Annotated in this window: 52 protein-coding genes (2 of these 52 cut by a window edge); 34 read left to right on the top strand and 18 right to left on the bottom strand. The window is 60.3% G+C overall.

Annotated features, from left to right (window positions below; genetic code table 11):
• Together KFS80_RS23270 and KFS80_RS23275 are read right to left on the bottom strand one after the other, a co-directional pair.
• Positions 1-2,884 carry the 5' portion of an NAD-glutamate dehydrogenase gene (locus KFS80_RS23270; RefSeq protein ID WP_212546080.1) on the bottom strand. It extends 2,012 nt beyond the left edge of the window, so 2,884 of the gene's 4,896 nt are visible here — the first part of the coding sequence; it begins with the start codon at positions 2,882-2,884; its stop codon lies off the left edge, out of view.
• 480 nt (positions 2,885-3,364) lie between these two features.
• Positions 3,365-4,759 carry a hypothetical protein gene (locus KFS80_RS23275; protein WP_212546081.1) on the bottom strand — a complete coding sequence of 465 codons (1,395 nt, stop codon included), beginning with the start codon at positions 4,757-4,759 and terminating at the stop codon, positions 3,365-3,367.
• Positions 4,760-5,043: 284 nt separating this feature from the next.
• Here KFS80_RS23275 and KFS80_RS23280 point away from each other — a divergent pair, with 284 nt between their 5' ends.
• From KFS80_RS23280 to KFS80_RS23325, 10 genes are all read left to right on the top strand, one after another.
• Positions 5,044-5,397: a hypothetical protein gene (locus tag KFS80_RS23280; RefSeq protein ID WP_053121132.1), complete on the top strand. Its 354-nt coding sequence runs from the start codon at positions 5,044-5,046 to the stop codon at positions 5,395-5,397.
• 317 nt (positions 5,398-5,714) lie between these two features.
• Positions 5,715-6,674 carry an AAA family ATPase gene (locus KFS80_RS23285; protein ID WP_003218556.1) on the top strand — a complete coding sequence of 320 codons (960 nt, stop codon included), beginning with the start codon at positions 5,715-5,717 and terminating at the stop codon, positions 6,672-6,674.
• Between the two features lie 5 nt (positions 6,675-6,679).
• Positions 6,680-7,624 (top strand): DUF58 domain-containing protein, encoded by a 945-nt coding sequence (locus tag KFS80_RS23290; RefSeq protein ID WP_053121134.1) that lies wholly within the window; start codon positions 6,680-6,682, stop codon positions 7,622-7,624.
• The gene (locus KFS80_RS23295; RefSeq protein WP_159815086.1) at positions 7,621-8,118 is read left to right on the top strand and encodes a DUF4381 domain-containing protein; all 498 of its coding nucleotides are present in this window, start codon (positions 7,621-7,623) and stop codon (positions 8,116-8,118) included. Before KFS80_RS23290 ends, KFS80_RS23295 begins: the two co-directional genes overlap by 4 nt.
• A complete protein-coding gene (locus KFS80_RS23300) occupies positions 8,111-9,190 on the top strand; it encodes a vWA domain-containing protein (protein WP_053121138.1) in 1,080 nt (359 codons plus the stop codon). The genes KFS80_RS23295 and KFS80_RS23300 overlap by 8 nt, the downstream gene beginning before the upstream one ends.
• Positions 9,187-10,926, top strand: coding sequence for a tetratricopeptide repeat protein (locus tag KFS80_RS23305; protein ID WP_212546082.1), 1,740 nt, complete (start codon positions 9,187-9,189; stop codon positions 10,924-10,926). Before KFS80_RS23300 ends, KFS80_RS23305 begins: the two co-directional genes overlap by 4 nt.
• Complete coding sequence (locus tag KFS80_RS23310) at positions 10,923-12,557, top strand: BatD family protein (RefSeq protein ID WP_212546083.1); 1,635 nt, start codon at positions 10,923-10,925, stop codon at positions 12,555-12,557. The genes KFS80_RS23305 and KFS80_RS23310 overlap by 4 nt, the downstream gene beginning before the upstream one ends.
• Positions 12,558-12,860: 303 nt before the next feature.
• Positions 12,861-14,105 carry an exonuclease SbcCD subunit D C-terminal domain-containing protein gene (locus tag KFS80_RS23315; RefSeq protein ID WP_212546084.1) on the top strand — a complete coding sequence of 415 codons (1,245 nt, stop codon included), beginning with the start codon at positions 12,861-12,863 and terminating at the stop codon, positions 14,103-14,105.
• The gene (locus tag KFS80_RS23320) at positions 14,102-17,743 is read left to right on the top strand and encodes an SbcC/MukB-like Walker B domain-containing protein (protein ID WP_212546085.1); all 3,642 of its coding nucleotides are present in this window, start codon (positions 14,102-14,104) and stop codon (positions 17,741-17,743) included. The genes KFS80_RS23315 and KFS80_RS23320 overlap by 4 nt, the downstream gene beginning before the upstream one ends.
• Positions 17,740-18,324 carry a glutathione S-transferase gene (locus tag KFS80_RS23325; RefSeq protein ID WP_212546086.1) on the top strand — a complete coding sequence of 195 codons (585 nt, stop codon included), beginning with the start codon at positions 17,740-17,742 and terminating at the stop codon, positions 18,322-18,324. Before KFS80_RS23320 ends, KFS80_RS23325 begins: the two co-directional genes overlap by 4 nt.
• A 157-nt stretch (positions 18,325-18,481) precedes the next feature.
• Here KFS80_RS23325 and KFS80_RS23330 read toward each other — a convergent pair whose 3' ends face one another.
• From KFS80_RS23330 to KFS80_RS23365, 8 genes are all read right to left on the bottom strand, one after another.
• The gene (locus KFS80_RS23330) at positions 18,482-18,739 is read right to left on the bottom strand and encodes a hypothetical protein (protein ID WP_212546087.1); all 258 of its coding nucleotides are present in this window, start codon (positions 18,737-18,739) and stop codon (positions 18,482-18,484) included.
• A complete protein-coding gene (locus KFS80_RS23335; RefSeq protein ID WP_212546088.1) occupies positions 18,736-18,948 on the bottom strand; it encodes a hypothetical protein in 213 nt (70 codons plus the stop codon). The genes KFS80_RS23330 and KFS80_RS23335 overlap by 4 nt, the downstream gene beginning before the upstream one ends.
• A gap of 417 nt (positions 18,949-19,365) precedes the next feature.
• Positions 19,366-19,545 (bottom strand): hypothetical protein, encoded by a 180-nt coding sequence (locus tag KFS80_RS23340; protein ID WP_007917967.1) that lies wholly within the window; start codon positions 19,543-19,545, stop codon positions 19,366-19,368.
• 156 nt (positions 19,546-19,701) lie between these two features.
• Positions 19,702-20,877 carry a lactonase family protein gene (locus KFS80_RS23345; protein ID WP_212546089.1) on the bottom strand — a complete coding sequence of 392 codons (1,176 nt, stop codon included), beginning with the start codon at positions 20,875-20,877 and terminating at the stop codon, positions 19,702-19,704.
• The gene (locus KFS80_RS23350; protein ID WP_008088034.1) at positions 20,864-21,175 is read right to left on the bottom strand and encodes a DUF5629 family protein; all 312 of its coding nucleotides are present in this window, start codon (positions 21,173-21,175) and stop codon (positions 20,864-20,866) included. Before KFS80_RS23350 ends, KFS80_RS23345 begins: the two co-directional genes overlap by 14 nt.
• Before the next feature lie 166 nt (positions 21,176-21,341).
• Positions 21,342-22,922: an aldehyde dehydrogenase (NADP(+)) gene (locus tag KFS80_RS23355; RefSeq protein ID WP_212546090.1), complete on the bottom strand. Its 1,581-nt coding sequence runs from the start codon at positions 22,920-22,922 to the stop codon at positions 21,342-21,344.
• A 9-nt stretch (positions 22,923-22,931) separates the two neighbouring features.
• On the bottom strand, positions 22,932-23,924 hold the full coding sequence (gene araD1 / locus KFS80_RS23360; protein WP_212546091.1) for an AraD1 family protein: 993 nt from the start codon (positions 23,922-23,924) through the stop codon (positions 22,932-22,934).
• Positions 23,925-24,084: 160 nt separating this feature from the next.
• Positions 24,085-25,407: an MFS transporter gene (locus tag KFS80_RS23365; protein ID WP_159815096.1), complete on the bottom strand. Its 1,323-nt coding sequence runs from the start codon at positions 25,405-25,407 to the stop codon at positions 24,085-24,087.
• A gap of 193 nt (positions 25,408-25,600) precedes the next feature.
• Here KFS80_RS23365 and KFS80_RS23370 point away from each other — a divergent pair, with 193 nt between their 5' ends.
• Together KFS80_RS23370 and KFS80_RS23375 are read left to right on the top strand one after the other, a co-directional pair.
• Complete coding sequence (locus KFS80_RS23370; protein ID WP_212546092.1) at positions 25,601-27,337, top strand: IlvD/Edd family dehydratase; 1,737 nt, start codon at positions 25,601-25,603, stop codon at positions 27,335-27,337.
• Between the two features lie 223 nt (positions 27,338-27,560).
• Entirely contained in the window at positions 27,561-28,280 is a 720-nt protein-coding gene (locus tag KFS80_RS23375) for a FadR/GntR family transcriptional regulator (protein ID WP_053121168.1), read from the top strand.
• A gap of 261 nt (positions 28,281-28,541) precedes the next feature.
• Here KFS80_RS23375 and KFS80_RS23380 read toward each other — a convergent pair whose 3' ends face one another.
• Together KFS80_RS23380 and KFS80_RS23385 are read right to left on the bottom strand one after the other, a co-directional pair.
• Positions 28,542-30,926 carry an efflux RND transporter permease subunit gene (locus tag KFS80_RS23380; RefSeq protein ID WP_053121170.1) on the bottom strand — a complete coding sequence of 795 codons (2,385 nt, stop codon included), beginning with the start codon at positions 30,924-30,926 and terminating at the stop codon, positions 28,542-28,544.
• The gene (locus KFS80_RS23385; RefSeq protein WP_212546093.1) at positions 30,923-31,966 is read right to left on the bottom strand and encodes a WD40/YVTN/BNR-like repeat-containing protein; all 1,044 of its coding nucleotides are present in this window, start codon (positions 31,964-31,966) and stop codon (positions 30,923-30,925) included. The genes KFS80_RS23380 and KFS80_RS23385 overlap by 4 nt, the downstream gene beginning before the upstream one ends.
• Positions 31,967-32,416: 450 nt before the next feature.
• Here KFS80_RS23385 and KFS80_RS23390 point away from each other — a divergent pair, with 450 nt between their 5' ends.
• From KFS80_RS23390 to KFS80_RS23420, 7 genes are all read left to right on the top strand, one after another.
• Entirely contained in the window at positions 32,417-33,007 is a 591-nt protein-coding gene (locus KFS80_RS23390; RefSeq protein WP_122594276.1) for an amino acid synthesis family protein, read from the top strand.
• A 31-nt stretch (positions 33,008-33,038) separates the two neighbouring features.
• Positions 33,039-33,872, top strand: a complete 834-nt coding sequence (locus KFS80_RS23395) for an alpha/beta fold hydrolase (RefSeq protein WP_212546094.1) — start codon at positions 33,039-33,041, stop codon at positions 33,870-33,872.
• Positions 33,869-35,350 (top strand): aldehyde dehydrogenase, encoded by a 1,482-nt coding sequence (locus KFS80_RS23400; RefSeq protein ID WP_053121176.1) that lies wholly within the window; start codon positions 33,869-33,871, stop codon positions 35,348-35,350. The genes KFS80_RS23395 and KFS80_RS23400 overlap by 4 nt, the downstream gene beginning before the upstream one ends.
• A gap of 12 nt (positions 35,351-35,362) precedes the next feature.
• Positions 35,363-35,848: a flavin reductase family protein gene (locus KFS80_RS23405; RefSeq protein ID WP_053121178.1), complete on the top strand. Its 486-nt coding sequence runs from the start codon at positions 35,363-35,365 to the stop codon at positions 35,846-35,848.
• 128 nt (positions 35,849-35,976) lie between these two features.
• On the top strand, positions 35,977-36,381 hold the full coding sequence (locus KFS80_RS23410; protein ID WP_008088075.1) for a carboxymuconolactone decarboxylase family protein: 405 nt from the start codon (positions 35,977-35,979) through the stop codon (positions 36,379-36,381).
• 42 nt (positions 36,382-36,423) lie between these two features.
• Positions 36,424-37,188, top strand: coding sequence for a GntR family transcriptional regulator (locus tag KFS80_RS23415; protein WP_053121182.1), 765 nt, complete (start codon positions 36,424-36,426; stop codon positions 37,186-37,188).
• 1 nt (position 37,189) lies between these two features.
• Entirely contained in the window at positions 37,190-37,753 is a 564-nt protein-coding gene (locus KFS80_RS23420; RefSeq protein WP_212546095.1) for an NUDIX hydrolase, read from the top strand.
• Between the two features lie 170 nt (positions 37,754-37,923).
• Here the strand turns inward: KFS80_RS23420 and KFS80_RS23425 are convergent, their stop codons facing one another.
• On the bottom strand, positions 37,924-38,220 hold the full coding sequence (locus KFS80_RS23425) for a DUF1330 domain-containing protein (protein ID WP_053121186.1): 297 nt from the start codon (positions 38,218-38,220) through the stop codon (positions 37,924-37,926).
• A 68-nt stretch (positions 38,221-38,288) separates the two neighbouring features.
• On the opposite strand from KFS80_RS23425, the gene ribBA reads away from it, so the two are divergent.
• From ribBA to KFS80_RS23450, 5 genes are all read left to right on the top strand, one after another.
• A complete protein-coding gene (ribBA, locus tag KFS80_RS23430; RefSeq protein ID WP_212546096.1) occupies positions 38,289-39,398 on the top strand; it encodes a bifunctional 3,4-dihydroxy-2-butanone-4-phosphate synthase/GTP cyclohydrolase II in 1,110 nt (369 codons plus the stop codon).
• 366 nt (positions 39,399-39,764) lie between these two features.
• Positions 39,765-40,790 carry an ABC transporter substrate-binding protein gene (locus KFS80_RS23435; protein ID WP_212546097.1) on the top strand — a complete coding sequence of 342 codons (1,026 nt, stop codon included), beginning with the start codon at positions 39,765-39,767 and terminating at the stop codon, positions 40,788-40,790.
• Entirely contained in the window at positions 40,787-41,734 is a 948-nt protein-coding gene (locus tag KFS80_RS23440; protein WP_212546113.1) for an ABC transporter permease, read from the top strand. Before KFS80_RS23435 ends, KFS80_RS23440 begins: the two co-directional genes overlap by 4 nt.
• 6 nt (positions 41,735-41,740) lie before the next feature.
• Positions 41,741-42,550, top strand: coding sequence for an ABC transporter permease (locus KFS80_RS23445; protein ID WP_212546098.1), 810 nt, complete (start codon positions 41,741-41,743; stop codon positions 42,548-42,550).
• A 16-nt stretch (positions 42,551-42,566) separates the two neighbouring features.
• A complete protein-coding gene (locus KFS80_RS23450) occupies positions 42,567-43,721 on the top strand; it encodes an ABC transporter ATP-binding protein (protein WP_212546099.1) in 1,155 nt (384 codons plus the stop codon).
• 261 nt (positions 43,722-43,982) lie between these two features.
• On the opposite strand, the gene KFS80_RS23455 is transcribed toward KFS80_RS23450, so the two are convergent.
• A complete protein-coding gene (locus KFS80_RS23455) occupies positions 43,983-44,708 on the bottom strand; it encodes a transporter substrate-binding domain-containing protein (RefSeq protein ID WP_212546100.1) in 726 nt (241 codons plus the stop codon).
• 81 nt (positions 44,709-44,789) lie between these two features.
• Complete coding sequence (locus KFS80_RS23460) at positions 44,790-45,365, bottom strand: TetR/AcrR family transcriptional regulator (RefSeq protein WP_053121198.1); 576 nt, start codon at positions 45,363-45,365, stop codon at positions 44,790-44,792.
• A gap of 149 nt (positions 45,366-45,514) precedes the next feature.
• Between KFS80_RS23460 and KFS80_RS23465 the strand changes: the two genes are divergently transcribed.
• Both KFS80_RS23465 and KFS80_RS23470 read left to right on the top strand, forming a co-directional pair.
• Positions 45,515-46,312, top strand: a complete 798-nt coding sequence (locus KFS80_RS23465; protein ID WP_053121199.1) for a crotonase/enoyl-CoA hydratase family protein — start codon at positions 45,515-45,517, stop codon at positions 46,310-46,312.
• 31 nt (positions 46,313-46,343) lie between these two features.
• Positions 46,344-47,237 (top strand): alpha/beta hydrolase family protein, encoded by an 894-nt coding sequence (locus KFS80_RS23470; protein WP_212546101.1) that lies wholly within the window; start codon positions 46,344-46,346, stop codon positions 47,235-47,237.
• A 109-nt stretch (positions 47,238-47,346) separates the two neighbouring features.
• Here KFS80_RS23470 and map read toward each other — a convergent pair whose 3' ends face one another.
• The 3 genes from map to KFS80_RS23485 all read right to left on the bottom strand — a co-directional run bounded on the left by map (position 47,347) and on the right by KFS80_RS23485 (position 49,287).
• Positions 47,347-48,138, bottom strand: coding sequence for a type I methionyl aminopeptidase (map, locus tag KFS80_RS23475; protein WP_212546102.1), 792 nt, complete (start codon positions 48,136-48,138; stop codon positions 47,347-47,349).
• Positions 48,135-48,362, bottom strand: a complete 228-nt coding sequence (locus KFS80_RS23480) for a ParD-like family protein (protein ID WP_007918027.1) — start codon at positions 48,360-48,362, stop codon at positions 48,135-48,137. Before KFS80_RS23480 ends, map begins: the two co-directional genes overlap by 4 nt.
• Before the next feature lie 67 nt (positions 48,363-48,429).
• Positions 48,430-49,287, bottom strand: coding sequence for a LysR substrate-binding domain-containing protein (locus KFS80_RS23485; RefSeq protein WP_212546103.1), 858 nt, complete (start codon positions 49,285-49,287; stop codon positions 48,430-48,432).
• Between the two features lie 109 nt (positions 49,288-49,396).
• On the opposite strand from KFS80_RS23485, the gene phnD reads away from it, so the two are divergent.
• The 8 genes from phnD to KFS80_RS23525 all read left to right on the top strand — a co-directional run.
• Entirely contained in the window at positions 49,397-50,263 is an 867-nt protein-coding gene (phnD, locus tag KFS80_RS23490; RefSeq protein WP_212546104.1) for a phosphonate ABC transporter substrate-binding protein, read from the top strand.
• Positions 50,260-51,051: a phosphonate ABC transporter ATP-binding protein gene (gene phnC, locus KFS80_RS23495; protein WP_212546105.1), complete on the top strand. Its 792-nt coding sequence runs from the start codon at positions 50,260-50,262 to the stop codon at positions 51,049-51,051. The genes phnD and phnC overlap by 4 nt, the downstream gene beginning before the upstream one ends.
• Before the next feature lie 2 nt (positions 51,052-51,053).
• Positions 51,054-51,872, top strand: a complete 819-nt coding sequence (phnE, locus tag KFS80_RS23500; protein ID WP_212546106.1) for a phosphonate ABC transporter, permease protein PhnE — start codon at positions 51,054-51,056, stop codon at positions 51,870-51,872.
• A gap of 110 nt (positions 51,873-51,982) precedes the next feature.
• Positions 51,983-53,074, top strand: coding sequence for an iron-containing alcohol dehydrogenase PsrA (gene psrA, locus KFS80_RS23505; RefSeq protein WP_159814583.1), 1,092 nt, complete (start codon positions 51,983-51,985; stop codon positions 53,072-53,074).
• A 129-nt stretch (positions 53,075-53,203) separates the two neighbouring features.
• Positions 53,204-54,499 (top strand): MFS transporter, encoded by a 1,296-nt coding sequence (locus tag KFS80_RS23510; protein WP_212546107.1) that lies wholly within the window; start codon positions 53,204-53,206, stop codon positions 54,497-54,499.
• 10 nt (positions 54,500-54,509) lie between these two features.
• Complete coding sequence (locus KFS80_RS23515) at positions 54,510-55,379, top strand: LysR substrate-binding domain-containing protein (RefSeq protein ID WP_212546108.1); 870 nt, start codon at positions 54,510-54,512, stop codon at positions 55,377-55,379.
• 76 nt (positions 55,380-55,455) lie between these two features.
• Positions 55,456-56,283 carry a phosphonoacetaldehyde hydrolase gene (gene phnX, locus KFS80_RS23520; RefSeq protein WP_212546109.1) on the top strand — a complete coding sequence of 276 codons (828 nt, stop codon included), beginning with the start codon at positions 55,456-55,458 and terminating at the stop codon, positions 56,281-56,283.
• A gap of 335 nt (positions 56,284-56,618) precedes the next feature.
• Positions 56,619-57,099, top strand: partial view of a Ppx/GppA family phosphatase gene (locus KFS80_RS23525; protein ID WP_212546110.1) — the 5' portion only. Its footprint extends 455 nt past the window's final position; only the first 481 of its 936 coding nucleotides appear in the window; its start codon is at positions 56,619-56,621; the stop codon falls past the right edge of the window.

Genomic DNA, 57,099 nt, shown 5'->3' on the forward strand with positions numbered 1-57,099 from the left:
CTTTGGCGGTAATGCCCATTTTCTTGTGGTCGTAACCGGCCGAACCACCGGACGCAAACGCGTCACCCAGCCAGAAGCCGTAGTCGATGGCGATGCCGTTGGCGATGTCGGAGAAGGTCGCAGTGCCCTTGTCCGCCGCCACTACCAGGTACGGGTCGTCATCGTCGTGGCGTACCACGTTCAATGGCGGCACCAGCGCGCCGTCTTTCAGATTGTCGGTGATGTCCAACAGACCGGAAATGAAGATGCGGTAGCAGGCGATGCCCTCAGCCGCGATCTCGTCACGGCTGCCGCCCAGAGGCAGGCGACGCGGCAGGAAGCCGCCCTTCGCACCCACTGGCACGATGACCGAGTTTTTCACTTGTTGAGCTTTAACCAGGCCGAGGACTTCGGTACGGAAGTCTTCTTCACGGTCGGACCAGCGCAGACCACCACGAGCGACGTTACCGAAGCGCAGGTGCACGCCTTCAACGCGTGGCGAATAGACGAAGATTTCGAACTTCGGCACTGGCTTCGGCAGTTCAGGGATCGCGTGCGGGTTGAACTTGAAGCTGAAGTACGACTTGTTCTGGCCGTTGGCATCAGTCTGATAGAAGTTGGTACGCAGGGTCGCTTTGATCAGGTCGAGGTAACGACGCAGGATGCGGTCTTCGTTGAGCACCTGAACGTCGTCCAGTGCGGTCAGAATCGCTTGTTCCAGACGCTGTTGCTTGTCTTCCAGATCGTCGTCGCTGAGTTTGCGCGCCAGATAGAAGCGGGTCTTGAACAACCGGGTCAGCTCGCGAGCGATGTCGGTGTGGTTGTTCAGGGTGCTGGCGATGTAACCCAGATCGAAGCCCAGACGAATCTGCTTCAGGTAACGGGCGTAAGCGCGCAGCAGTGCGACGTCGCGCCAAGGCAGGCCGGCGGTCAGCACCAGACGGTTGAACGCATCGTTCTCGGCATCGCCACGGACGATGTGGACAAAGGCGTCCTGCAGGGTGTCGTTGAGTTGCTGGATGTCGAGATCCAGACCTTCAGCGGCAGTGAAGGCGAAGTCGTGAATCCAGAACTCGCGGCCATTGGTGTGACGCAGACGGTACGGGAATTCACCCAGCACGCGCAGGCCGAGGTTTTCCAGAATCGGCAGCACGTCGGACAGCGCCAGCGGCGTGTCGGCGTGATACAGCTTGCAATGCAGCTCGCGTTGGCCGGAGACCTGGCCCAGCGGCTGATAGAAGCTCATCACCAGCGGATTTTTTTCGTTGAGGCTCAGCAGGTGCTGCATGTCGACCACGGCCGAATGCGCAGCGAAACGCTCGCGGTAGCCAGCCGGGAAGCCTTTCGGGAAGTCCGCCAGCACGTTGGTGCCGTGGGCTTCGCCGAAGCTTTCGACGGTCAGTGCGGCGTAGTCGTCCTGCCAGCTGCGGCAGGCTTGCACCACTTCTTTTTCCAGCAGCAGCGGATCGATGTCGAGACGGTTTTTCGGGTCGACACGCAGGATCAGCTGAACGCGAGCCAGCACGGACTCGGAGAAGAACGTCCAGAATTCGCAGTCGGAAGCCTTCAGGCGCTCCATCAGCACTTGCTGGATCTTCTGGCGAACTTCGGTGGAATAAATGTCGCGCGGCACGTAGGCCAGGCAGTAGCAGAAACGACCGTACGGGTCTTTGCGCAGGAACACGCGGATCTTGTTGCGTTCCTGGATCTGCACGATCGACATCACGGTGCTGAACAGCTCGTCGACCGGGGTCTGGAAGAGGTCATCACGCGGCAGCACTTCGAGTACCTGCGCCAGTTCCTTGCCCAAGTGAGCCTTGGACTGAAAGCCGGAGCGGTGTTCGATTTCGGCGACCTTGCGGCGGATGAACGGGATGACCCGCACGCTCTCGCCATACACCGACGAGGTGTACAGGCCCATGAAACGGTGTTCTTTGATGACTTTGCCGTCGGCGTCGATTTCACGGATCGACACGTAATCCGGGTAGGCCGGACGGTGCACACGGCTCGGGTGCGCAGCCTTGGCGAACGACAGCAGGGTCGGTTCGCGCAGGTAGTTCACCGCGTAGTCTTCGATGCGCAGGTCGTCGTAGGTCAGGCCGGTGCGCAGCAGTTTGGTCAGGCCAAGGAAGGAGTTCTGGTCGTACTCGATGTGGCCGCCATCGGCTTGATCGGTGACCACGAACTCTTCGTAGCCAAGGAAGGTGAAGTGGTTGCCCACCAGCCATTCCAGGAAGCTTTTGATTTCGTTCTTTTCTTCGGCATCGACGGCGAACGCGCTGTTGTCGAGTTTGGTGAGGATTTCCTGCACCTTGGCTTTCATCGGCTCAAAATCGGCGACCGCAACGCGGACTTCACCGAGAACCTGTTCCAGCTCTTTGCTCAGCACATTCAGTTCGGCCGCGTTGGCGCAGCGGTCGATTTCCAGGTACATCAACGACTCTTGCAGAATGCCGTCGCCCTGGGTGCCTTTCGGCAGGATTTCCAGCAACTCGCCCTTGCTGCCACGACGCACGCTGAGCACGGTGGTTTGCAGGGTGTGGATGCTGTAGCCGCGACGGTTCAGTTCGGTACGAACCGAGTCGACGAGGAATGGCAGGTCGTGGTGCAGGACTTCGACCGCTGTGTGGGTCGACTGCCAGCCATGACGCTCGTAATCGGGGTTGTAAACGCGCACTTGCGGTTGCGCGTGATCGAAGCGCTCAAGCAGGCGCCACGCAGAGAGAGTACAGCCAGCGAGGTCGGAGAGGCGACGTTGAGTCAGCTCGTCCAGAGAAATGATGCCGAAGAATTGTTCAGCGAACAGCGCCACTTGTGGCAGTGCCTGTTCACTGATGTGCTGCGCCAGTGCCGCTTGCAGTTGGTGCTGGAAGTCGGCTTTGCTGGCTGCGGTGAAGAACGCCATCTGTGGTACTCCGCTTAAGCTTGTTATTGATGGAAAGCGTCGCGTGCAACACCCCTTTCGGGGCTTGTGTCGCCCTGTTCCTGATTCTCGGGCAGAGGAAACAGGGGGACAGGTGGGTGAAGCTGGACGAGACACTCAGGTCACATTCACCTTCCATTGAATGGGCATCTGCAAAAGCGACTGCCAGGCTTGCCGACAATGCCTTTACGGGTGCTCATCCGTTGCGCAGCTTAATGGCTGCGACAATGTGTCTGCTTGCGGTGCTGCGACATATTCGTTCATAGGCAGGTAAATGAAGGCTTTCGCACCGGTAAACACTAGCAGCCGTGGCGGAAAACGACGGGGGGAATGCCCGGTTTTACGGGACATTCGTGCCAATCGCTGCCCCGTGGCGGCTACATATCCAGAAACGAAAACCCTCAGGGCCGTTCTATCGACCCTGAGCGTGGCATCCGGTTCAGCACTGGCTTTTGACACGGATCAGTCCGGCAACTCTTCGTAGGCCCGGAATTTGCTCACGGTGGCGCAGTCGTAGCACTGCATCTGCAGGGTCAATTTGTCCATGCTGGCGTCGATATTGCTGGAGTCGCACTCGCGGCAGAACAACTGCGGATAGTCGACCTGCGGTGCGGCGACCGGCGAACCGGTGAGAAACCGAGGCACAAACTCGTCTCGCCAGAACAGCCCCGGCGACTTGGCAAAACCGGCACCACTGTCTTTGAGCACGACGTCGTAAAGCAGGCGGGTCATGGCCGGCTGCGGCACGCGCGTATCGCGGTAGCTGTCCTTGCGCCAGTTCTCCGCCAACGCGAGCTGCGCGGTGCTCTGCATGTTGCGCGGAATGGTGTTGGAGGCGTGAGTGCGACCCTTGGAGTTGCCGGCGGCATAGAAATGCGCAGCGCTTTTCACCGCGACTCTGGCGAAGTAGTAGATCTGGCTGACCGAGAAGTTCTGCAGCAATGTGCCGATCACTGAGTCGGCGCGAGCTTCGGCGGTGAACGCCATACCGACCATATTGGCCTGCAGGTGAACGTATTGAATGGATTCCTCCCGCGCGAGCCTGAAGATCAATGCGTACAACTCTCGTTTCCACCCTGGCAGTACAGGCCCGGACAACTCTTCGTACAGGGCCAGATAGAGCATATCGCGCGTGCAGCGTACGCCTTCGTCCAGCGCGACATTGGCCCGCCAGTAAACGGCCGAATACGTGCTGATGCTGAACTCGTCGGCCCGATTGAACGCTCGAATGTCCGATGCCGTATCGACCTGCAACGCGCCCGCCTCGTGCAGACCTTTCACCAGTTCTTCACTGAATGCGTCGGTGGACGTGAGCTTTTCCCCTCTGAGTTCAGCATCAAGCGCGGCAATGCGTTCGCGTTCGCCTTGACCGCCGTCATCCAGCAACGCCAGCAGAGCAACTTTTTGCTGGAATCCAAGACTGGCAAAGGGCACCGGTGGGCTTGGCGTGCCGTAGCGCGCGGCCAGATCACTGCGGTCACGTTCGGCCTGATCGGCGAGTTGCTGCTTGCGCAGCCGGACACAGGCATCACAACCACACACGCTGCGCCGCGAGCCCGCACCGGCGGTGAAGTATTGATGCTCGCAATTCACACATTTGTAAGCACTGCGCAGGGAAACCGGAGTGCCACGGGAGGGTCGGTGCATCCACATCGGCAATTCACAATACGGGCATGTCAGGTCAGCACTGACGATCGGCGGCAGCACTTTCAATACACTGCGTACGGTATCCGGCAGTTTGTACTCGGCGATCAGGTCGGCGGTTTTTTCGCCGCTGAGGTAGCGCTGGTAAAGCTGTTCCACCTGTTCCTCGGACAGATGACTGATTTCTTGCGCCCATTGGAAATATCGCTTCATCAAAAGACATCCTTTTTTGCATGTTGGCCATCGCACTCCGTTGCGTTCGAACAGCAAAATCTGACGGCAAACATCCGCCAAAACAAGCGAAAAGGCCTCCAATTCACGCTATTTTTATTCTTCTCAAAAACCCTACGAGGCCAGCGGATTTTTCTTACTCGACTCTGGGAATAGTCTTTAAGAACAGCCCTGCATTCGACGATGTTTCAGCAGAAATTCCCTCAGGCTGGCAAAATCGCACTTTTTGCGCACTGTCTACCGCGTTAGCCCACCAGGAATTCCCCATGCAAATGACCACCGCCCTATTGATCGTCAACCCATGCGACGACGAAGAAGACAACATGGCCATGCTCTGCTGCCACAGCGACAAGGGCGACATGTTCCTGATGAGCCGCTATCCGGACGAGGATGAGCTGGAAATCACCCTGGACGGCGAGCCTTCGACGCTGGACGGCGTGAAGGTCACGTTGAGCTCGACGCTGCTGAAGATTGAAATCGGCGCGGCGGATGCTGATGCGCTGAATGGGGATGATGTGCTGGAGATCAGCTTTAACCCGGATATGGTTGATCTGGATGAGGTGGTGGAGACGTTGACGAATATTCTGGATGGGACGGGCACGTTTATTAACGAGGTTTGATGGCGTCCGGCAGGGCCTCTTCGCGGGCAAGCCTTGCTCCTACGTTTCGGTGCACGACAATCGATTGTAGGAGCAAGGCTTGCCCGCGAAGAGGACACCACCAACAACACCCTTCTGACAGACCGTCAGAGATCGCAGCCTGCGGCAGCTCCTACATTGGAATGCAATCACGTGTAGGAGCTGCCGCAGGCTGCGATCTTTTGCCCTTTTCTACAAAATGCCGTTAGTCGCCACCCCCCGCGATGGATTAAAGTAACGCCCCCAGCCCCGGCGTTATCCGAACGCCCGTGGCCACCCCTTTCCAGGAACAGTCACCGATGGAACATCGTGAAGCGCTGCTGGCGCTGCGAACCTTTCTTTCAACGCAGATTCTCGGCCAGGAAAAACTCATCGAGCGTTTGCTCATCGCCCTGCTCGCCGACGGCCATATGCTGGTCGAGGGCGCCCCGGGTCTGGCCAAGACCAAAGCGATCAAAGAACTCGCCGAGGGCATCGAAGCCCAGTTCCATCGCATCCAGTTCACCCCTGACCTGCTGCCCGCCGACATCACCGGCACCGAGATCTATCGCCCGGAAACCGGCAGTTTCGTGTTCCAGCAAGGGCCGATCTTCCACAACTTGGTGCTGGCGGACGAAATCAACCGCGCGCCGGCCAAGGTGCAATCGGCGCTGCTCGAAGCCATGGCCGAGCGTCAGGTCAGCGTCGGCCGCAGCACCTACGAGCTGTCGCCGCTGTTTCTGGTGATGGCCACGCAGAACCCGATCGAGCAGGAAGGCACCTACCCGCTGCCGGAAGCGCAGCTCGATCGTTTCCTCATGCACGTAAAAATCGGTTTCCCGGATGCCGCCGTCGAACGCCGCATCCTCCAACAGGCCCGTGGCGAAGCGCTGAATGGCGAGACCAAGCCCGAGCGCCGGGTCAGCCAGCAGGCGATCTTCGCTGCACGCAAGGAAATTCTCGGTCTGTACATGGCCGATGCCGTGGAGGAATACCTGGTGCAACTGGTCATGGCCACCCGTACGCCGGCCAAGTTCGATCCGGAAATGGCCGAGTGGATTGCTTACGGCGCCAGCCCACGCGGCTCGATTGCTCTTGACCGCTGCGCCCGCGCCCACGCCTGGCTGGCCGGTCGCGACTTCGTCAGCCCGGAAGACATTCAAGCGGTGCTGTTCGACGTGTTGCGTCACCGCATCATCTTGTCGTTTGAAGCCGAAGCCGCCGGCATCGATCAGGATCGGGTGGTGCAGCGGATTCTCGACGTCGTAGCCGTCGCTTGACCCCCATGAACGCCCCCCAGCCTTCCCAACCGGGCATCCGTGTCAGCCTCGCCGAGCTGATCGAGATGCGTCACCGGGTGCGCGAAGTGCAGCTGTTTTCCACGCCGAGTCAGCGCAGCCCGCTGATCGGCCTGCATCACTCGAAATTCCGTGGTCGCGGTGTCGACTTCGATCAAGTGCGCGTGTATCAGGCCGGCGACGACGTGCGCACCATCGACTGGCGCGTGACCGCTCGCACACAAGAGCCGCACACCAAGCTGTTCCATGAAGAACGCGAACGGCCGATTTTCATCATGGTCGAGCAAAGCACGCGGTTGTTTTTCGGCTCGGGGCTGATGTTCAAATCGGTGTTGGCCGCACAAGTCGCGGCGCTGATCGGCTGGGCCGCGCTCGGCCACAACGACCGGGTAGGTGGGCTGGTGTTCGGCGACAACGAGCACTACGAAATCAAACCACGGCGCAGCAAGCAGAGCCTGCTGCAATTGCTCAACCGTTTGGTCAAGGTCAATCAATCGCTGCACAGCGAACGTGAGCCGGATCGCGATGCCTTCGGCGTGGCCCTGCGCCGCGCCCGCGAAGTGCTGCGCCCCGGCAGTCTGGCCATTGTGATTTGCGATGAGCGCGCGCTGTCCGACAGCGCCGAGCAACAACTGAGCCTGTTAGCACGTCATTGCGACCTGCTGATGCTGCCGATTTCCGATCCACTCGATCACGCCCTCCCCGCCGCCGGCCTTTTACGATTCGCCGAACGTGGCGCACAACTTGAGCTCGACACGCTGAATTTTGATTTGCGCCAAACCTATCGCGCGCAGGCCGAAGCGCGCATCGCTCGCTGGGAATTGCTCGCACAGAAGTTGCGGGTGCTGCTGATGCCGTTGAGCACGCAGAGTGAAATGGTCGAACAGATGCGCGAATTCCTCAACCCGCAGCGTCCGGGGAAAGGTCGATGAACGAACTCGACCAATTGCAACCGCTGATCTCGCCGCCGCCGATTGCTTTTTGGCCTCCGGCGCCGGGCTGGTGGTTATTACTGCTGTTATTGCCGCTGCTCGGTTACGCCGTATGGCGCCTGCGCCGTTTCATTCCCATGAAGAAACGCCCGATCGTGCGCGCTGAACAGCCACTCGATCCGGTGCGCGTCGCTGCCCTCGCAGAACTGGCGCAGATGCCCAAACCCTACGACGGCGCCCCGGCCGGCGCGTGGCTGCAACAGGTCAATGGCCTGCTCAAACGCCTGTGTCGCAACCATTATCCCTACAGCCAGAGCCACACCCTTAATGGCCGAAAGTGGCTGGCGTTCCTCGACAACCGTTGCCCCGCCGCTGGCCTGACGCGCTGGATGGTGCTGGTCGAAGGCGCGTACAAACCGGAATGCAAACTCGACGACAAGGCCATCGCCGGCCTGACGCAAGCCGTCGACACGTGGATTCGCAAACATGTTTGAGTTCGCCTGGCCGTGGATTTTTCTGCTGTTACCGCTGCCGTGGCTGATGCGCCTCGTATTGCCGGTGGCCGACAGCGGCGAACCGGCGCTGAAAGTCAGCTTTCTGTCCGACCTCGAAGGCCTCGCCCGCCGTCGTGCCCGCGCCAATTTGCCTGCGTGGCGCCAGCAAGCGCCGTTCATGTTGTTGTGGTTGCTACTGCTGACTGCCGCTGCGCGCCCGCAATGGCTGGGCGAACCGTTGCCAATTGCCGCCAGTGGCCGAGATTTGTTGGTGGCGGTGGACGTGTCCGGTTCGATGGATTTTCCCGACATGCAGTGGCAGGACGAAGAAGTCAGTCGCCTGTCCTTGGTGCAGCATCTGCTCGGTGACTTCCTGGAAAGCCGTGACGGCGACCGGGTCGGCCTGATCCTCTTCGGCAGTCAGGCCTACCTGCAAGCGCCGCTGACCTTTGATCGCCACACCGTGCGCGTCTGGCTCGATGAAGCGCGGATCGGCATTGCCGGCAAGAACACCGCCATCGGCGACGCCATCGGTCTGGGCCTGAAACGCTTGCGCATGCGTCCAGCACAAAGCCGTGTGCTGATTCTGGTCACCGACGGCGCCAACAATGGCGGCGAAATCGATCCGTTGACGGCGGCAAAACTGGCGGCCAGTGAAGGCGTGAAGATTTACCCGATCGGCATCGGCGCCAATCCTGAGGACAGCGGTTCGACCGGCCTGCTCGGCGTCAATCCAAGCCTGGATCTCGATGAGCCGGCGCTCAAGGAAATCGCCGAAGTCACCGGCGGGCAATACTTCCGCGCGCATGATGGCCAGGAACTGCAAGCGATCAAGGACACCCTCGACCAGCTCGAACCGGTGACCCAACAACCGACCCAGGCACGTCCTGCGCAAGCCTTGTATCACTGGCCGCTGGCGTTGGCGCTGTGGTTGAGCCTGTTGTTGGTTGCCCGCGAATTGTGGCCGGACAACCCGCTGCAACGCCTGTTCAACAAGGAGCTTAATCTGCAAAGTCCGCTGCCTGACTGGCGCGAGCGTCTCAAACGCCTGCGTCTGCGGAGGCGTCGATGATTGCCCTCTGGCCGCACTGGTTCCGTCCGTGGTGGTTGCTGCTGTTGCCGCTGCTCGGCTGGCTGATCTGGCAACTCTGGCACCGGCAAAAACGCGCCGGACGCTGGCAGATGATTCTGCCGCCGGCGTTCCACGCCACCCTGCTCAGTGGCGGCAGCGGTCGCGACAGCAAACTGCCGTGGGTGGCCCTTGGCGTGGCGTGGCTGCTGACGATTCTCGCGTTGCTCGGGCCGAGCTGGGAGCGCGTCGAACAGACCAGCCAAAAACCCGCCGATCCGTTGGTGATCGTGCTGGAACTGACCCCGGAAATGCTCGCCACCGACTCACCACCGACGCGACTGGAACAAGCGCGGCGCAAGGTGTTCGACCTGTTGCAGGCGCGCAGCGATGCGCAGACCGCGATCGTCGTTTACGCCGGCAGCGCCCACACGCTGGTGCCGCTGTCGGATGATCTGGCGACCAGCCGCAATCTGCTTGATGCACTCAAGCCGTCGCTGATGCCGGAAAGCGGCCATCGCGCCGATCTCGCCGTCGCCAAAGCGCTGGACTTACTCAAACAAGGTGCACTCGGCCAAGGGCGGATTCTGCTGGTTGGTTCGTCACTGAGCGAAGATGAACGGCAAGGCATTCGCCGGGCGCTCAACGGGCAATCTGCGCAGCTGTTGATGCTCGGTATCGGCACCGCCGAAGGCGCGCCGATTGCGCAGGAGGACGGCAGTTTCCTCAAAGACGAACAAGGCGCGATCCGTGTGCCGCAACTCGACAGCCCGGGCCTGGCGGCATTCATTAATAGCGTCGGCGGTGACTACCACGCGGCGCGTCTGGATGAAGCCGATCTCGGCGCACTCGGCCTGCTCAACGGCCCGCGCAGTTTGCGCAGCGATGGCCAGACCGTGCGCCTCGACACGTGGGCTGATCAGGGTTATTGGTTGCTGCTGCCACTGCTGCTGCTCGCGGCCTGTGCCGGGCGGCGTGGCTGGCTGTTTTGCCTGCCGCTGCTGTTCTGCCTGCCGCAGCCGAGCTACGCTTTTGACTTCGAAGACTTGTGGCTGCGCCCCGATCAGCAAGGCCTGCACTTGCTCAAACAGAAACGCCCCGCCGAAGCCGCAGAACATTTTGACGATCACCAGTGGCAAGGGGTGGCGTTGTACGAGGCCGGCGACTACAGTGGCGCCGCCCAGCGTTTTGCCGAAGGCAGCGATGCCCGCGCCCACTACAATCGTGGCAACGCTTTGGCGAAAAGCGGTGAGCTGGACGCGGCGATCGACGCCTATGAACAGGCGCTGGAGCTGCAACCGGATCTGCGTCCGGCACAGACCAACAAGGCGCTGGTGGAAAATCTGCTGAAGCAGAAAAGCACCCCGCCACCGGTCGATCCGGAAAGCCAGCAGCCCGAACAGAATCTGCCGGGCGGTGAACCGCCGCCGCCGACCGCGCCGCCACCAGCGGTGAAAAGCGAAACCCAGAGTGAGGCGCAATCCGGCGAGTCTGCCAGTGAACCGCCGCCGACCACACCGCCGCAGCCAGGCCCGAATGAGGTGCCGGGCAGCAACGATGAGGAAGAGGAAACCAACACCGTGCCAACGCTGCGCCCGACCGAGGACAACCTTGAAGGCGAGCAACGTCAGGCACTGGAACAATGGCTGGGCAAAATCCCGGACGATCCGGGCGAACTGCTGCGACGCAAATTCTGGTACGAACAGCAACAACATCAGGATCAGGAAAACACTCGATGACCCGCTTCACCGCTCTCTTGCTGCCCCTGCTGCTCTGCACGACCGCCAACGCGGCCGAGCTGATCGCCAGTGTGGATCGCAGTCGCCTGAATTCCGGCGAGACGGTCGAGCTCACCCTCGAAATCAGCGACGTCACCCAGTTCGGCAAACCCGACCTGACCCCGCTGGAGCCGCTGTTCGAAGTGCGCGGCACGCGGCAGGTCAACCAGCTCAATACCCTCAACGGCGACAACCGCGCGACCACACGCTGGATCATCACGTTGCTGCCGAAAGAGAACGGCAGCGTGGTGATTCCCTCGCTGCAAATGGGCGAGGTGCAGAGCCAGCCGATCACCGTGCAAGTGGTCGAAAGCGACACCCGCGAAGACAAAAACAGCCTTGATCCGGTGTTTATCGAAGCGAGTCTCGATCAGTCCAGCGTGTATGTGCAGGCGCAGGCGATCCTCACCGTGCGCGTCTACCACTCGGTTTCGCTGTACGACGACAGCAGCCTGTCGCCGCTGCAAATCGTCGATGCGCGGGTTGAGCAGCTCGGCGACACGCGCACCTACGAGAAAGACATCAACGGTGTGCGCCACGGCGTCATCGAAATGCGCTACGCGATCTATCCGCAGCACAGCGGTTTGCTGACGATCACCCCGCAGACCTTCAGCGCCACGCTGGTCGACACGCAACCGGCCCAGGACACCAGCCCACAAGGGCCGAAGCCGGGCAAACTGATGCGCGTCACCTCTTCGGAAATCCCGCTGACGGTCAAGCCCAAACCGCTGACTTATCCTGCCGATGCGCCATGGCTGCCGGCACGCAGCCTGAGCCTGAGCGAGAGCTGGAACCCGGAGCCGGAGCACACGCAGATCGGCGATTCGCTGACCCGCAGCCTGACCCTGAAAGTCGAAGGTCTGGCCGCCTCGCAATTGCCCGCCCTGCCCGCCACCGACGTCAACGGCCTGCGCCGCTACCCCGATCAACCGGTGCTGAGCAATCAAAGCAACGACCGCGGCATGATCGGCAGCCGTGAAGAACGCGAAGCACTGGTGCCGAGCCGCAGCGGCTCGATCGACCTGCCGACGGTGGACGTGGTGTGGTGGAACACCTTCGAAGATCATCTGGAACACAGCAGCCTGCCGGCGCGCACCCTGCAAGTCGCCAATAACCCGAGCCTGCAAGTCGACACGCCGACGGGCAATCTGCAACCTGGGATTGTCGATAACGACACGCTGTGGTGGTGGAAACTCAGCACGCTGATACTGGCCTGCACCACCCTGCTCGGATTTGGTCTGTGGTGGCGAGCGCGCTGGCAGCCGGCGATCCTGCGCGCCGCACAAACCGGCCCTAGCCCGCGCACCTTGCTCGACGACATCAAACGCGCGAGCCAGGCCAATGACCCGCAGGCAACGCGGCAGGCGCTGGATGCCTGGGCGCGTCAGCAGCCGGAGACGCTGGCGGACATGGCGGCGCGGTTTGTGCCGTTGTCGGATGCGCTGGATGGGCTCAATGGCGCCTTGTATAGCGAAACCGGGCAGCATTGGCAGGGCGAGGATTTGTGGCGAGCAATCCGCGCAATTCCGACCGCCGAGCGCGTGCACGACCCGGTGGGCGACAGCGGCTTGCCACCGCTCTACCCCAAATAACCCCCTCTCTAGAATGTAGGAGCCGCCCCCTGTGGCGAGGGGATTTATCCCCGTTCGGTTGCGCAGCAGCCGCAAAATCAGACCATGCGGTGTGTCAGGCATATTGAGTTGCAGGATTTGGGGCCGCTTCGCAGCCCAGCGGGGATAAATCCCCTCGCCACAGGGTTCCCTTTCTAACCTGCATCTCCATTCCAACAGACTGACTTCGACCACAGGGTGTGGTTTTGCCAGTAAACTCTCCCCCTCTTTCGCCGCCTCTTCATTCCCGCGCGGCCATCATCTTTTTTTGTTGCGGAGTCCGCCTTGCGTCTGTTTCACACCTCCGACTGGCACCTTGGGCAAAACCTGCATGGTCAGGAGCGCGATTTCGAGCACGCCTGTTTTCTCGAATGGCTGCTGCGCCAGCTGAAACTGGCGCAGCCGGATGTGCTGCTGATTGCCGGTGACATCTTTGACACGGTCAATCCGCCGGTCAAAGCCCAGGAATGCCTCTACGATTTCATCGTCAACGCCCACGAGCAGCAGCCCTCGCTGACCATCGTGATGATCGCCGGTAACCACGATTCCGGCTCGCGCATCGAACTGCCCGCGCCGTTGATGCGCCGCTTGCGCACCCATGCGCTGGGTCGCGTGCTGTGGCTGGATGACGGCCAGCTCGATTCCGAACGTCTGCTGCTGCCATTGCCGAACGCCAAAGGCGACATCGCCGCGTGGTGCCTGGCGCTGCCTTTTCTGCGCCCGGCCGAAGTCACCGGTGCACACCTGGGCGACAACTATTTGCGCGGCATCGGTCAGGTGCACGAATGGCTGATCGAAGCGGCCAACGCCAAACGCCAACCAGGTCAGGCGCTGATCGCCATCAGCCACGCGCATATGGCCGGTGGCTCGGTCTCTGAAGACTCCGAGCGCAGCCTGATCATCGGTAACGCCGAAGCGCTGCCTGCCAGCCTGTTCGGGCCAAGCATCAGCTACGTCGCCCTCGGCCATTTGCACAAGCCGCAGAAGGTCAACGGTGAGGAGCGCATTCGCTACAGCGGTTCGCCGATCCCGTTGTCGTTCTCGGAGATCGGTTATCAGCATCAGATTCTCGACGTCACGCTTGATGGCGAAACCCTGGTCAGCGTCGAGCCAAAACTGATCCCGCGTTCGGTCAACCTGCAACGCATCGGCCCGGCACCGCTGGCCGAGATTCTGCTACAACTGGCCGACCTGCCGAACATCGACCTGCTCGCTGAAACCCAGCGCCAGCCGTGGCTGGAAGTGCGTGTGACCCTCGACGAGCCGCAGCCGGATCTGCGCCATCAAGTGGAAAACGCTCTGCAAGGCAAAGCCGTGCGCCTGGTGCGCATCGCTGCTGAATACGCCGGCAAGCGTGGCGCTGACGGCGAGGAGGATGGCACCGCGCTCATCGAACTCGATCAACTCACCCCGCAGGAATTGTTCAGCCGCGCCTGGCTCGACAACTATGGCAACGAGGTCGATGAACAAACGCTGAAGGACTTCGCCGAACTGCTGCAAGACGTGCAACTGGAGGGCGAGCAGCCATGAAAATTCTCGCCATTCGTTTGAAAAACCTCGCTTCGCTGGCCGGGCCGTTCGAGATCGATTTCACCGCTGAACCGCTGGCCAGCGCCGGTTTGTTCGCGATTACCGGGCCGACCGGCGCCGGTAAAAGTACCCTGCTCGACGCCTTGTGCCTGGCGCTGTTCGGCGCTGTTCCGCGCCTGAACAACACCGGCCGTGACGCCAAAGTCCCGGATGCTGATGGCGAGATCGCCACCGGTGACCCGCGCACACTGCTGCGTCGCGGCACCGGTGAAGGTTATGCGGAAGTGGATTTCGTCGGTGTTGATGGCCGTCGCTATCGGGCGCGCTGGGAAGCCAACCGCGCCCGCGAGAAGGCTGGCGGCAAGTTGCAGGCCAGCCGTCAGAGCCTGCGTGACATCGATCAGGATCAACTGCTCGCCAGCCAGAAAGGCGAATACAAAACCCAACTGGAAGCCGCACTCGGCCTGAACTTCGAACAGTTCACCCGTGCCGTGCTGCTGGCGCAGAGCGAGTTCAGCGCGTTCCTCAAAGCGGACGACAACGATCGCAGCGAACTGCTGGAAAAACTCACCGACACCGCGCTGTATACCCGCCTCGGCCGTCGCGCATTCGACAAGACCAAAGAGGCCCGCGAAGCGCACAAGCTGTTGCAGGATCAGGCCACTGGCGTTACCCCGCTGGCACCCGAAGCGCGCGCCGAACTGGATGAGCATTTCAACGCTGCACAGCAGCAACTCAAGTTGCAGCAGGCGCAATTGAAGCAACTGGAGCAGCAACACAGTTGGCTCAAGGATTTGCGTCTGTTGCAGGACGCGCAGCAAGCCGCCAGCGAGCAATTGCGCAGCGCCCAGCAACAATCGGAAGCGCTGGCCGGCGAACGCATCAAGCTGACGCGTCTGGAACAACTCGGCCCGCAACGGCACCAGTTCGCCCGCAAAACCGAACTCGATGCGTTGTTGACGCCGTTGGCCGCGCAGATTGCCGAGCACACCCGCCAGCACGCCGAACTGACTGAACGTCAGACGCAACTCGAGCAGAATCTTGAGGCCACCAAAGTCGCACTGACCGAGGCGCAGCAACGCCAATCTGAAAACGCGCCGTTGTTGCGTCAGGCCTTCGAAGAGCAAAGCACCCTCGCCCGTCTGGCCAAAGATGTGGCCGCGAGCGCTGAGGCCAAAGCCACTGCGCAACAGGCCTGCACCGACGGCCAGAGCGCTATTCAAGCCTTGCAGGAAAAGCAGGGCCAGGTCGCCGAACGCTTGCAACGCATCGCCGCTGAGCTGGAACAAAGCGCTCATCTGGCGCCACTGAGCGATGCGTGGAATGCCTATCGCGATCGCCTGCAACAGCTTATGTTGATTGGTAATCGCCTGAACAAAGGTCAGGCCGAACTGGCTAACCTCGAACAAAACGCCACGCGTAGCGCTGAAGAATTTGCCAGCCAGAAGCAACAACTCGAAGTGCTGTTCAAAGAGGCAGGCGCCGAACCGGATGCCGTCGCCGAGCAGATCGGCATTCTCGGTACGCTGTTGCAGGACAACCGCAAACAACTGCGCGCTTTCGAAGACCTGTCGCGCTTGTGGGCCACTCAACAGGATCTGGACAAGCGCGGCGCCGAGTTGCAACAACGCCAGCTCAACGCGCAGCAGGAGCGTGAGCGCCTGACGCAGGACGGCGTCAAAACCAAAGCTGAGCTGACCGTCGCCGAGCAAACCCTCAACGTCACCCGCGAACTGCTTGAACGGCAGCGTCTGGCGCGCAGTGCCAGTGTCGAAGAGTTGCGCGCGCAGTTGCAGGACGATCAACCGTGCCCGGTGTGTGGCAGCAATGAGCATCCTTATCACCAGCCGGAAGCGCTGCTGCAAAGCCTCGGTCGCCACGATGAAAGCGAACAGGCCAACGCTCAGCTAGTCGTCGATCAGCTCAAGGAAAAACTCAGTGAACTGCGCGCCGACGTCGGCGCTGTCATTGCTCAGCAGAAAGAACTGCTGCAACAACAAGAGCAACTGGCGAACCAGCAACAGGCCCTCGCGCCGAGCCTCGACGCGCATCCGCTGTCCGCGCAGTTGTTGAATCAGGACGCCGACAAACGCGACGCTTGGCTCATGCGCCAGAACGAGCAATTGAACCAGAGCATCACGCAGGACGAACAGCGCCAGAGCGCCCTGCTCACCCTGCAACAGGATGCCGCGCGGTTGACTCAACAATTGCGTCAGGCGGAAACCGCGCATCAACAAGCCGCGCAGCACTTGAGCAATCAACAGCGCGAACTGAGCAGCGACCGTCAGCGTCTCGACGAAGAGCTGACGGCGTTCGGCCCTCTCCTACCGGCCGAGACCCTTGAAGCCCTGCGCCTAGAGCCGGCGGCGACGTTTATGCAGCTTGACCGGCAGATCGCCGAGCGTCTGACGCAACTCGATCAGCAAAAGGAAGAACTGAGCGAACAGCAGCAACGGCAGCAGACGCTGGATAAAGAACAGGATCGTCAGCAGACCCGCGCGCAGCAGGCACAAACCGCTGAACAGCAGTTCAATGCGCTGGCCGAGCAACAGCAACTGTGCCAGCAGAAACTGGCGCAATTGCTCGGTGAGCACAGCAGCGCCGAACAGTGGCAGCAGCAACTGGAACAGGCTGTGGAACAGGCGCGCGCCGCCGAAACCAGTACTGCGCAAGAACTGCAAAGTGTGCGCACGCAGCTTGTGCAAATCGCCGCCGAACTCAAAGCGCAGCAACAACGTTTGCAGGCTCTGGAAAGTGAAGACAAGGATCTGGCCAGCAAGATTGCCGACTGGCGCGCTCGTCATCCGGAGCTGGATGACGGTGGCCTCGAAGATCTGTTGCGGGTTGACGACGCGCAACTCGCTGAACTGCGCCAACGCTTGCAGCAAAACGAAAAAGCCATCGAGCAAGCCAAAGTGCTTTTGCAAGAACGTGACGAGCGCTTAGCCGCGCATCAAGCTCAGCACAACGGCAATCTTGATGCCGAGCAACTCGCCACGGCCCTGACGGATTTGCAGAACCAGTTCAACGTCAGCGAGCAGCAATGCGCTGAACTGCGTGCAGAACAGGTCGAAGATCAGCGCCGGCAGAATGCCAATCAGGCCTTGGCGCAGCAGATTGCTGATGCCTACGCCGAGTATCAGCGTTGGGCGCGGCTCAGTGCGCTGATTGGCTCGGCCACCGGCGATACGTTCCGCAAGATCGCCCAGGCCTACAACCTCGATTTGCTGGTGCATCACGCCAACGTGCAACTGCGCCAACTGGTCAAACGCTATCGCCTGAAACGCGGCGGCAGCATGCTCGGCTTGTTGGTGATGGACACCGAAATGGGCGATGAACTGCGCTCGGTGCATTCGTTGTCTGGCGGCGAGACGTTCCTGGTATCGCTGGCGTTGGCGCTGGGTCTGGCGTCGATGGCGTCGAGCACGCTGAAAATCGAATCGCTGTTTATCGACGAAGGTTTTGGCAGCCTCGATCCGGAGTCGCTGCAACTGGCGATGGATGCGCTGGATGGTTTGCAGGCGCAGGGCCGTAAGGTCGCGGTGATTTCCCATGTACAGGAAATGCACGAACGGATTCCGGTGCAGATTCAGGTGCAGCGTCAGGGCAATGGTTTGAGCACCCTGGAGGTGAAATGAACACGCTGTATTCCTTCCGCCGCTGCCCGTACGCGATGCGCGCGCGGATGGCCCTGCGTTATTCGGGCGTGCCGGTGGAGATTGTCGAGGTCAGCCTTAAAGCCAAACCGGCGGAGATGCTGGCGATCTCGCCGAAGGGCACGGTGCCGGTGCTGGATGCGGATGGTCGGGTGATTGATGAGAGCCTGGAAATCATGCGCTGGGCGCTGGCGCAGAATGATCCGCAGGGTTGGTTGCTTGACGGCGATTCGCGGATTGCCGAGTTGATCGAGGCGAATGATCAGGGGTTCAAGGTTGATTTGAATCGCTACAAGTATGCCGAGCGGTATCCGGAACAGCCAATGGAGGTTTATCGGGCTCAGGGCGCGGTGTTTTTGCAGCGGTTGGAGGGGTTGTTGCAGGATCGCGATTATTTGCTGGCTGATCATCCGAGCCTGGCGGATATCGCCCTGCTGCCGTTTGTTCGGCAGTTCGCGCATGTCGATCGCGAGTGGTTTGCGCAGACGCCTTACCCGCGTCTGCAGGCCTGGTTGAACAACTTCCTCGAGTCCGACCTCTTCACCTCGATCATGAAGAAGTAACCCTCAACTTCCTGCCTGATTGATCATTCCCAAGCTCCGCGTGGGAATGCCTCGAGGGACGCTCCGCGTTCCAATTGGACGCAGAGCGTCCGGGGCTGCATTCCCACGCAGAGCGTGGGAACGATCAACCCTGTGGTGAGGGGATTTATTGTGGTGTCTAGGCAAGCGCATTGCACATCCCAAGCGCCATGCAATCCACTTCGAAAGGCCCAAGGAAATCCGCCGAAACCTTCACCGGCGGATTCCCCGCCATCAGCCCCAGGGTATTCGCCCGTTCAATGTTGTGCGCAATGCTGTGATTGGCCTCTATGGCCCGCGCCAACCCGCCCACCGAACCCTGACCCATCCCTAATAACGAAGCGCCGTTAGTCATGACCGCCAGACTGGCGATGACCCAAAGTCTGTAGCCTTTCATGCGCCGCCGACTCCTGCGAGTTCAGCCCGGTCGACCATCACGCTCTGCGAGCGGACTTCAAACTGAATGCCGGGATGGGCGACGTCGATCGGTGCGTCGAAGCGGTGCTCCATCTGCGAGGCGATGCTGACGACCAGTACAACGGCCAGGTAAAGACCGATGGCCAGGTAGGCGCCGCGTTTGGCTGAAGTGATGATTGCGCTGGCCATGGTGTTCTCCCGTGGGCATGTTTCGATGACCACAGAATCGATCAAAACAGCACGGGCAACCACTCAGGGTTTTACATAGTGAACATCAGCTGCGTTGATTATTTAGCCGGTCTATTTGCGCGTTTGAGAAAACCTATGACCGTGCTTCACGCACACGGGGGCGACGGTCTTTACGGATCGTTCCCACGCTCTGCGTGGGAATGCAGCCCGTGACGCTCCGCGTCACTGGACGCAGAGCGTCCCTAGAGGTATTCCCACGCAGAGCGTGGGAACGATCAAACCACACGCGCACAAACATGTAGGAGCTGCCGAAGGCTGCGATCTTTTGACGTTTAAGATCAAAAGATCGCAGCCTTCGGCAGCTCCTACAGGAGATCGTGTGAATCCCCCGAATGGTGCGGAGGCAGAATGGGACTTTCAGTGTTGGGCTTTGTGATCCAGAGCAGCGTAGAAGTTGGCGCTCTGTTGCAGGTATTTTTGGGTGTAGCTCTGGGTGTGGGATTTTTTGCTGTTGATTTCAACGTTGGCGCTGGCTGGCAGCACAACGGTGGCGGAGATGGCGGAAGCGGCGATAACAGAGAAGAGATTGAAGTTCATGGCGGTAACCCTCGTGTTCGGTTGGCTTGATTGCCCGGTTGGGCTGTGAAGCAAACTTAACGCTCGACGGTTACTCGCCTGAAATGCTTTGTAGCATTACCGAATATCAGCGCGATTGATACAAAGAGACAGGCCCCGTAAACCGGGGCCTGTGGCTTATTGTCGCACCATAAACTTCAGGTCGCTCGGGGCGTCCATTGGCAGTTTCTGCACGGTTTTGCCGAGCAGACCGGTCTTGCTGTCGCGTTCAACGACAACAATCTGGTTGCTCTTCTGGTTGGCGATCAGCAGGAACTTGCCGCTCGGATCGAGGCTGAATTCGCGCGGATGATCACCTTCCACCGAACGCTTTTGCAGCTCTTTGAGCTGGGCGGTCGCCGGATCGATGCTGAACACCACCATCTGATTCGCGGTGCCACGGTTGCTGACATAGAGGAACTTGCCGTCCGCCGAGGTGTGCAGCGCCGCGCCGGCCTTGTCCGAGGTCGGTTGACCGGCGGCCAGATCGACCAGTTGGGTTTGCTTCAGCACGCCATCGTTGTAATCGAACACCGCGACCTGCGCACTCATTTCCATGGTCAGCCAGGCATGTTTGCCGTCAGCACTGAACAGCAAATGACGTGGGCCGCTGCCGGCTGGCATGGCGACGAACGCGGTTTTCGCTGGGGTCAGCGGCAGATCAGGGTTGGCTTTCGGGTCGAATTGGTAGATGAAGACCTTGTCGGCGCCCAAGTCATTGGAGAACACGTAGCGACCGTCCGGCGAGGAAATCGTCGAGTGCACGTGGTTCGACGCCTGACGCTCCGGGTTGACCCGGCTCGCCGGGTGCGCGCTCATTTGCACTACCGGTTTCAGCTTGCCGTCAGCACCGACGGGCAACACCGCCAGGGTTCCGCCCGGATCTTCCACCACCGAATAGTTGCTGACGAACAAGTGGCTGGCGTCGCCGCTGAGGCTCGAATGGGTCGGCTCGTTGCCCAGGCTCTGTACTTGATTGATCAGGGTCAGCGCGTGGGTTTTCGGATCGATCGAATAGCTGCTGACGCGGCCGACCGGGTCTTTCTGGCCCGGGCCGTTTTCATTGACCACGAACAGGCGATGCTGGTCTTTGGACAGGGTCAGCCACGACGGGTTTTCGCTCTTCACCACTTGCAGCGGCTTGGCGTCGATCTGGCCAGTGGCGCTGTCGAAATTCATTCGATAGATGCCCTGGCTGGTGCCGGCGGTGTAAGAACCGACCAACAATTGAAAGCTTTCTGCCGATGCCGTGGACAGGCCCATGGCACCTACGCTGCCGGCCATCAGCAGTGGCCAGAATTTACGCATTTTCATCAGTGTCATCCTCATCATCGCTGCTGCTGACGACATCGCCATGGCACACCAGGCGGTGTTCGCCGATCGCTTTGGTTTCATTGAAATAGCCGACGATCAGCCAGCTCTGCAGCGAGTCATCAAAAGTCGCCGCTGCAACTTGAGCCGGGGTAAATTCCCAATGCTTGGCCGCTCGGCCATCGATGCATTCGATGTGCAGATTGTCGTCTTCGTCGAGGGCGAATTCGAAGGCATGCAGGCCGTCGATTTCGACCATACCGCAGTGTTCGAGGGCGTTGAGAAGGGTTTGGGCAGTCATGGCAATCAAGTCTTTCAGGGGGAAACCGGCAATGATAGCTCATTGTGAACGCACAACCCCTGTGGGAGCGGGCTTGCTCGCGAATGCGTTGTGTCAGTCTACAAATGTGTTTCTGATACAGCGCATTCGCGAGCAAGCCCGCTCCCACAGGGGATTGGGGGTGGTTTTAGAGCGCGTCGCGCGAGGGTTTGCCGTCAACCAGGCGCTGGATGCGCAGCGGGTTGGCGTTTTTCAGTGGCTCGGGCAACAAGCTGTCCGGGTAGTTCTGGAAGCACACCGGGCGCAGGAAGCGGTCGATCGCCAGCGTGCCGACCGAAGTGCCGCGTGCATCGGAGGTGGCCGGATACGGCCCGCCGTGCACCATCGAATCGCACACCTCAACGCCAGTTGGATAGCCGTTAAGCAAGATCCGCCCGACCTTCTGCTCCAGCAGCGGCGTCAGTTCAGCGAAGCGCTCGAAATCCGCCAGTTCACCAATAATCGTCGCCGTCAGTTGACCGTGCAGACCCTGCAACGCCGCGCTGAGTTGCGCCTTGTCCGCCACTTCAACAATCACCGTGGTCGGGCCAAACACTTCTTCCTGCAGGACTTCATCACCCTCGATCAACAGGCTGACGTCAGCCTTGAACAGCTGCGGCTGCGCCTGATTGCCCTGCTGCGGATTACCGGCCAGATGTTCGATGCCGGGATGCGCCAGCAGCTTCTGCAAGCCTTTGCCGTAGCTGCCGAGGGTGCCCGCGTTGAGCATGGTTTGTGCTGGCTGATCACCGATCAAACCAGAAACCTGCTGCACAAACGCACTGAACTCTGGCGAACGAATGCCGATCACCAAGCCAGGATTGGTGCAGAACTGGCCGCAGCCTTGCACCACCGAAGCAGTTAAATCGCGGGCGATGGTTTCGGAACGCTCGGCCAGTGCCTGCGGCAAAATTATTACCGGGTTGATGCTCGACATCTCGGCGAACACCGGGATCGGTTGTGGGCGCGCCGCCGCCATGTCGCACAGCGCACGACCGCCCTTCAGCGAGCCAGTGAAACCAACTGCTTGAATCGCCGGATGCTTGACCAGCCATTCACCGACGCCACCGCCGTAGATCATGTTGAACACGCCGGCCGGCATCGCCGTTTTTTCGGCGGCGCGGATCAGCGCATCAGCAACCAGTTCTGCGGTGGCCATATGGCCGCTGTGGGCCTTGAACACCACCGGGCAACCGGCGGCAAGCGCTGAAGCGGTGTCGCCGCCGGCAGTGGAAAATGCCAGCGGAAAGTTGCTCGCACCGAACACTGCTACTGGGCCGAGACCGATGCGGTACTGACGCAAGTCCGGACGTGGCAATGGCTGACGATTCGGCAACGGTAAATCAATCCGCGCGCCATAAAAATCGCCACGACGCAGCACTTTGGCGAACAGACGCATCTGTCCGCTGGTGCGTCCGCGCTCACCCTGAATACGCCCGGCCGGCAATGCGGTTTCGCGGCAGACCACGGCGACGAAATCATCACCGAGGGCATCCAGTTCATCAGCGATCGCATCGAGAAACTGCGCGCGGCGCTCAGCGCTAAGGCTGCGATACGCCGGGTAGGCGGCAGCGGCAGCCTTTGCCGCAGCGCCGACTTCTTCCAGCGTGGCCTGAATGAAATCGTGGGGCAGTGGTTCGCCCGTGGTGGCGTCGACCGATTGCAATTTTACGTCGCCAGCGGCACTGCGCTGACCGCCGATGTAGTTGTGACCGAGAATCTGAGTCATGGGATCTCCTTAAAGGGTGCCGATGCTGTCCGGTTCAAACGCCGCTGGTACCGGGACGATGCCGTTGACCAGCGGTGCGCCGAATTCGGCCTGGCTGATTTCGAAGACGTCACCCGGCTGTGTGCGGATCCCATCGGCAAACGACAGGGTCGCGGTGCCGAAGAAATGAATGTGCACGTCGCCGGGACGCAGGAACTGGCTGTACTTGAAGTGGTGGTATTCGAGGTTGGCGAGGCTGTGGCACATGTTCGCCTCGCCGCTGAGAAACTCGTTCTGCCAGAGCACTTCGCCGTCGCGCAGGATGCGGCTGGTGCCTGCCAGATGTTGAGGCAATTCACCGGTGCGAAGTTCCGGGCCATAGCTGCAACTGCGCAGTTTCGAGTGCGCCAGATACAGGTAATTCTTGCGTTCCATGATGTGGTCGGAGAACTCGTTACCGACCGCGAAACCGAGGCGATACGGCTTGCCGTCGTTGCCGATGATGTAAAGGCCGGCCATTTCAGGTTCTTCGCCGGCGTCTTCGGCAAATGGCGGTACCGGGAACGGTTGGCCCGGACGCACGACGATGCTGCCGTCGCCTTTGTAGAACCATTCCGGTTGCACACCGGCCTGCCCCGCCGCGGGTTTGCCGCCCTCCACGCCCCATTTGAAGATGCGCATGGTGTCGGTCATCGTCGCTTCGTCGCCAGCCTGCTGGTGCATTTTGTCGCGGGCCGAGGCGCTGCCGAGGTGGGTCAGGCCGGTGCCGCTGATCAACATGTGCGCCGGATCCGGGTGATCAAGTGGCGGCAGGATGCGCAGTTGCGACAGCAGTTCGACGTAGTCGTGGCTGCTGCCGAGGCCGAGGGTTTGCACTTGCTGCTCGAGGGTGTTGCCGGCCTCGATGGCGGCGAGCGCCAGATCGCGCACGCTGCGGGCGTCCTGTACTTCGCGCACCACACCGTTGTCGACCACGCCGACACGGCGTTCGCGGTTGCTTAATTCGAATTGAACCAGATGCATGAAATTTCTCTCCTTTACGTCAATCTTGAACGCTGCGACGACCCAATGTGGGAGCGGGCTTGCTCGCGAATACGGTGTGTCAGTCAACGGTGATGGTGGTTGATCCACCGCATTCGCGAGCAAGCCCGCTCCCACAAGGGATTTACGTAGTTCCCAAAAATCAGGTACGGGTTGCGCCGCGGGCGCTGGCGGCGAACTGGTCAACCGGCAGGACGTGTTTGCGCTCGAGCACGCGGTAAACCACGCCCGTCAGGATCAAGCCAAACACCATCACCCCCGAGAGGAAATACAGGCCGGAACCGAGGTTGCCGGTGTATTCCTTCAACGCCCCAATCACAAACGGCCCGATGTACCCGCCGAGATTCCCCACCGAATTGATCAACGCAATCCCCGCCGCCGCACTCGCGCCGGCAAAGAACCGCCCCGGCAATGTCCAGAACACCGCCGTGCAGGAAAACAGCGCAAACGCCACCAGACACAGCGCCGCCAGTTGCGCCACCGGCAAGGTCAGCCACGCGCTGAGGAACAGGCCAATCGCACCCAGCACATAAAGCACGGCGAGATGCCCGTAGCGATCATTCAAGCGGTCGGAACTGCGCGGCACGATCAGCAAGCCGATGATCCCGAAGATGTACGGCACCGACGACACGAAACCAGTGACCAGATCGCTGCCGCCAAACTGTTTGATCAACGTCGGCAACCACAGACCCAATCCATAAATGCTCAACGTTACCGGCAGGTAAAACAGCGCCAGCAGCAACACGCGCTTGTCTTTCAGTGCATGCAGCGGATTGCCGTGGCGGGTCTGGCCGTATGCCTGCAGATCCTTTTTCAGTTCACCGGTCAGCCAGTCTTTTTCCGCCTGATCCATCCACTTCACTTGTTGCGGGCCGTCCGGCAACCAGCGCAACACCGGCCAGGTCAGCAGGATCGCCGGCGTGCCGATGACGATGAACAGCCACTGCCAGCCGTGCAGGCCCAACACGCCGTCCATGCCGAGCAAACCGCCGGACACCGGGCCGGTGATCATCATTGCGATCGGTTGCGAAAGGATGAACAGCCCGAGGATCTTGCCGCGATGGCGCACCGGGAACCATTGGGTGATGTAGTAGAGAACGCCCGGGAAGAAGCCCGCCTCGGCCGCGCCGAGCAGAAAGCGCATCACGTAGAAACTGTGCGGGCCCTGGACGAAGGCCATGCCGATGGTGATCGCGCCCCAGGTGATCATGATCCGCGCGAACCAGCGGCGTGCGCCGAAGCGTTCAAGCATCAGGTTGCTGGGGATTTCGAGAAGGAAGTAGCCGATGAAGAACAGCCCGGCGCCGAGGCCGTAAGCCGCATCGCCGATGCCAATGTCGGCGCCCATGTGCAGCTTGGCGAAGCCGACGGCGGAGCGATCCACATAGGCGATCAGGTACAGCAGGATCAGGAAGGGAATCAGTTTCAGCGTTATGCGCCGGATTAGCCGCAGTTCCTGGCTCATGAGATCGGTCTCCGATTGTTGTTTTTATAGAACCTCGGGGGACGCCTCTCGCGGAAAACCGCCAGGGCCATCCCTCCGTCGAAAACGACTATATAGTAATACTAATTCAACAACAACACTTCCAAACCTAGGATTTTGCGCTTAGATTAGGCCGTAGCTGGAACACTATAGTCATACAATAAGAGAATCGATCATGTCTGATAAGAAACCCACCCTGCGTTCCGCCCAATGGTTTGGCACGGCCGACAAGAACGGCTTCATGTACCGCAGCTGGATGAAGAATCAGGGCATCGCCGACCACCAGTTCCATGGCAAGCCGATCATCGGCATCTGCAACACCTGGTCGGAACTGACCCCGTGCAACGCGCACTTCCGCCAGATTGCGGAGCACGTCAAACGCGGGGTGATCGAGGCCGGTGGTTTTCCAGTGGAATTCCCGGTGTTCTCCAACGGCGAATCGAACCTGCGCCCCACCGCCATGCTCACCCGCAACCTGGCGAGCATGGACGTTGAAGAAGCGATTCGCGGCAACCCGATTGACGGCGTGGTGCTGCTGACCGGATGCGACAAAACCACCCCGGCGCTGTTGATGGGCGCCGCCAGTTGCGACGTGCCAGCCATCGTCGTCACCGGCGGGCCGATGCTCAACGGCAAGCACAAAGGCAAAGATATCGGTTCCGGCACCGTGGTCTGGCAGCTCAGCGAACAGGTCAAGGCTGGCACCATTACCATCGACGATTTCCTTGCGGCCGAGGGCGGCATGTCGCGTTCGGCGGGGACCTGCAACACCATGGGCACCGCGTCGACCATGGCCTGCATGGCTGAAGCACTCGGCACTTCGCTGCCGCACAACGCGGCGATTCCGGCGGTGGATGCGCGACGTTATGTGTTGGCGCACATGTCCGGCATGCGCGCGGTGGAGATGGTTCGCGAAGATTTGAAGCTGTCGAAAATTCTGACCAAAGAAGCCTTTGAAAACGCTATCCGGGTGAACGCGGCCATCGGCGGTTCGACCAACGCGGTGATTCACTTGAAAGCCATCGCCGGGCGCATCGGCGTCGAGCTGGATCTGGATGACTGGACGCGCATGGGTCGCGGCATGCCGACCATCGTTGACCTGCAACCGTCCGGGCGTTTCCTGATGGAAGAGTTCTATTACGCTGGCGGTCTACCGGCGGTGTTGCGTCGCCTTGGAGAAGCCAATCTGATTCCTCATCCGAATGCGTTGACCGTCAACGGCAAATCCATTGGCGAGAACACCAACGACGCGCCGATCTATGGCGAAGACGAAGTGATCCGCACGCTCGACAACCCGATTCGCGCCGACGGCGGCATTTGCGTTTTGCGCGGCAATCTGGCGCCGCTCGGTGCGGTGCTCAAGCCATCCGCCGCGACCCCGGAACTGATGCAGCATCGCGGTCGCGCAGTGGTGTTCGAGAACTTTGATATGTACAAGGCGCGGATCAACGATCCGGAACTGGATGTCGATAAAGATTCGATTCTGGTGATGAAAAACTGCGGGCCGAAGGGTTATCCGGGCATGGCTGAAGTCGGCAACATGGGCTTGCCGGCAAAGCTGTTGGCTCAGGGTGTGACCGACATGGTGCGCATTTCCGATGCACGGATGAGCGGCACGGCGTACGGCACGGTGGTTTTGCACGTGGCGCCGGAAGCGGCGGCTGGCGGGCCTTTGGCGACGGTGAAGGAAGGCGACTGGATCGAGCTGGATTGCGCGACCGGGCGTTTGCATCTGGATATTCCGGATGCCGAACTGGCGGCGCGCATGGCGGATCTGCAGCCACCGCAGCAATTGTTGGTGGGCGGTTATCGTCAGCTGTACATCGACCATGTGCTGCAGGCGGATCAGGGTTGTGACTTTGACTTTTTGGTGGGTTGCCGTGGGGCTGAAGTGCCTCGTCATTCCCACTAAGAGCAAAAGATCGCAGCCTTCGGCAGCTCCTACCTTGGAATGCATTTCCACTGTGGGAGCGAGCCTGCTCGCGAAGAGGGAGTGTCAGTCGACATCTATTTGACTGATATGCCGCCTTCGCGAGCAGGCTCGCTCCCACATTTGGCTGTGTGTCTGCCTCAAGATTGTCTGGTGCCTGCTATGATGCGCGGCATCTCCATCGCTCAGGATCGCGCCGTTCCCCATGGATTACCGCAAACCCTCCGACCGCAAAAGCATGCACTCGCGCATCGTCCAGGAACTGGGCATGCAGATCGTCTCCGGACGCTTCAAGCCCGACGACAAACTGCCCGCCGAAGCCTTGCTCTGCGAAGAGTACGCGGTCAGCCGCCCGGTGTTGCGTGAAGCCACGCGAGTGCTGGTGGCCAAGGGTCTGGTGTATTCCAGGCCGCGTGTGGGCACGGTGGTCAAGGCACGCCGCGAGTGGCATATGCTCGACCCGGACGTTCTGCACTGGCTGATGCAAAGCAGCCCGCAAAATGAATTCTTCAATGTGCTGACCAGTGTGCGCAGCATCATTGAACCGGCGGCAGCCGCCCTCGCCGCTCAGCATGCGACCGAGGCGGATATTGCTTCGATTGGTGAAGCGTATCAGCGCATGGAAGCGGCGCCGACGCCGGAAGCGCTGTTGCAGCCGGATCTGGATTTCCATAGCCGGATTGCCGATGCGACGCACAATGATTTGCTGGCGAATCTGTGCAATATGTTGTCAGTGGCGATTGCTGAAGCGTTGAAGCATTCGAATCAGCGGCCGAATCTGCATGAGTTGGCGTTGCCGCGGCATAAGGCGATTTTGACGGCGATCGAGAACCGTGATGCGCTGGGGGCTCGGCATGCGACGTTGGTGCAGCTGGATGATGCGCGTAGTGCTTTGAGTGTTGTGCTTGGCGCTGAACTCACTTAACGCTTGAGATCCTCTGCCCTCACCCTAGCCCTCTCCCAGAGGTAGAGGGAACCGATTGGGGGATATTCGAGATTTGCGCCGACTTGAACGATTTGCTGTGAATCCATAATCGACTCGGTATTTCAGGTCGATGGATCAAGCCGCACACCTCGGTCAGTCCCCTCTCCCTCCGGGAGAGGGTTAGGGTGAGGGGCTCTTGATCTCAAACAACAAAAAAGCCGCAACCCTAAGGTTGCGGCTTTGTCGTTTCAGCCCTTCAGATCAATGCGCAAACAGCGAGTTACCCTTCTGCCCCGCCAGTTTCTCCGGCTTGATCAGGAACTTCGCCAGTGCCGGCAGCAGCCACAGCGCACCGAACATGTTCCACAGGAGCATGAAGGTCAGCATCAGGCCCATGTCGGCCTGGAACTTGATCGCCGAGAAGATCCACGTGCACACACCAATCGCCAGGCACAAACCGGTGAACAGCACCGCTTTACCGGTAGATTTCAGCGTCTGGTAATAGGCTTCCTGCAACGGCAGGCCCGCACGCAGGAAACTCTCCAGTCGGCTGTAAATGTAGATGCCGTAGTCGACGCCAATCCCCACGCCCAGCGCCACCACCGGCAGCGTCGCGACTTTCACGCCGATGCCCATGAACGCCATCAGCGCGTTGCCGAGTACCGAGGTCAGCACCAGCGGCAGGACGATGCACAGGGTCGCCGCCCACGAACGGAAGGTGATCATGCACATCACCGCCACGCAGATGTACACCAGAATCAGGATGGTCAGTTCAGCCTGTTTGATGACTTCGTTGGTGGCTGCTTCGATCCCGGCGTTACCGGCCGCGAGGATGAATTCCAGACCGTCCTTGTTGTTGTCCTTGGCGAATTCCTGCACGGCAGCCACCGCACGATCGAGGGTCTCAGCCTTGTGATCGTTGAGGAAGATCAGCACCGGCGCCAGCGAGCAGCTGTTGTTGTACAGGCCGTCTGCGCGGGCAATCGAGTTGTTCAGCACGTCGGGGTTACGCGACAGGGTTTCCCATTTCAAGTTGCCCTCGTTCATGCCTTTGATCATCTGCTTGGACACGGTCACCAGGGAGATCGCCGACTGCACGCCCTCGGTGTTCTGCATCTTCCACATCAGTTCGTCGATCGGCGCCATGGCTTCGTAGCGTGAGCAGCCTTCAGCCTTGGTCTTGACCATCACCACCAGCACGTCGGAACTGGTCGAGTAGTTGTTGATGATGAAGTTGTTGTCCTTGTTGTAGCGCGAGTCCGGACGCAGTTCCGGTGCGCCCTGGTCGAGGTCACCGATTTTCAAGTTCTGGCTGTACCAGAGGCCGCCACCGAAAGCGATCAGCGCCAGCACCACCGAAATGCGTGCGACTTTCGGGTTGGCGAAGTTCGACAGCAGGCGCCAGAACGGGTGTTCGCGGTTTGCATCTTTCTTGCTTTTGGCAATTGCGCGCTTGCTGATGCCGACATAGGAAATGGCCACCGGCAGCAGGATCAGGTTGGTGAACACGATTACCGCGACGCCGATGGACGCGCCGATCGCCAGTTCACGGATCACGCCGATATCGATGATCAGCAGCGTGATGAAGCCCACCGCATCCGCGAGAATCGCGATCATCCCCGGCAGGAACAGTTGCCGGAAGGTGCGTCGCGCAGCAGTCAGGGCGTTATCCGCCTCACTGGATTGCAGGGCGATACCGTTGATCTTCTGCACGCCGTGGGAGATACCGATGGCGAAGATCAGGAACGGCACCAGCATCGAATACGGATCGAGCCCGAAGCCGAAGAAGTGCATCAACCCGAGCTGCCAGACCACCGCCACCAGCGTCGTACTCAGTACCGCGATGGTGCTGCGCACGCAGTTGGTGAACCACAGCAGCAGGATCAGGGTGATGACAAACGCGATGCCGAAGAACAGCACCACCATCACCAGACCGTCGATCAGGTCACCGACTTTCTTGGCGAAACCGACGATGTGGATTTTGATGTTGGGGTTTTGTGCTTCGAACTTGGTGCGGATCTTGTCTTCCAGTTCATGGGAGAACTGGCGGTAATCCAGAGCGAGCAGCTTGCCCTGATCCTGCGGATCCGGGTACGACTCGAGCAGCGGGATATCGACGATGCTCGACTTGAAGTCGTTGGACACCAGACGCCCGACCTGGCCGGACTTGAGCACGTTGTTGCGCAGCAGATCGAGGCTGTCCTGCGAGCCGTTGTAGCTCTGCGGGATCACTTCACCGCCGGCAAAACCCTCTTCGGTCACTTCGGTCCAGCGTACGCTCGGGCTCCACAACGACTTCAGACCCGAACGGTCAACGCCGGAGATGTAGAACACCTCGTCGTTGATCTGACGCAGGGTCTCCATGTATTCCTTGGAGAAGATGTCGCCGTCAGTCGCTTCGACCGAAATGCGCACGGTGTTGCCGAGGTTCGCCAGGTCGTTGCGGTGCTCCATCATCTTCTCGATGAAAGGATGCTTGAGCGGGATCATTTTTTCGAAACTGGTCGACGGGCGGATCAGCGTCGCCTGCCAGAACAGGAAAATGCTCACCACCAGACAGATCAGAATCACTGCCGGGCGGTTGTTGAAGATCAGGCGTTCAAGGAACGTCGCCTTTTCCTGCTGAGGAGTGATCAAGGAAGTCATAGCCCCGCCTTCTTATTATTAACTTCGGCGCCGTTTGGCTGAGTGGTGTGAACGCCACCCTGCCCGGTCAGAATCAGGTTGCCGTCGCCGGCCGCGGTGACGGAAGACAGCGAGATGCGATCCGGACGGTTGAACACGCTGAACGTTTCGCCGTTGTCGCTGCTGCTGACCACCGAGCCGCCGTTACCGACGATGACGATCGAGCCATCCGGCAGCAAGGTCGCGCCGGACAGACCGAATTCCAGCGCACCGCGCGCGGCTTTCAGTTCGACCTGTTCCCAGGTGCTGCCGAAATCGGTCGAGCGGTAGAGGTTGCCGCGCAAGCCGTAAGCCAGCAGGGTTTGCGCCTGGGCCGTGCCGATCACGCCGAACAGCGAACCTTCGTACGGGCCTTCGAGTTTTTCCCAGGTCTGGCCCCAGTCGGCGGAGCGGAACATGCTGCCCGACTCGCCGACGATGAACAGTCCGGCGTCTTTCACCGCCGCGATGGCGTTGAGGTGGAACTGGTCTTCGTTGTCGAGGCGGTCGCTGACGTCTTCCCAGTGTTTGCCACCGTCGGTGGTTTCCATCAGCGAACCGTAAGCGCCCACGGCAAAGCCGCTGTTGACGTCCTTGAACCAGACGTCGAGCAGCGGCGATTCACGTTTGAGGTCTTCGAATTGCTTGGTCCAGGTCAGACCGCCGTCTTCGCTGGCGAGGATTTGCGCGTCATGGCCGACCGCCCAGCCGTGTTTGTCGTCGGCAAAATACACGGAAGTCAGCAGTTGCCGGCTCGGCACTTTGGCCTGCTTCCAGGTTTTGCCCTGGTCATCGGAATAGACGATGTGCCCGCGATCCCCGACCGCGACCAGACGCGCACCGGCGTGGACGACATCAAGAATCAGGCTTTTCGCGGCTTTGCTGGATTCGGTGGCATAGACCACGTCGGCCGGGGCCTCAGCGGCAATTACGGGTGCCGACAACGTGGCAAAGCCCAGCAGAGAGAGTGCTGTGGCCAGCAACGCGGTGTTGCGTAACGCCGGCGGGCGGCAACGACTCATAGACCTTCCCCTATTTATTATTGTTAGGCCATTTGGCCTTCAAGGGCGCCGCAAGTGTGCTCCGCTGATGGCAGATCAGAAGCATAGTCCTGAAACCCGCAATCCAGAGCCACTTCGGAAGCTGGCTCATCCTATCGGGCTTTAGAAACGTCTGACAATCGGCGCCACGTTATCTTTTGTTAACCGAAAGCCGTTCTCTGTAACGAATGAAGTTCCCTGTGGGAGCGGGCTTGCTCGCGAAGGCGTCGTGTCAGCCGGTATAGATGTCGCCGGACATAACGCCTTCGCGAGCAAGCCCGCTCCCACAAGGGGTCATGGTGGCTTGGAGATTCGAATGCATGACCATTCGCCGGGGTGATGCGGCAAAAGTTACCGGAGGGACTTGCACGATCGGTATTATGGTATACCATCAGACGCACAGACACTCTCAATCCCCCTACGGAGCAGCTCATGAGTTTCGAAATTCGCAAGATCGTCAGCTATGTCGAAGAAACCTTCATCGAAGGCGGCAAAGCCACTGACAAGCCAGTGACCATGGTCGGCCTCGCCGTGGTGATGAAAAACCCTTGGGTGGGCAACGGTTTCGTCGAAGACCTCAAACCGCAGATCCGCGCCAACTGCTCCGACCTCGGTGCGCTGATGGTTGAGCGTCTAGTCGGCATCATCGGTGGCGCGGACAAAATCGAGGCCTACGGCAAAGCCGCCGTGGTCGGTGCTGATGGCGAGATCGAACACGCCTCCGCCGTGATCCACACCCTGCGCTTCGGCAACCACTACCGCGAAGCCGTCAACGCCAAGAGCTACCTGAGCTTCACCAACAAGCGCGGCGGCCCGGGCACCTCGATCCAGATCCCGATGATGCACAAGGACGACGAAGGTCAGCGTTCGCACTACATCACCCTGGAAATGCAGATCGAAGACGCGCCGCGTGCCGACGAAATCGTTGTCGTGCTGGGTTGCGCCGACGGTGGTCGCCTGCACCCGCGCATTGGCAACCGCTACATCGATCTGGAAGAGCTGGCCGCCGAAAAAGCCCAGTAATCACAATAAAAAGGCATTGCAGGAGCGCTCCATGATTCGGCTCACCGCTGAACTCACCCCGGCTGGCACCAGTTACCTGGCGACCGGCCAAGGCCAGCCCGTGGTTTTGATCCACGGCGTGGGCCTGAATAAAGAAATGTGGGGCGGCCAGATTGTCGGCCTGTCCAGCCAATACCGGGTGATCGCCTACGACATGCTTGGTCATGGCGCCAGCCCGCGACCAGCCAGCGGCACCGACCTGCTCGGTTACGCCGACCAGTTGCTGGAGTTGCTCGATCACCTGAATCTGCCACAGGCAGCGGTGATCGGCTTCTCTATGGGCGGTCTGGTCGCGCGGGCCTTTGCCCTGCATTACCCGCAGCGCCTGCAAAGCCTGGTGGTGTTGAACAGCGTGTTCAACCGCAGCGAAGAACAGCGTGCCGGCGTCATTGCTCGCACCGCGCAAGCAGCCGAGCACGGCCCGGACGCCAATGCCGAAGCGGCGCTGTCGCGCTGGTTCAGCCGCGAATATCAGGCTGCCAACCCGGCGCAGATCGCGGCGATCCGCCAGACCCTCGCCGGTAATGATCCGCAAGGCTATCTGACCACTTATGAATTGTTCGCCACCCAAGACATGTACCGCGTTGACGACTTGGGCAGTATTCAAGCGCCGACGCTGATCGCCACCGGCGAACTCGACCCGGGTTCGACCCCGGAAATGGCCGAGCAACTGGCCCGACGCATCCCCGGTGCGAAGGTTGCCGTGCTGGCCGAGCAACGGCATATGATGCCCGTAGAGTCGCCGCGTCTGGTCAATCAGACGCTGCTGGAATTTCTCCAATTCGCACACTCCCGACAAAACCCTATACAGGGGATCGTTGCATGACACTCGCACGCTTCCAGATGTGCATCGGCGGAGAATGGGTCGACGCCCTCTCCGGCAAGACTTTCGAAAGCCTCAACCCGGCCTCCGCGCAAGCCTGGGCAGAATTGCCTGACGCTGATGAAGCGGACGTCGAACGCGCCGTGCAAGCGGCACAGACTGCTTTCGACAGCCCGGCCTGGCGCGGCCTGACCGCCACCGCACGGGGCAAGTTGCTGCGCCGTCTCGGTGACTTGATCGCCGAAAATAAAGAACAACTGGCGCAGCTGGAAAGCCGCGACAACGGCAAACTGATCCGCGAAACCCGTGGCCAGGTCAGCTATCTGCCCGAATTTTTCCACTACACCGCCGGTCTTGCCGACAAGCTCGAAGGCGGCACGCTGCCGCTGGATAAGCCCGATCTGTTCGCCTACACCGTGCACGAAGCGATGGGTGTGGTCGCGGCGATCATTCCGTGGAACAGCCCGCTGTATCTGACCGCGATCAAACTCGCCCCGGCCCTCGCCGCTGGCAACACGATTGTGATCAAACCGTCCGAGCACGCCTCGGCGACGATTCTGGAACTGGCGCGTCTGGCCCTCGAAGCCGGGATTCCGCCGGGTGTGGTCAACGTCGTCACCGGTTACGGCCCGAGCACCGGCGCCGCCCTCACCCGCCATCCGCTGATCCGCAAAATCGCCTTCACCGGCGGCGCGGCGACGGCGCGGCATGTGGTGCGTAGCAGCGCCGAGAACTTCGCCAAGCTGTCGCTGGAACTGGGTGGCAAGTCGCCGAACATCATCTTCGCCGACGCCGATCTGGACAGCGCGATCAACGGCGCGATTGCCGGGATTTATGCGGCGTCCGGGCAGAGTTGCGTGTCTGGCTCGCGGCTGTTGGTGCAGGATGAAATCTACGACGAATTCGTCAATCGACTGGTCGAACGCGCCCAGCGCATTCGCATCGGCAACCCGCAGGAAGACGCCAGCGAAATGGGGCCGATGGCCACCGCGCAGCAACTGGCGGTGGTCGAAGGTCTGGTCGCTGATGCCATCGCTGAGGGCGCGCGGTTGCGCACTGGCGGCAAGCGGCCGACCGATCTCGGTGACGGTTGGTTCTACGAACCGACGCTGTTCGAATGCGATCGCAATTCGATGAAGATCATGCAGGAAGAAGTCTTTGGCCCGGTGGCTTCGGTCATTCGCTTTAAAGATGAAGCCGAGGCGCTGGCCATCGCCAACGACTCGCAGTTCGGCCTCGCCGCCGGCATCTGGACGCGTGATTTGGGCCGGGCGCATCGCCTCGCTCGTGATGTGCGCTCGGGGATTATCTGGGTCAACACTTACCGCGCGGTGTCGGCGATGGCGCCGATCGGCGGCTTCAAGAACAGTGGCTATGGACGCGAAAGCGGCATCGATTCGGTGCTGGCCTACACCGAACTGAAAACGGTGTGGATCAACTTGTCTCAGGCGCCAATGCCTGATCCGTTTGTGATGCGCTAGGAGTCCTGCGAAATGATCGAACCCGGCATTTACAAAGACGTCATGAGCTCGTTTCCGTCCGGCGTCACGGTGGTTACCACTGTTGACCCGGAGGGCGGCATTGTCGGCATCACCGCCAGCGCTTTTAGCGCGCTGTCGATTGACCCGGCGCTGGTGCTGTTCTGCCCTAACTACGCCTCCGACACTTATCCGATTCTGCGTGACAGCAAAAAGTTTGCGATTCATTTGCTGTCCGCTGACCAGACCGCCGAGGCCTATGCTTTTGCCGGTAAAGGCAAGGACAAGGCCGCCGGTATCGAGTGGCATTTGAGCGAACTCGGTAACCCGATTCTCGCCAAAGCCACCGCGATCATCGAGTGCGAATTGTGGCGTGAATATGACGGCGGCGATCACGCGATCATCGTTGGCGCGGTGAAGAACCTGATCCTGCCCGCGCAACCGGTGACACCGATGATCTACCACAAAGGCAAGCTCGGCCCGTTGCCGACACTGGCCTGATAGCCACACTCAATTCCCTGTAGGAGCTGCCGAAGGCTGCGATCTTTTGACTTTGATTTTCAAGAGCAAGATCAAAAGATCGCAGCCTTCGGCAGCTCCTACAGGGGGATTGGGGGATTGGAGGAATGATGAGTAACGAGAAGTATGAAAAAGGCCTGAAGATCCGCACTCAGGTGCTCGGCGAAGCCTATGTGCAGCGCTCAATCGAGAACGCCGACGACTTCACCCGCCCGCTGCAGGAAATGGTCACCGAATACTGCTGGGGCCATGTCTGGGGTCGTGAAGGTTTGTCGCTCAAGGAGCGCAGCATGATCAACCTGGCGATGATCTCGGCGCTCAACCGTCCGCACGAACTCAAGCTGCATGTGCGTGGCGCCTTGCGTAACGGCCTGAGTCGTGAGCAAATACGCGAAATTCTGCTTCAGGTCGGCATTTATTGCGGCGTTCCGGCAGCCGTGGACAGTTTCCGGCTGGCCCGTGAAGCCTTCGCCGAAGCCGACGCCGAAGCCCCAGTTAACCCCTCGGCTGTTTAGATGCCCGTCTGGCATGGACAGCCAACCGAAAGAGCGGATCCCATGAAACGCCAGCCACTCGACGACAGCTTCAAGGTCAATCGCAACCCCGTTACCCTGCGCGAAATCGTGCTGGATAAACTGCGTAGCGCGATCATGAATTTCCAGCTCATGCCCGGTGATCGTCTGGTCGAGCGCGATCTGTGCGATCGCCTTGGCGTCAGCCGCACCTCCGTGCGCGAGGCCTTGCGTCACCTGGAATCCGAAGGTCTGGTTGAGTTCGCCGATGCCAAAGGCCCGCGCGTGGCGATCATCACCCTCGCCGATGCCGTCGACATCTACGAACTGCGTTGCGTACTCGAAGGTTTGATCGTGCAGCTGTTCACCCTGCGCGCCAAAGCCAAGGACATCAAAGCCCTGGAAAAAGCCCTCGACGAGAACCGCAAGGCCCTCAAGGACGGCGAACTGCAACAGGTGATCGACTCGGTGCAAGGTTTCTACGACGTGCTGCTCGAAGGCTCGGGCAATCATGTCGCGGCCACTCAGTTGCGGCAGTTGCAGGCGCGCATCAGCTACCTGCGCGCGACTTCGGTTTCCCAGGAAAACCGGCGCGGCGCGAGTAATCAGGAAATGGAAAAAATGGTCGAGGCGATCAAGAGCGGCGATCCGCTGGTGGCGCATCAAGCCTGTGTTGATCACGTTCGCGCTGCCGCTGCGGTAGCGCTCGACTATCTCAAGCGCAAGCAGGAAGAGACCGGCTCTGTCGTTAAAGGCACGCCGGCGATGACCCTGCCTATCGCATTGAAAGAACCGCGTATAGGTCACTGATATGTTCAGCCCGAGCTATTGCCCGAAATGCGGTGGCCCTGACCTCGGTCAGCAGATACCGGCGGGCGATACGCACGAGCGCCTGATGTGTCGCGGCTGCGGCTACATCCACTACGTCAATCCGAAGATCATTGCCGGCTGCATCATCGAGCAGGACGGCAAATATCTGCTGTGCCAACGGGCGATCCCCCCGCGCCCGGGCACCTGGACGCTGCCCGCCGGTTTCATGGAAAGCGGCGAGACCACTGAGCAAGCGGCCATTCGCGAAGTCTGGGAAGAAAGCGGCGTGCGCGCGGAAATCGTTTCGCCGTACTCGATTTTCAGCGTGCCGAAGATTAGCGAGGTGTACATCATCTTCCGCGCGATCGCCCTGGAGATTACCGGGCAGTTCGGACCGGAGACCATGGATTATAAGTTCTTCGCGCCGGAAGACATTCCGTGGGAGCAGATCTATTACCCGGCGATCCGACAGATTCTTGAGCGCTATATCGAAGAGCGCCAGGCTGGGGTTTATGGGATTTACATGGGCAATGATGATAGCGGCAAGATCCACTTTATCCGCTGATCACATTGATCGTTCCCATGCTCCGCGTGGGAACGCCTCCTCGGACGCTCCGCGTTCGGCTCTAAAAGGGACGCGGAGCGTCCCGGGCTGCATTCCCACGCGGAGCGTGGGAACGATCAATCAAAAGATCGCAGCCTTCGTCAGCTCCTACAGGGGCTTCACGGTGAGTCTTAAATTGGGGCGATGCCTTCGACGATGATGATCTCCGCCTTCGCCCATTCTTCGCGGTAACTTTTCGCCTCCTGATACGCCGCCGAGTGGTAGCACGCCACGGCTTTTTCGTAGCTCTCAAACTCGATCACCACGCTGCGCTGTGGCGTCTTGCGCCCTTCCATCGCTTCGCTGCGCCCGCCCCTCGCCAGAAATTTCGCGCCGAACGCTGCGAAAGCCGCCGGGGCGCGCTGTGTGTATTGGCTGTAGTGATCGGCATCGGCGATGTCCACATGAGCAATCCAGTACGCCTTCATAGTGACCTCTTTGTTGATTTTGTATTATGGTATACCAATATATTTCCAACGAACCCTGAGAGTCCAGCATGGCCTTCAACAGCATCGAAGAAATCATCGAAGATTATCGTCTCGGCAAAATGGTTTTGCTGGTCGATGACGAAGACCGCGAAAACGAAGGCGACCTGTTACTGGCCGCCGACCGTTGCACGCCAGAAGCGATCAGCTTTATGGCCCGTGAAGCACGCGGGCTGATTTGCCTGACGCTGACCGACGACCACTGCCAGCGTCTGGGTCTTGAGCAAATGGTGCCGGCCAACGGCAGCGTGTTCAGCACCGCGTTTACCGTGTCGATTGAAGCGGCAGTTGGCGTGACCACCGGTATCTCGGCAGCGGATCGCGCCTGCACGGTTGCCGCCGCCGTTGCTCCGAATGCCCGCGCTGAAGACCTGGTGCAGCCGGGCCATATCTTCCCGCTGCGCGCCAAGGAAGGTGGCGTGCTGACCCGCGCCGGTCATACCGAGGCGGGTTGTGATTTGGCACGCCTCGCCGGGTTTACGCCGGCATCGGTGATCGTCGAGGTGATGAACGACGATGGCACCATGGCGCGGCGTCCGGATCTGGAAGTGTTCGCGCGCAAGCACGGGATCAAGATTGGCACCATCGCCGACCTCATCCACTATCGCCTGAGCACCGAACACACCATTGAGAGGATTGGCGAACGTGAGCTGCCGACGGTGCATGGCACGTTCCGTTTGATCACCTTTGAGGATCGCATCGAGGGCGGCGTGCACATGGCGATGGTCATGGGCGATCTGCGCCGCGAAGAGCCGACGCTGGTGCGTGTGCATGTGATTGATCCGCTGCGGGATCTGGTTGGCGCCGAGTACAGCGGGCCGGCGAACTGGACGTTGTGGGCGGCGTTGCAACGGGTCGCGGCTGAGGGGCATGGGGTTGTGGTGGTGTTGGCCAATCACGAGTCGTCGCAGGCGCTGCTGGAGCGCGTGCCGCAATTGACCCAGCCGCCGCGGCAGTTCAGTCGTTCGCAGTCGCGGATTTATTCCGAGGTGGGGACTGGGGCGCAGATTTTGCAGAATCTTGGGGTGGGTAAGCTGAGGCATCTTGGGCCGCCGCTCAAGTACGCCGGGTTGACCGGGTATGACCTGGAGGTGGTAGAGAGTATTCCGTTCACTGAATGAAGCTGCCCTCACCCCAGCCCTCTCCCGGAGGGAGAGGGAGCTGACCGAGTTGTTTGCCCGCTATACACCGACCTGAGATACCGAGTCGAACTCGAGTTTTGAACAGCATGAAGATCTGCTCCCTTTCCCCCTCTCCCACTGGGAGAGGGCTGGGGTGAGGGGCTGGATCTAAAATTTCTCCACATCTCTCTAGTGAAAAACCATCAGCCGCCAGATAACCGGTAAGGCAAAGTGCTTGCACAAAGCTTGGAATACCATAATATGATATTCCATAGACCGGACACTCCAACGAACGTCCATCTACTGCTCCCGATAGGCGGGCAACAACGCAAGCCCGCTCAAAAACACAACAATGAGGGCGTGAACATGGTGTTGAACAAAGCTGCAACCGCGATCCTTTTCGCGGGACTGCTCAGCGTCACCGGCCAGGCTGCAATGGCGGCCGACAGCGTGAACTTCGTCAGTTGGGGCGGAAGCACCCAGGACGCGCAGAAGCAGGCCTGGGCCGATCCGTTCAGCAAGGCCAGCGGCATCACCGTCGTGCAGGACGGCCCGACCGACTACGGCAAACTCAAAGCCATGGTCGAGAGCGGCAACGTGCAGTGGGACGTGGTCGATGTCGAAGCCGATTTCGCCCTGCGCGCCGCCGCTGAAGGCCTGCTCGAACCCCTCGATTTCAAAGTCATCCAGCGCGACAAGATCGACCCGCGTTTCGTCAGCGATTACGGCGTCGGCTCGTTCTTCTTCTCCTTCGTCCTCGGTTACAACGAGGGCAAACTCGGCGCCAACAAGCCGCAGGACTGGAGCGCCCTGTTCGACACCAAGACCTATCCGGGCAAACGCGCCCTCTACAAATGGCCAAGCCCCGGCGTGCTCGAATTGGCGCTGCTGGCCGATGGCGTACCTGCCGACAAGCTCTACCCGCTGGATCTCGATCGCGCCTTCAAGAAACTCGACACCATCAAGAAAGACATCGTCTGGTGGGGCGGCGGCGCGCAGTCGCAGCAACTGCTGGCGTCCGGTGAAGCGAGCATGGGTCAGTTCTGGAACGGTCGCATTCACGCCCTGCAAGAAGACGGCGCGCCGGTCGGCGTGAGCTGGAAACAGAACCTGGTCATGGCCGACATTCTGGTGATTCCAAAGGGCTCGAAAAACAAGGACGCAGCGATGAAGTTTCTCGCCAGCGCCAGCAGCGCCAAAGGCCAGGCCGACTTCTCCAACCTGACCGCCTACGCCCCGGTCAACCTCGACAGTGTGGAGCGTTTGGATTCGGCGCTGGCCCCCAACCTGCCGACTGCCTACGCTAAGGATCAGATCACTCTTGATTTCGCGTACTGGGCCAAAAACGGCCAGGCCATCGCGACACGGTGGAACGAATGGCTGGTCAAATGAAAATGGCGGCCACCGCGTCCCGTCCCTCCACTGCCACCGACAGCGCCCAAAGCGCTGCCGGTTCGGCCCACGGAACACAGGCGGTTGCGATGCAGCAAGCCCCGTCCCTCAGACAACGCTGGCGCGGCGCCGGCAACCTCGTGCCGGCGCTGCTGTTCATCGGCCTGTTCTTTCTCGCGCCGTTGATTGGCCTGCTGCTGCGCGGCGTGCTCGAACCGACCCCGGGCCTTGGCAACTATGAACAACTGTTCGCCAACTCGGCCTATGCCCGGGTGCTGCTCAATACCTTTTCGGTGGCTGGGCTGGTGACGCTGTTCAGCTTGCTGCTGGGCTTTCCGCTGGCCTGGGCGATCACGCTGGTGCCGCGCGGCTGGGGGCGCTGGATCCTCAACATCGTGCTGCTGTCGATGTGGACCAGCCTGCTCGCCCGCACCTATTCGTGGCTGGTGCTGCTGCAAGCGTCGGGCGTGATCAACAAGGCGTTGATGGCGATGGGCATCATCGATCAGCCACTGGAGATGGTGCACAACCTCACCGGCGTGGTGATCGGCATGAGCTACATCATGATTCCGTTCATCGTGCTGCCGTTGCAGGCGACCATGCAGGCCATCGACCCGATGATCCTGCAGGCCGGATCGATCTGCGGCGCCAGTCCGTGGAGCAACTTCTTCCGGGTGTTCCTGCCGCTGTGCCGGCCGGGTCTGGCCTCCGGTGGCTTGATGGTGTTCGTCATGTCGCTCGGTTACTACGTGACCCCGGCGCTGCTCGGCGGGGCGCAGAACATGATGCTGCCGGAGTTCATCATTCAGCAGGTGCAATCGTTCCTCAACTGGGGCCTGGCCAGTGCCGGCGCCGCGTTGCTGATCGCGATCACTTTGGTGCTGTTCTACTTCTACCTGAAGCTTCAACCGGAATCCCCGGTTGGCGCCAGTAACGCGAGGTAAGCCGACATGCTCCTGACCCCCAATGCGATGAGCCGCCGGATGCGTTTCGGCTTGTATGCAACCACCGGGCTGATCGGTTTGTTCCTGCTGTTGCCGATCGTGTTCATCGTGCTTTTGTCCTTCGGTTCCTCGCAGTGGCTGGTGTTTCCACCACCGGGCTGGACGCTGAAATGGTACGGCCAGTTCTTCTCCAACCCGGACTGGATGAACGCCGCAGCCGCCAGTCTCAAGGTCGCTGTGCTGACCACGATCTGCGCCGTAGCCCTTGGTTTGCCGACGGCGTTTGCGCTGGTGCGCGGACGTTTTCCCGGCCGGGAAATGCTCTACGGCCTGTTCACCCTGCCGATGATCGTGCCGCTGGTGATCATCGCCGTGGCGGTGTACGCGCTGTTCCTCAAGCTCGGTTACACCGGGACGATGTTCGCCTTCGTGGTCAGCCATGTGATCGTCTCGCTGCCGTTTACCATCATCTCGATCATCAACTCGTTGAAGCTATTCGATCAGTCGATTGAAGACGCGGCGGTGATCTGCGGTGCGTCACGCCTGCAAGCGGTGTTCAAGGTGACATTCCCGGCGATCCGTCCGGGCATGGTTGCCGGCGCCCTCTTCGCCTTCCTCGTTTCGTGGGACGAAGTGGTGCTCAGCGTGATGATGGCCAGCCCAACCTTGCAAACCCTTCCCGTGAAAATGTGGACCACCCTGCGCCAGGATCTGACGCCAGTGATCGCCGTCGCTTCGACGCTGCTGATTGGCTTGTCGGTATTGGTCATGGTGATCGCCGCCGCATTGCGCCGGCGCAACGAAATCAGCGCCTGAGCGCCAGGAGTACGACATGAGTGCCGTGATCAAAGACGCATCCCAGCAGAACGACAAACCCCTGGTCAGCCTGCGCAATCTGAACAAACACTACGGCGACTTTGCTGCCGTCGACAACATCTCGCTTGACATCAAGGACGGTGAATTCCTCACTTTTCTCGGTTCCAGCGGCTCGGGCAAAAGCACCACACTGTCGATGCTCGCCGGGTTTGAAACGCCGAGTAGCGGCGAGATCCTCGTCAACGGTGAATCGCTGGTGAACGTGCCGCCGCACAAGCGCGACATCGGCATGGTGTTTCAGCGTTATTCGCTGTTCCCGCACCTGTCGGTGCGCGACAACATTGCGTTTCCTCTGGCGATTCGCAAACTGGCGACGGCGGAGCGCGAGAAGCGTGTCGATGCGATGTTGAAACTGGTGCAGCTTGAGCAATTCGCCCATCGCCGCCCTTCGCAACTGTCTGGCGGCCAGCAACAACGCGTGGCTATTGCCCGGGCGCTGGTTTACGAACCGCGCATTCTGCTGATGGACGAACCGCTCGGCGCGCTGGACAAAAAACTGCGCGAAGATTTGCAGGACGAACTGCGCCAATTGCATCGCCGTCTGGGCATCACCATCGTTTACGTGACCCACGACCAGGAAGAAGCCATGCGTTTGTCGCAACGCATCGCGATTTTCAGTCACGGCAAGATTGTTGGTTTGGGCAGCGGTTATGACCTGTATCAGAATCCGCCGAATGCGTTTGTTGCGTCGTTCCTCGGTAACTCGAACTTCCTCAAGCTCAAGGCGCAGGGCAATGCGGCGGCTTCGTTTGAAGGGCAGTCATTATCGATTCGCCTGACCGCTGGGTTGCACACCGATCAGGATGTGTTGCTGATGGTGCGGCCGGAAAAAGCGCAGGCGTTGAGCGTGGCGCAAGCGATCAGCGAACCGTTGCCGTCGGGGTGGAATGAAGTGGCGGCCAAGGTGGTTGAGGTGCTGTTCCTCGGCGAGAGCCAGACGTGCAGCGTGGTCACCTCCGGCGGCACCTCAATGACGGTGAAAGCATTGTCAGCCGCGGGCATGCCGCTCAAGGCCGGCGACCCGGTACAAGTGCGCTGGGCCACGGCTGATGCCTGCGTCTACACCGAATGGAGCGAAAGCGACCTCAACAAAGCCGCCGGTTCCCACTGAAACCCCCTGTAGGAGCTGCCGAAGGCTGCAATCTTTTGATCTTGCCGTTAAAAACAAGATCAAAAGATCGCAGCCTCGTTTCACTCGACAACTCCTACAGGAATGCATTGCAAATGTGGGAGCGGGCTTGCTCGCGAATGCGCTGTGGCATTCAACATTGTTGGTGACTGACACGGCCTCTTCGCGAGCAAGCCCGCTCCCACGGGTCTGTAGACGTCTCAAGAATCTTCCCTCAAGGCTGCGGTGGCACTTTTTTTCATCTCAAGGCGCAACGGTCACATCGCCCTGCCCGCTCTCGGCGAGCGCTGCAGCGACAAACCCCTCAGCCTTCTTGCGCTCGACAAACGCCCGCACATACGCCGCGCCGGCCCTGCGCCCACGGGGCACGGCCATGGCTTGGCGAATCGCCGTGAACGCGCCGTCCAGCACGCGGTAACGCGCGTCGGCATCCGCGACTTTCTGCAAGGGCTGACGGACACCGGCGGCGGCATCCAGGTGATGCTCGATAAACAGGTCAACGGCACCCGCCGAGGTTTCGGCACGCTCCAATTGTGCGTGCTGCAGCGTGCGACTGAGGAACAGGTCGTAGGCTGCGCCTTTGCCAACGGCCAATCGCAATCCTGGCTGATCGAGATCCTCGACGTTGCGATACGCGGCCTGCGCCTCAACCAGATAAGTCCCTTCAATGATCACGTAAGGCGCGCTGAACGCAATCTGAGCCTCGCGCACCGGCTCGATGGCGAGAAACGCCAGATTCCATACGCCCTCTTCCAACGCCGCGAAAACCTTGCCCGCCGCATCAAAGGTGCGCAGCTCCAATTCGACACCCAGCTCGGCAGCCAATGCTCTGGCCAATGCCACCGAAACACCCTGCGGCGCACCGTCCGCCCCGCGCTGTGCCAGCACCGGGTTGCCAAAATTGATGGCGGCATGCAGCACGCCGTCGGGCGCGAGATCGGCCATCACGGCCGGGGTGATTGCACTCATGGTGTTGCTCCCTGATCGGATAAAAAGTCAGTGTGCGTCGTGGCTGACACTGTCGAGGACACAACACACAGCGCGTAAGCCTTATGTCGGTGCCTGACAGGCACTCAAGTGTTCCAGCGCCCGACGCGTCACCGCATCGATGTAAGCCGCGTCACCATAGACCCGAGCCAGCAGAATCGCCCCCTCGTAATCCGCCACCCATTGTCGAGCGGTCAGCAAGGCTTGTCCCTCATCGACCTCGCCTTCCAGCAAATGCGCAAACGCCTTGGCCCATGCATCGAAAAAGCCGCGAATCGGCTCCAGCAATTCACTTTTACCGTACGCAGCATCGACCGCCACCACGCCCATCAGGCAACCAATCGAGTCATTCTGAAACAGCCGCGCAGCCTTGCGGCCCATTTTGCTCAGGCGTTCTTGTGGCGTGAGTTTTTCGTCGAAGGCCACGGCAAACAAGGTCTGGTTGATGACCTGATGCGTCCAGTCGAGCACGTCACGCAGCAAGGCCTCCTTATTCGGATAGTGGTGATAGAACGAAGCCTTGGTAAAGCCGCAAGCGGACGCGAGTACGTCCATGGTGGTGCCATGGTAGCCAAGGCGTTTGAAGGTATTGGCGCACCGCAGGAGCAGCTCTTCACGGGGGATTTTCAACGGTCGCACGGGTATTTCCTGATCCGGATAACTGGCGGTGATTCTATGACATAAGCCTGCCCTTCTCAATTTGACGGTTACCAACTGTTCGTTTAGTTTCTATTTACCGAACAGATGGTCAGTAACTGGCCGCCGACAAAAAATCAGGGAGAGCAGAGATGAACGAAGCCAACAGTGGCCCCGGCCGAGTCACCCGCGAACAACGCGGTCAGTTGTTTTTGATCGGTCTGGATCGCGCCGGCAAACGCAACGCATTCGACAGTGCAATGCTGACGGACCTGGCATTGGCCATCGGCGAGTATGAGCGCAATGACGAACTCCGCTGCGCCGTGCTGTTCGCGCATGGCGAGCACTTCACCGCAGGCCTGGACTTGATGGAGCTGACGCCGAAACTGGTGTCAGGCGCCTTCAAGTATCCTGAAGAAGGCATCGACCCATGGGGCGTTTCCAAACCGCGCAGGCGTAAACCGGTGGTGGTTGCCATTGAAGGCATTTGCTGGACGGCGGGCATCGAATTGATGCTCAACGCCGATATCAGCATTGCCGCCACCAATGCCCGTTTCGCTCATCTGGAAGTGTTGCGCGGGATCTCTCCCGCCGGCGGTTCCACCGTGCGCTTCACCCGCGCAGCGGGCTGGACCGCCGCCATGCGCTACATGCTCACGGCGGAAGAGTTCGATGCCGATGCCGCCCTGCACATGCGCCTGCTGACCGAAGTGGTCGCACCCGGCCAGACTCTGGCACGCGCCATCGAATACGCCGAACGCATTGCCAAGGCTGCGCCTCTGGCGATTCAGGCGACGCTGCAATCGGCGTTTCTGGCGCAGGATCAGGGAGACGATGCGGCACTGTCGACGCTTGATGAACAACTGCTGGCCCTGATCAAAACCGAGGATGTCCGCGAAGGCGTCATGGCGATGATGCAAAAGCGCGAACCGCAGTTCAAAGGTCGCTGAAGGCTTTGCTCAACTCACTCGGAACAATTTCATGAACACCATGGCCGCAGCCTTTGCCGAATCGATCCAGAGACAGGACATCGCCCTCATTGCCCGCGATGGTTATCCGTTGTCCGCCAAGCGCTACGGCGCAGCGGGCGTCGTCAAAGGTAACCTGATCATGGCCGGTGCCACCGGGGTCCAGCAGCGCTTTTATCGGCGTTTTGCCGAGCACGCGGCGCGCCAGGGCTTTCACGTGCTGACCCTCGATTACCGGGGCATCGGTGAGTCGAAACCGGCTTCGCTCAAAGGCTTTGAGATGTCTTATCTGGATTGGGCTTATCAGGATTTGGCGGCGGCAGTGGATCTGCTAAGCCAGGAAGCATTGCCGCTGTATTGGGTCGGCCATTCGTTTGGTGGTCATGCGATTGGTCTGTTGCCCAATCACCCCGCCCTGACAGCTTGCTACACCCTGGGCAGTGGCGCGGGGTGGAGCGGCTGGATGTCCCGAACCGAGGCCTGGAAAATCCGTCTGATGTGGACGTTTGTGCTGCCGGTGATTGTCGCCCGCAAAGGCTACATGGCCTGGAGCATGCTGGGCATGGGCGATGATTTGCCGCTGGGCGTTTACAACGACTGGAAACGCTGGTGCAAATTCCCCCACTACTACTTCGACGACCCCGAGATGAGCCATCTGCATGCGCTCTACGCCGAGGTCACAACGCCATGCGTTTTCGCCACGTCGGTCGATGATCCGTGGGCGCCGCCGCGTTCGCGCGATGCGTTTGTCAAAGCCATGGTGAATGCACCGCTGACATTGCTGGATCTGCAGCCGCCGGCGGGCAGCAAACCGTACGGGCACATGGGTTACTTCCGCGAAAGCGCACAGCCGTTGTGGGATGAGGTGCTTGATTGGCTGCAAAGCGTCCCTGCACACACCACATAACTTGTAGGAGCTGCCGCAGGCTGCGATCTGTTGATCTCGCTGTTAAAAACAAGATCAACAGATCGCAGCCTCGTTTCACTCGACAGCTCCTACAGGGGTTTTGTGATGTTTAGGTGATCGGGGAATAGCCTTCGATTTCGTCCGGCCAGGCGGTGAGGATTTCGAAGCCGGTTTCGGTCACCGCGACCATATGCTCCCACTGCGCCGACAACGAGCCATCCTTGGTCAGCACCGTCCAGCCATCGGGCATGTTTTTCACATGACGCTTGCCGGCATTGAGCATCGGCTCCACGGTAAAAATCATCCCGGCCTTAAGCTTCATCCCCTGATTGGGAAAGCCGTAATGCAGAATCTGCGGCTCGTCGTGATAGACCTTGCCAATCCCGTGCCCGCAATACTCGCGCACGACGCTGAAGCCTTCCTTCTCCGCCAGGCTCTGAATCGCGTGGCCGATGTCGCCCAACGTCGCGCCCGGTTTCACCACGCGAATACCCGCGCACATCGCTTCGTAAGTGGTCTTGATCAAGTGCTGCGCCTCAAGCGTCGCCTCACCGACCACGTACATGCGGCTGGTGTCGCCGAACCAGCCGTCCTTGATCACGGCGATGTCGAGGTTGACGATGTCGCCATCCTTCAACGGCGTCCCCGATGGAATCCCGTGGCAGACCACGTCATTAACCGAGGCGCAGACGGTTTTCGGAAAGCCGTGATAGCCGACGTTGGCCGGCACCGCTTTCTGCACGTTGACGATGTAGTCGTTGCACAGCCGATCCAGTTCATCGGTGGTCACGCCGGCCTTGACGTGCGGCACCAGCATTGCCAGCACTTCAGCGGCGAGTTTGCCGGCAGCGCGCGATTGCGCGATGTCGGCCGGGGTGTTGATCTTGATCTGGTTTCTCATGCGCTGACGGCTTCCTGAGTCAGTTGTTGCAGGTCGAGCCCGCCATTTTGTTCGGCGCGAATCAGCAAGCGGCAGATCGCACTGTGGTCGAGGTTGGGGTGCAGTTCGGCGAGCATGCCGATGCGCATCCAGTGCTCGGCTTGCGCGTTGATCGAGCGGCTGAGGGCGTTGCTGGAGATCCGCAGATTCTCGTGCATGTCCTCTGAAATCTTTACGATGCCCATATATGAATCCGATACGATGTGTATATGGAACGTATATTAGCCAAGCCTCGTCGGAGATTGCAAACCCTCAGCCGAGTGCCGCATCGAAAAACGACGAAATGAGCCGACTGGAACGCCGTTCGGCCAAGCAATAAAGATACGTCTCGGTGAACAGCGCTTCGCCCTCGATTCTGATCGTGCGGATTTTCGGGTCGGCAATGAACTCTGCTTCCGACACCACACCCAATCCCAACCCGCGCACCACCGCTTCACGCAACGCCTCGCGACTGCCAATTTCCATGGCGATCCTCGGTTTCACTTGCGCCGCATTCAGCGCCTGCTCCAGCACCAGCCGCGTGGTCGAACCGGGCTCACGTTGCAGCAGCCGTTGCCCTTCCAGTTCTTCCAGGCGCACGCTGCCGCGATTGGCCAACGGATGCTCATGGTGGGCAAACAAGATGATCGCGTGCCGCGCATAACGCACCGAACACAACGCCGGATCGTCCTGACGCCCGGCCAGCACGGCGATGTCGGTGACGTAATTTTCCAGATCCGATAACACTTGCGCCGAGTTACCCACGCGGATCGACACGTCGATATTCGGATGCTGTTGCAGGTAACTGTCGACCATTTCGATCACATGAAACGGCCCCACCGCACCGACCTTGAGCTGGCCGCTGTCGAGCCGCCCGGAGTCGCGCAGCAGGTTGTGCGCTTCCAGTTCCAGCAAGGCCAGCCGTTGCGCGATCGGCAGCAATTGCCGCCCGACATCCGACAATTCAATCCGCCGCCCACGCCGATGAAACAGTTCGACGTTGTGCTGTCGCTCCAGACTTTGCACCTGCGTGGTCAGTGTCGGTTGACTGAGCCCCGACGCCCGCGCCCCGGCACTGAAACTGCCGTGGCGGGCGACGGCGAGAAAGGCCCGCAATTTGGCGCTCGACATCCATAGACTCCATCAATAGTTAGCTGCGGTTTCGCATATTGAATTGATTGAATGACTGTCACGTGACAGACCTAGCCTGTGGCAACTCCCAACCACACCGTGGAATGCCATGAAAACAATTAACCAGTTTCTGCGTGCCGCCAGCCTTGCCGTACTTGCCCTGAGTGCCAGCCAGGGCTGGGCCAAGGACAAACTGACCATTGGCCTGATCCCCTCCGAAGATTCCCAAGCGATGATCGAATCGAGCAAACAAGTGCTCGACGATCTGCAAGCAAAAATCGGCATGCCGGTGGTGCCGTTCGTGGCCACCGATTACAACGGCATCATCGAAGCGCTGCGCTCGGGCAAACTCGACGTCGCCTACCTCGGCCCGTTCTCCTACGTGCTGGCGACCTCGGTGGCGGACGTCGAAGCGTTCTCCGTAGCGGTGACCAAGAAGACCGGCCAGAGCGCTTACAAAAGCGTGATTCTGGCGCGCAAGGACAGCGGCATTCATTCGCTGGCCGACCTCAAGGGCCATACATTCGCGTTCGTCGACCCAAGCTCGGCGTCCGGTCATTTGTTCCCGAAAGCAGGACTGGAGCAGGCCGGGTTTGTGCCGGACACTTTGTTCAAACGCGTGATTTTCTCCGGTTCCCACGACGCCAGCATCCTCGCGGTGGAAAACAAGAAAGTCGACGCCGCCGCCGTGGCTGACCGCATCTTCGCCAGCGCTGTGGCCAAAGGCGTGGTCAAGCAGGATGACTTCGAAATTGTCTGGAGTTCCAAGCCGATTCCCGAATCGCCGATGGTCTGGCGCAAGGCGCTCGATCCGCAACTAAAGAAGAAAATCGCCGACGCGCTGGCTTCGATCAAGGACGTGCCGTGGGGCGATCAGGGTGTGCTCAATGGCTTCCAGCCCACCACCGACGCGTCCTATGACGTGGTGCGCGAAACCGCCAAGGTGCTCGATCTCGATTTGCGGAGCATGAAATGATCAGCATCCGCCAACTGAGCAAACACTACGGCAGCAACCCGGTGTTGCGCGGCATCGACCTTGACGTCGCTGCGGGCGAATTCGTCGTGGTGCTCGGTCAGTCCGGCGCCGGCAAATCGACCTTGCTGCGTTGCATCAATCGCCTGGCACAGGCCGACAGCGGCACGCTGAACGTGGCGGGCATTGATGCCCTCGCCTGCCCCGACACCAGCGTTTTGCGCCGTGAAGTGGCGATGATTTTTCAGCACCACAACGTCGTGCCGCGCCTCAGCGTATTGAAGAATGTGCTGACTGGGCGCCTCGGTTCCGTCGGCACCCTCGCCTCGATTCTGCAACTGTTTCGCCGTGACGATGTGGCGCTGGCGATGCAATGCCTGGAACGCGTCGAACTGGCGCACAAGGCCGGTGAGCGCACCGATTTATTGTCTGGCGGGCAGAAGCAACGCGTCGGTATTGCCCGCGCCTTGGCGCAACGGCCGCAGGTGATTCTGGCCGATGAACCGATCGCCAGCCTCGATCCGAAAACCGCGCGACTGGTGTTGCAGTACCTGCGCGATGCCACCCGCGAACTGGGCATCACCGTGCTGTGCAATCTGCACCAGGTCGAATATGCCCGCGAGTTCGGCGACCGCGTGGTCGGCCTCGCTCACGGCAATCTGGTGTTCGATGGCAAAGCGTCGAGCATGACCGACGCCGATCTGGCGCGAATCTATCCGGGGCAATCTGCAGAACACTCCGCTGACGTCCCGGCGCCCACCCTGTCCTACCGCGCCGCCTCGAGGGCCTGAGCATGCCATCGCAAAACTATCAGTGGGTCGGCGAACGGCCCCGTGGCACACGCAGTTGGCTGACCACCGCCGGCATCGTCCTGATCGTGCTGTGGACGCTGAACTGGAGCGCGCAAGGTGCGCAACTCAGCCTCGGTGAACTGGCAGCCGGATTGCCGCAGATCGGTGACTTTCTTTCGCGCACCTTTCCGCCGGATCTGAGCATCCTGCCGCGTCTGGTCGCGCCAGCGGTGGAGACTTTGCAGATCGCCATCTGGGGCACCCTGCTCGGCGTGTTGCTGGCGATTCCGCTGTCGTTTCTCGCCGCGCGCAATCTGAGTCGCAATCGCTGGGTGTTTCACATCACCCGTCAGGGGCTGAATTTCACCCGCAGCATCAACGAACTGATCCTCGCGCTGATCTTCGTCTCGGCGGTCGGCCTCGGCCCGTTCCCCGGCGTGTTGGCGCTGGCGCTGCATGGTCTGGGCATGCTCGGCAAGTTCTTCGCCGAGAGCATCGAAGAGATCGATCAAGGCCCGATTGAAGCGCTGCAGGCGACCGGTGCACGACCGTTGCAGGTGATCGTGTTTGGCGTTTTGCCGCAGGTGATCACGGCGTGGATTGCGGTGATTTTGTACCGCTTCGAAGTCAATCTGCGCTCGGCCACGGTGCTGGGCATGGTCGGCGCCGGCGGCTTGGGTTTCGAACTGGTGAGCAGCCTGAAACTGTTCAAATACCCGGAAACCGCGACGTGCATCATCGTCATCACCTTCATGGTGATCGTCGCCGACACCATATCCAGCCGCCTGCGTGCGGCGATCCAGAGCGGTTCGGCGCACTGACATCTAACCGCTATCGGCTGAGCCGATTCAAACCTGCGAATTATCGATTTGAGCCGTTGTCGACGGGCGCTGAGTATGGCGCCACACGACAACAACAATAAGGATCCACCATGACTGCCCGCTTCCAGAACCCAGTTGATACCCGTTTCGGCTGGGGCAGCCTGCAAGACCTCGCTGCCATTACCGACCAGCAGACCGTGGCCCTCGTCACCTTCCCTGAGGCCCGTGGGCTGGGGCTGGTCGATCGCCTGCAAGCGTTGCTCGGTGAGCGTCTGGTCTACGTGTTCGAAGACGTTCAGCCCAATCCTGACGTCGCCCATCTGCGCAGCACTTATGAGCAGTTCTGGCAGCAGGCCGGTGATTGCGATGTGGTGCTCGCGGTCGGTGGTGGCAGCGCCATCGATACCGCCAAAGCGTTGATCGTCGGCACCGAGTCCGGGCATTTCGATGAGTTGTTGACCCTGCTGGCGACCGGCAAGGCGTTCACTCCCGCGCGTTGCAAACAGCTGATCGCCGCGCCGACCACCGCCGGCACCGGTAGCGAAGTCACGCCGTGGGCGACGATCTGGGACAGCGCAAGCCAGAAAAAATATTCGTTGCACCTCGACTGCACCTGGCCGCGCGTGGCGATCATCGATCCGCAACTGATGCTCACCGTGCCGGCCAGCGTCACCGTGTCCACCGGGCTCGATGCGTTGTCCCACGCGCTGGAAGCGATCTGGAACGTTAACGCCAACCCGGTTTCCGACACTTTCGCCATTTCTGCGATTGAAGACATTCTCGAATGCCTGCCGCGTCTGCAAAAAGATCTGTCGAACCAAGAGTTGCGCACACGCATGGCACTCGCCGCGCTCAAGGCCGGGCTGGCGTTTTCCAACACCAAAACCGCGCTGGCGCATTCGATTTCCTACGAGATGACCTTGCGCCACGGCTTGCCCCACGGCATCGCCTGCTCCTTCACCCTGCCGCTGGTGCTCGGTCTGGCCTGGGGTCACGACGCGACGCGTGACCGCATCCTGCAACGGGTATTCGGCGAGGATCTGCTCACCGCGCAACAGCAGTTGCGCGAGTTCCTCCACAGCCTCGGAGTGAAAACCGAGTTCGCCGATTACGGCGTCTCGGCCAAGGACGCCGAAGACATCATCCACCTCGCGATGCAGGGCGCGCGCGGCAAGAACTTCATCGGTTCGCAAGCTGCCTGACGCCCGACGCCACCCGATCAACCCAAGCACCGCCTGCGGCTCATAGCCGTGGTGATTTCCTGCCGCACCGAAAAAGAGTGCACCCGCCGACGACAAACGGCGGGAACCCACAACAATAAGGAAAAGATCATGAATCGTGCCGAAACAATGCCTGGTCTCGCCGTACGTTCTGCCTCGTTCCGGGTCGCGCAGTGGCGCATGCTGCTGGCGGCGATGTTCTGTTACCTGTTTTTCTACACCGGCCGGCAGACCTTCGGTTTTGCCATTCCGGGCATTCAGGCCGAGTTCGGTTTGAGCAAGGAAACTCTTGGCTGGGCTTCTGCGGCGATGCTCTGGGCCTACGCCGTCGGCCAGGCCATCAACGGCAACCTCGCCGATAAGTTCGGTGGCCGGCGCATCATGACCCTCGGTGCGGTGCTGTCCTGCGCGGCAAACTGGGTGACCAGTTTTGCCGGCGGTTTCACCAGTCTGATCCTGCCGTGGGGCGTCAACGGCTACTTTCAGGCCTTGGGCTGGGCGCCGGGCGGTCGGCTGATTGCCAACTGGTGGGCGGCCGGCGAGCGCGGCAAGGACTATGGCTTCTACACCTTCGCCGCCGGTTGCGCGTCGATTCTGTCGTACGTCACCTCCATCGTCGTGCTTGAAGTGCTGCAACTGGAATGGCGCTGGATCTTCCGTTTACCGGTACTGCTGATGCTCGCCGGCGGGATCATTTTCTATCTGGTTGCCCGCGAACGCCCGCAGGATCTGGGCTTCGAACCGGTAGGCGATACCGGCGTGGCCAACGCTGACGACAAACATCAGGAAGCCGCGCATGGCGAAGTCGAGACCTCGGCGCAACGCTATAAAGCCGTGTTGAAGAATCCGCGCCTGCTGATCGCCGCGCTGTCACTGGGCTTTCAGAACGCGGCGCGCTACGGCTTGATCGTTTGGGTGCCGGTGCACTTTCTCGGCGCCGACTGGAAAAGCGGTGACGGCATGATCGATCCGAAATGGATCACCGTCGCCCTCCCGGTCGGCATGGCGGTTGGCGCGTTGAGCAACGGCTGGGTGTCGGACAAGCTGTTCGGTTCCAAGCGCTATCTGGCGATCATGCTCTACATGTTCCTTGGCGCCGCGACGAGTTTGTGGATGTGGAGCCTGCCGCCGCACAGCGTGATCGGCCTGGTCGCGTTGTTCCTTTGCGGCTTCTTCGTTTATGGCCCGGCGTCGAGTTTCTGGGCGCTGTGCCCGGATCTGGTCGGTGCCAAACGCGCCGGCACTGCAACCGGGATCATGAACTTTTCGTCCTATCTGTTTGCCGGCCTCGCCGAGCCTTTGATCGGTCGTTTGCTTGACACCACGGCAAACACGTCTCTCATCTTCATAGTGGTCACCAGCGCCTGCCTGTGCAGCGCGGCAGTGGCATTGTTCATTCGACGCTGATGGGGCTTGCATGTACCAGTATCACAAGTGGTTGCGTTCGTTTCATGCGGTGGCGAAAACCGGCAGCTTTACCCTCGCAGCGGAGTACCTCAGCGTCGGTCAGCCGACCGTCAGCGAGCAGGTCAACGCGCTGGAGAAAACCTTCTCGGTCGAGCTGTTCCATCGGCGCGGGCGCTACATCGAGATGAGTTCCGCCGGGCACAATCTCTACGCAATCACTCAAGGTTTGTTCGGCCAGGAGGACGAAGCGGTGCAACTGCTGCAGAGTTTCAAGCAACGCAAGAACGGCATGCTGCGGCTCGGCGCGGTGTCGCCGCCGATTGCGATGAACCTGACCTACGAGCTGATGCAGCGGCACCCGGACATCGAACTGGAAACCTCGTTTTCCTCGGAAAAGGAAACCCTCGCGCGGCTGTTCAACTTCGATATCGACGTGGCGATTCTGGCGTTGTCGGAATTCGATGAGCGCTTCCACACCCGGTTGTATCACCGCTATCCGATTATTGCCGTGGTGCGCGATGACCATCCGTGGGCCAGCCAGTCGCAGGTTCACATCAGCGAAATCAGCCGCGAGAAATGGGTGATGCGCGAGCAAAGTGCGCGCACCCGGCAACTGGTCGAAGAAAGCTGCAAGCGCCTCGACATCGACCTCAACCGCGTCATGCAACTGAACAGCCGCGAAGCCATCGTGCACGCGATCGTCAAAGGCATCGGCATCGGTTTTGTCTCGGCGGTCGAGTACGCCGAAACCCCGGGCACCACGCCGATCACCTTTGTCGATCACCCGTTTTTCATCGAATACCACCTGTGCTGTCTCGGCATCCGCCGCAACCGACCGGTGATTGCCGAACTGTTTGATTCGAGTCCACCGCTGAGCTGATCAGCATTGACCCTTGAAACCGCCTACCTCATTGCCGAGGGACGGCCCACGCTTACCCGAAAACGGAGATTTGACCATGCAGTACAAAAACCCGACTCACCTGCAAGCCGCTATCCTCGACTGGGCTGGCACCGTTGTTGATTTCGGCTCGTTTGCGCCGACGCAGATATTCGTCGAGGCCTTTGCCGAGTTCGGCGTCGCGGTATCGCTGGAAGAAGCGCGTGGCCCGATGGGCATGGGCAAGTGGGATCACATTCGCACGCTATGCAACCTGCCGCAGATCGCCGAGCGCTATCGCGCCGCGTTCGATCGCTTACCGAGTGATGAAGATGTGACAGCGATCTACGAGCGCTTCATGCCGTTGCAGATCGAGAAAATCGCTCTGCATTCGGCGGTCATTCCAGGTGCGCTCGAAGCGATTGCGGCGTTGCGCGACAAGGGTTTGAAGATTGGTTCGTGCTCCGGGTATCCGGCGGTGGTGATGGCCAAGGTTGTCGAGTTGGCGCGAGAGAATGGTTATGTCGCTGACCATGTCGTCGCCACCGATGAAGTGCCGAATGGCCGGCCGTATCCGGCGCAGTCGTTGGCCAACGTGATTGCCTTGGGCATCGATGATGTGGCCGCGTGCGTCAAGGTTGATGACACCTGGCCGGGGATTCTCGAAGGGCGTAGCGCGGGGATGTGGACGGTGGCGTTGACTTGCTCGGGGAATGCGCTCGGATTGACCTACGAACAGTTCAAGGCGCTGCCGTCGGATCGTCTCGCGGAAGAACGTGAGCGCATCGGCAAGATGTTCGCGCCATCGCGTCCGCATTACTTGATCGACACCATTGCCGATTTGCCTGAAGTCATCGACGACATCAATGCGCGCCTGGCCCGAGGTGAAACCCCACAAGCCTGCTGACACCTGATCGTTCCCACGCTCTGCGTGGGAATGCAGCCCGTGACGCTCCGCGTCACTGGACGCAGAGCATCCCTAGAGGCATTCCCACGCGGAGCATGGGAACGATCGGTGACCGCGCTCAAATCGCAGGCAAAAAAAAGCTGCCAAAACTGGCAGCAGAAACTTCAAGAACACGCGATGTATTGACCCCAGCATAGACGCTGAATAATGACAGTGTCATGACAGCGACAAATTCACTGAACCGCCCTGCCCCGTCATCAGGATGTCATCAACGCAACGGCAGAATCCTCGCAAACCGTCTTGAGCCTTCCGGCGGATATTCAGCAAGGATTCCCATGAAACCAGACGCCCCGCTGTTTGCCGCCATCGACCTGGGTTCGAATGCCTTTCGTTTGATGATCGGCCAGTCGCTGCGCAGTCGAAAGGGTTTGCTGATTCAGGAAGTGAAAACCCTGCGCGAACCGGTGCGCCTTGCCGAAGGTTTTGACGGCGGCGTGCTGGATGCGCTGGCACTGGATCGAGGCTGGCAAGCATTGGCGCGGTTCGGCAAGAAATTGCGCGGTTTCGAGGCCGGTCGGGTTCGCGCAGTGGCGACCAGTGCGGTGCGTGAGGCGGACAATGCGCAGTTGTTTCTGGCCAGCGCCGAGCGGCATCTGGGTTTTCCCATTGATGTGATTTCCGGGCAAGAAGAAGCGCGACTGGTCTACGCCGGTGTGGCGCATGCGCTGCCGGGTGCTGAGGAAATGCGTTTGGTGGTGGATATTGGCGGCGGTTCCACCGAGCTGATTCTCGGCCAGGGCTCGCAAGCGTTGCTGA

This window comes from Pseudomonas rustica (assembly GCF_018336155.1).
GTDB lineage: Bacteria > Pseudomonadota > Gammaproteobacteria > Pseudomonadales > Pseudomonadaceae > Aquipseudomonas > Aquipseudomonas rustica.

Coding starts and splice junctions, on each gene's coding strand:
- KFS80_RS23380 (WP_053121170.1), bottom strand. CDS start 30,926: ATGACTTCCTTGATCACTCCTCAGCAGGAAAAGGCGACGTTCCTTGAA.
- KFS80_RS23345 (WP_212546089.1), bottom strand. CDS start 20,877: ATGAAAATGCGTAAATTCTGGCCACTGCTGATGGCCGGCAGCGTAGGT.
- KFS80_RS23390 (WP_122594276.1), top strand. CDS start 32,417: ATGAGTTTCGAAATTCGCAAGATCGTCAGCTATGTCGAAGAAACCTTC.
- KFS80_RS23295 (WP_159815086.1), top strand. CDS start 7,621: ATGAACGAACTCGACCAATTGCAACCGCTGATCTCGCCGCCGCCGATT.
- KFS80_RS23275 (WP_212546081.1), bottom strand. CDS start 4,759: ATGAAGCGATATTTCCAATGGGCGCAAGAAATCAGTCATCTGTCCGAG.
- KFS80_RS23385 (WP_212546093.1), bottom strand. CDS start 31,966: ATGAGTCGTTGCCGCCCGCCGGCGTTACGCAACACCGCGTTGCTGGCC.
- KFS80_RS23335 (WP_212546088.1), bottom strand. CDS start 18,948: ATGGCCAGCGCAATCATCACTTCAGCCAAACGCGGCGCCTACCTGGCC.
- KFS80_RS23285 (WP_003218556.1), top strand. CDS start 5,715: ATGGAACATCGTGAAGCGCTGCTGGCGCTGCGAACCTTTCTTTCAACG.
- phnC (WP_212546105.1), top strand. CDS start 50,260: ATGATCAGCATCCGCCAACTGAGCAAACACTACGGCAGCAACCCGGTG.
- phnD (WP_212546104.1), top strand. CDS start 49,397: ATGAAAACAATTAACCAGTTTCTGCGTGCCGCCAGCCTTGCCGTACTT.
- KFS80_RS23435 (WP_212546097.1), top strand. CDS start 39,765: ATGGTGTTGAACAAAGCTGCAACCGCGATCCTTTTCGCGGGACTGCTC.
- KFS80_RS23280 (WP_053121132.1), top strand. CDS start 5,044: ATGCAAATGACCACCGCCCTATTGATCGTCAACCCATGCGACGACGAA.
- KFS80_RS23450 (WP_212546099.1), top strand. CDS start 42,567: ATGAGTGCCGTGATCAAAGACGCATCCCAGCAGAACGACAAACCCCTG.
- KFS80_RS23370 (WP_212546092.1), top strand. CDS start 25,601: ATGTCTGATAAGAAACCCACCCTGCGTTCCGCCCAATGGTTTGGCACG.
- KFS80_RS23420 (WP_212546095.1), top strand. CDS start 37,190: ATGTTCAGCCCGAGCTATTGCCCGAAATGCGGTGGCCCTGACCTCGGT.
- KFS80_RS23470 (WP_212546101.1), top strand. CDS start 46,344: ATGAACACCATGGCCGCAGCCTTTGCCGAATCGATCCAGAGACAGGAC.
- KFS80_RS23365 (WP_159815096.1), bottom strand. CDS start 25,407: ATGAGCCAGGAACTGCGGCTAATCCGGCGCATAACGCTGAAACTGATT.
- KFS80_RS23455 (WP_212546100.1), bottom strand. CDS start 44,708: ATGAGTGCAATCACCCCGGCCGTGATGGCCGATCTCGCGCCCGACGGC.
- KFS80_RS23425 (WP_053121186.1), bottom strand. CDS start 38,220: ATGAAGGCGTACTGGATTGCTCATGTGGACATCGCCGATGCCGATCAC.
- KFS80_RS23465 (WP_053121199.1), top strand. CDS start 45,515: ATGAACGAAGCCAACAGTGGCCCCGGCCGAGTCACCCGCGAACAACGC.
- ribBA (WP_212546096.1), top strand. CDS start 38,289: ATGGCCTTCAACAGCATCGAAGAAATCATCGAAGATTATCGTCTCGGC.
- phnX (WP_212546109.1), top strand. CDS start 55,456: ATGCAGTACAAAAACCCGACTCACCTGCAAGCCGCTATCCTCGACTGG.
- KFS80_RS23290 (WP_053121134.1), top strand. CDS start 6,680: ATGAACGCCCCCCAGCCTTCCCAACCGGGCATCCGTGTCAGCCTCGCC.
- KFS80_RS23510 (WP_212546107.1), top strand. CDS start 53,204: ATGAATCGTGCCGAAACAATGCCTGGTCTCGCCGTACGTTCTGCCTCG.
- KFS80_RS23440 (WP_212546113.1), top strand. CDS start 40,787: ATGAAAATGGCGGCCACCGCGTCCCGTCCCTCCACTGCCACCGACAGC.
- araD1 (WP_212546091.1), bottom strand. CDS start 23,924: ATGCATCTGGTTCAATTCGAATTAAGCAACCGCGAACGCCGTGTCGGC.
- KFS80_RS23485 (WP_212546103.1), bottom strand. CDS start 49,287: ATGTCGAGCGCCAAATTGCGGGCCTTTCTCGCCGTCGCCCGCCACGGC.
- KFS80_RS23445 (WP_212546098.1), top strand. CDS start 41,741: ATGCTCCTGACCCCCAATGCGATGAGCCGCCGGATGCGTTTCGGCTTG.
- KFS80_RS23355 (WP_212546090.1), bottom strand. CDS start 22,922: ATGACTCAGATTCTCGGTCACAACTACATCGGCGGTCAGCGCAGTGCC.
- KFS80_RS23405 (WP_053121178.1), top strand. CDS start 35,363: ATGATCGAACCCGGCATTTACAAAGACGTCATGAGCTCGTTTCCGTCC.
- KFS80_RS23310 (WP_212546083.1), top strand. CDS start 10,923: ATGACCCGCTTCACCGCTCTCTTGCTGCCCCTGCTGCTCTGCACGACC.
- KFS80_RS23480 (WP_007918027.1), bottom strand. CDS start 48,362: ATGGGCATCGTAAAGATTTCAGAGGACATGCACGAGAATCTGCGGATC.
- KFS80_RS23400 (WP_053121176.1), top strand. CDS start 33,869: ATGACACTCGCACGCTTCCAGATGTGCATCGGCGGAGAATGGGTCGAC.
- phnE (WP_212546106.1), top strand. CDS start 51,054: ATGCCATCGCAAAACTATCAGTGGGTCGGCGAACGGCCCCGTGGCACA.
- KFS80_RS23340 (WP_007917967.1), bottom strand. CDS start 19,545: ATGAACTTCAATCTCTTCTCTGTTATCGCCGCTTCCGCCATCTCCGCC.
- KFS80_RS23395 (WP_212546094.1), top strand. CDS start 33,039: ATGATTCGGCTCACCGCTGAACTCACCCCGGCTGGCACCAGTTACCTG.
- KFS80_RS23300 (WP_053121138.1), top strand. CDS start 8,111: ATGTTTGAGTTCGCCTGGCCGTGGATTTTTCTGCTGTTACCGCTGCCG.
- KFS80_RS23320 (WP_212546085.1), top strand. CDS start 14,102: ATGAAAATTCTCGCCATTCGTTTGAAAAACCTCGCTTCGCTGGCCGGG.
- KFS80_RS23325 (WP_212546086.1), top strand. CDS start 17,740: ATGAACACGCTGTATTCCTTCCGCCGCTGCCCGTACGCGATGCGCGCG.
- psrA (WP_159814583.1), top strand. CDS start 51,983: ATGACTGCCCGCTTCCAGAACCCAGTTGATACCCGTTTCGGCTGGGGC.
- KFS80_RS23415 (WP_053121182.1), top strand. CDS start 36,424: ATGAAACGCCAGCCACTCGACGACAGCTTCAAGGTCAATCGCAACCCC.
- KFS80_RS23515 (WP_212546108.1), top strand. CDS start 54,510: ATGTACCAGTATCACAAGTGGTTGCGTTCGTTTCATGCGGTGGCGAAA.
- KFS80_RS23305 (WP_212546082.1), top strand. CDS start 9,187: ATGATTGCCCTCTGGCCGCACTGGTTCCGTCCGTGGTGGTTGCTGCTG.
- KFS80_RS23410 (WP_008088075.1), top strand. CDS start 35,977: ATGAGTAACGAGAAGTATGAAAAAGGCCTGAAGATCCGCACTCAGGTG.
- KFS80_RS23375 (WP_053121168.1), top strand. CDS start 27,561: ATGGATTACCGCAAACCCTCCGACCGCAAAAGCATGCACTCGCGCATC.
- map (WP_212546102.1), bottom strand. CDS start 48,138: ATGAGAAACCAGATCAAGATCAACACCCCGGCCGACATCGCGCAATCG.
- KFS80_RS23350 (WP_008088034.1), bottom strand. CDS start 21,175: ATGACTGCCCAAACCCTTCTCAACGCCCTCGAACACTGCGGTATGGTC.
- KFS80_RS23330 (WP_212546087.1), bottom strand. CDS start 18,739: ATGAAAGGCTACAGACTTTGGGTCATCGCCAGTCTGGCGGTCATGACT.